The following is a 57,671-nucleotide window of genomic DNA, read 5'->3' as shown; positions in this document are numbered from 1 at the left end:
CCTTGTGCTGCGAAGAGGCCGGTACAGATACAGTATTTGTGTCGCCGGTACCGGCCTCTTCGCAGCACAAGGCTGCTCCTACAGCTTCCGCGCATGCAGGCATTAACCAAACACATGCGAAGGCCGGCGCAACACAGGGTCGAACGGGTTGATCCGCTCGCCAATCGCCGCAGCCTCGCGCTTGAGCAGTGCCACCACGGTCGGCATGCGATTGGGCCCCAGGCGGTCGCTGATGGTCGCCACGCTCAGTGCCGCCACCGCATGACCATTACGGTCAAGGATCGGCACCGCCAAACCGGCCATGCCATCAAGCACGCCAGTATTGCGCCCGGCATAGCCCAGGCTGCGCACGTTGTCGATCTCGGCACGCAGCAGCACTTCGTCGTAATGGTGGAAATCCTTCAGCCGCGGCAGGTTGTAACGGATCACCTCGTCACGCTCCTCCTCGGGCAGGAAGGCCAGGATCGCCAGGCTGCCCTGCCCCACGCCCAAGGCCACCCGGCCACCGATATCACCGGTGAAGGTACGGATCGGGTACGGCCCTTCGCTGCGGTCCAGGCACACCGCATCGAACCCCGAACGCGCCAGCAGAAACAGCGAGTCACCCAACGACGCCGACAACCGCAGCAGGCTGGGGCGCACCACATCGCGTAGGTTGCCAGCCTGCCCGGCCTTGGCCGCCAGGGCGAAGAAATCCAGGCTCAGACGGTAGCGCTTGCTGGTCGCGCATTGGTCGACCATGCCCTCTTCGATCAGGCTGCGCAGCAAGCGGTGGGTCGTGGGCTGCGCCAGACCAACCCGCTGCGCCAGCTGGCTGACTTTCTCGCCCTCACCCCCGCAATCACCCAGCGCACGCAACACGGCGAACAAACGCGACACCGCACTGACGCCGACTTCCTTGACTTGCTCATTTCGTTTATCGGAATCCATTTTTCACTTCACCCTAAGAAATTCCAATGAGCGGAATAATTTCAAAATAGCTGTCACTCAGTGAAATTACCCTTTGTCGCCATCCTAATCATTGCCCTACTCTGCGGTCCATAGGGCGATATCACAACATCGGCCGCCGCCACAGAAGCGAGCGCCAACGTCCGTAAAAGCTCTGCTTTTCGCCGCTGGCGCTCTGCCCACCCTGAAACTGCCGGTTGACCCCGGTTCCGTTTGCGATGGAGCACAGCCATGACCTTTCTGTTGATCGACAAACTCTGCAAGCGCTATGGCGCCATGGAGGCAGTGGCAAGCTCGTCACTGGCCATCGAAAAAGGCGAGTTCGTCTCCCTGCTCGGCCCTTCCGGCTGTGGCAAGACCACCACCCTGCAGATGATTGCCGGCTTCGTCGAGGTCACCAGCGGGCGCATCGTCCTCGATGGCCGTGACATCACCCATGCCAAACCCGCCAGCCGCGGCCTGGGCGTGGTGTTTCAGAGCTACGCCCTGTTCCCGCACATGACCGTGCGCGACAACGTCGCCTTTGGCCTGCGCATGCGCAAGGTGGCCAATGCCGACATCGCCCGCCGCGTCGACCAGGCCCTGACGCTGGTACGCCTGGACAAGCATGCCGAACGCTACCCACGGGAACTGTCCGGCGGCCAGCGCCAGCGTGTGGCACTGGCCCGCGCGCTGGTGATCGAACCGCCGGTGCTGCTGCTGGACGAGCCGTTGTCCAACCTGGACGCGCACCTGCGTGAAGAAATGCAGTTCGAGATCTGCCGCATCCAGCACGAGGTGGGCATCACCACCCTGATGGTCACCCACGACCAGGCCGAAGCCTTGTCGATCAGCGATCGGGTGGTGGTGATGGAAGCCGGGCGCATCACCCAGGTCGATGACCCGTACCGCCTTTACGAACACCCGGGCACGCCGTTCATTTCCGACTTTGTCGGCAAGGCCAACCGCCTGCGTGGCGTAACCGGCCCAGGCGGGCAACCGCAGGCCGCGGCCCAAGGCCCGCTGACCCTCAGCCTGCGCCCGGAAAAGATCAACCTTGGCGCCGCCGGCAGCGGCAAGCTGGCAGGCCGCATCAGCTGCCGCTACTTCCTCGGCAGCCAGTGGCTGTACCGCGTCGACACAGCCTTGGGCAACCTGGCCGTGGTTCGCGCCAACGACGGCAACGCGCCGCTGGAGGAAGGCGCACAGGTTGGCCTGGACTGGAACGACGCCCTGCTGCGGGTATTGAACGCGGCCGAGGTGGCGGCATGAGTACGGCAAAACTGCGCAGCAACGCCTGGGGCTACGGCCTGAGCAGCCCCGCCCTACTGTTGTTCCTGGCGCTGCTGGTGATGCCGCTGGGGCTGACCGTGCTGCTGTCGTTCAACGCGTTCGACTACACCACGGGTATTCAGGCCGGCCAGTACACGCTCAGCCATTACCTGAGCCTGGTGACCGACACCTATTACTACGAAATCTTCTTCCGCACCTTCTGGATCAGCGCCCTGGTCACCTTGCTGTGTGTGCTGATCGGCATCCCCGAGGCCATGATACTCAGCCGCATGGGGGCGCCGTGGCGCTCGATCTTCCTGATCCTGGTGCTGACCCCGCTGCTGATTTCGGTGGTGGTGCGGGCCTTCGGCTGGAGCTTGCTGCTGGGCGCCGACGGTTTGGTCAACCAAGGCATCACGGCCCTTGGTGGGCAGCCGGTGAAGCTGCTGTACACCCCCTTTGCGGTGGTCATCGGCCTGGTCCACGTGATGCTGCCCTTCATGATCATCCCGGTGTGGACCTCGCTGCAAAAGCTCGACCCGGCCGCCGAGCAGGCCGCGCTGTCGCTGGGCGCCAGCCAGTGGACGGTGTTCCGCCGCATCGTGCTGCCACAGATCATGCCTGGTGTGCTGTCGGGCACGCTGATCGTGTTCGGCCTGGCTGCCAGCTCGTTCGCCATTCCCGGCCTGTTGGGCGGGCGCCGGTTGAAGATGGTCGCCACCATGATCTACGACCAGTACCTGGCCGAACTGAACTGGCCTATGGGCGCCACCATCGCGGTCGCCCTGCTGCTGATCAACCTGCTGGTGATGCTCAGCTGGAACCGGCTGGTCGAACGCCGCTACAAACGCGCACTTGGAGTTTGAACCGATGACCCGTAACGGCCCGCTGGCCCTGTCCTTTCACGCCCTGGTGATGCTGTTCATGCTCGCCCCGCTGGTGGTGGTGTGCCTGGTGGCATTCACCCCGGAAAACACCCTGAGCCTGCCCACCACTGGCTTCTCGCTGCGCTGGTTCAGCGCCGTGTTCGAGCGCGCCGACTTCCTCGACGCGTTCTACAACAGCCTGAAGCTCGCCGCCCTGGCGGCCTCGTTGGCTACCCTGATCGCCGTGCCGGCAGGCCTGGCGCTGACCCGCTACAGCTTCCCTGGCCAGGGCTTTGTCAACGGCCTGCTGCTGTCGCCGATCATCATTCCGCACCTGGTGCTGGGCGTGGCCCTGCTGCGGCTGTTCGCCCTGCTCGGGGTCAATGGCAGCTTTGCCTGGCTGGTATTCGCCCATGTGGTGGTGATCACCCCCTACGTACTGCGCCTGGTGCTGGCTGCGGCCATCGGCATCGACCGCAGCGCCGAGCAGGCCGCACAAAGCCTGGGCGCCGGCCGCGTCACGCTGTTCTGCAAAGTGACACTGCCGATGATCCTGCCTGGCGTGGCCGGTGGCTGGCTGCTGGCATTCATCAACAGTTTCGACGAAGTGACCCTGTCGATCTTCGTCACCTCGCCCGCCACCCAAACGCTGCCCGTGCGCATGTACGTATACGCCACCGAGTCGATCGACCCGATGATGGCCGCCGTCTCGGCCCTGGTAATCGCCGTCACCGCACTGACCATGGTCGCCCTGGACCGGGTGTACGGCCTGGACCGCGTGCTGGTGGGCAAGCAATGACAAGGAATGCCCCTATGCCCCTGTTCAAGCGCGTGGCCGAACACGACCGCGAGCCCGTGCCCTTTCTGCTGGACGGCGAGCCGGCCCAAGGCATGCACGGCGACACTCTGCTGACGGCCATCCTGACCCATTCGGAGCACCTGCGCGGTAGTGACTTCAGTGCCGAACCACGCGCCGGGTTCTGCCTGATGGGCGCCTGCCAGGACTGCTGGATACGCCTGCAAGACGGTCGCCGCGTGCGCGCCTGCTCGACCTTCCTTGAGCCAGGCCACTGCGTAACCCGTGATCCGGGGCGCCGGCCATGAGTGCAATCGTCATCATCGGTGCCGGCCCTGCCGGTATCCGCGCCGCGCAAACCCTGGTGGCCCACGGCGTACGCCCGGTGCTGCTGGACGAAGCCAGCCGGGGCGGTGGGCAGATCTACCGTCAGCAGCCGGCCAACTTTCGCCGCCCGGCCAAAGCGTTGTACGGCTTCGAGGCTGGCAAGGCGCAGGCCCTGCACAGCACTCTGGAACAGTTACGTGGGCAGATCGACTACCGCCCGGAAACCCTGGTGTGGAACGCCGAGCAGCAGGTGCTGGACACCTTGCAGCAAGGCCAACTGGCCGACCGCCTGGCATTCGACCGGGTGATCGTCGCCACTGGCGCCACCGACCGCGTGCTGCCGATCCCCGGCTGGACCTTGCCTGGGGTGTACACCCTGGGCGCCGCACAGATTGCCCTGAAGTTCCAGGGCTGCGCCATCGGCGAGCGGGTGGTGCTGGCGGGCAGCGGGCCGCTGCTGTACCTGGTGGCCTACCAGTACGCCAAGGCCGGTGCCACGGTAGCCGCCGTGCTCGATACCTCGCCGTTCAGCGCTCAGGTACGCGCCCTGCCGCGCCTGCTGCTGCAGCCGGGGACCTTTGCCAAGGGCCTTTACTACCGCGCCTGGCTGGCCGCCAAGGGCGTGCCGGTGCATCAGGGTGTGACCCTGCTGGGTATCGACGGCGAGCACCGCGCCAGCGCTGTGCGCTGGGCACGAAATGGCCAGCAGTACACCCTGCCCTGCGACGCCGTGGCGTTCGCCCACGCCCTGCGCAGTGAAACCCAGCTGGCCGACCTGCTCGGTTGCCAGTTCGCCTGGAACACCCTCAACCGCGCCTGGCTACCGGTACGTGATGCCCAAGGCCGCGCCAGCAGCCCCGGCGTGTACTTGGCAGGCGACGGTGCCGGCATCCTCGGTGCCGACGGCGCGGAAATGACCGGGGAACTGGCCGCCCTGACGCTGCTGGCCGACCTGGGCAAGCCTGGCAACCCGCAACGCCAGCAGCAGCTGGAAAAGCGCCTGGCCACCCTGCAACGCTTTCGCCAAGGCCTGGAACAGGCCTTCCCATTCCCGCAGCAGTGGGCCCGGCAAGCGCCGGACCAGCTCACGGTTTGCCGCTGCGAGCAGATCAGCGCCGGCGAAATCCGCACCGCCGTGCGCGCCGGGCACTGGGAAATAAACCGGGTCAAAGCCATGTGCCGGGTCGGCATGGGCCGTTGCCAGGGCCGCGTGTGCGGCGCCGCCGCCGCCGAACTGATCGCCTGCGAAAGCGGGCGCCCCATTGACCAGGTCGGCCGCCTGCGCGGCCAGGCACCGATCAAGCCCCTGCCCTTCGGCCTGGAGATCAAGCCATGACGCTGATTGAAGTGGACGCCATCATCGTCGGCGGCGGCATCGTCGGCAGCAGCGCCGCGCTGACCCTGGCCCGCAGTGGCCAACAGGTGGCGCTGCTGGAGCGCGACTTCTGTGGCTCGCATTCCAGCGGCGTGAACTACGGTGGTGTGCGCCGCCAGGGCCGCTCGCTGGCGCAACTGCCACTGTCGATGCGTGCCCACGCCATTTGGGGGCAACTGCGCGAGTGGATCGGTATCGATGGCGAATACGCCCGCAGCGGCCACCTGAAGCTGGCACGCAGCGAAACCGACTTCGACGCCTTGAAAGCCTATGCCCAGCGGACCCAGGCCTTTGACCTGCACCTGCAATTGCTGGAGCGTCGCGAACTGCGCCAGCGCTTCCCGTGGGTGGGCGATATCGCCGTCGGCGCCTCGTACTGCCCCGAGGATGGCCACGCCAACCCTCGCCTGGTGTCACCCGCGTTCGCCCAGGCCGCTCGGCACAGCGGCGCCCAGGTGCATGAGCAGTGCAAAGTGCTGGAAGTGGACCACGACGGCCAGCGCTTCAATGTGCGCACCAGCACAGGCCAGTGCTTCAAGGCGCCCTGGCTGCTGAACTGCGCTGGCGCCTGGTCGGCGCAGTTGGCCGAGCAATACGGCGAGCCGGTGCCGCTGAGCGCAGCCCACCCGGCCATGCTGGTCACCGAGCCGCTCCCCCTGTTCATGACCGCCAGCACCGGGGTCGAAGGCGGTGGCATCTATGCCCGCCAGGTGGCACGCGGCAACTGCGTGCTGGGCGGTGGCCGTGGCTTCGCCCTGACCGCGACCACCGCACGCCCTGGGCAAGCCGCCGTACTCGATATCCTGCGCAACGCCACCGAGCTGTACCCGGCATTGGCCGGCGCCCAGGCCATCCGCACCTGGAGCGGCACCGAGGGCTACCTGCCCGATGACGAACCGGTGCTCGGCCCGAGCCTGCTGCAACCTGGCCTGCTGCATGGCTTCGGCTTTGCTGGCGCCGGCTTCCAGATTGGCCCGGCAGCCGGTGAAGCCCTGGCGCAATGTGTACTCCACGGCGCGCCGGCAATCAGCCTGGCCGCCTTTTCCATCGACCGTTTTCAGCCCAACCACCACTACAAGGAAAACCTGTCATGACGCACAAGCAACGTTTGCTCGCCCTGTTCTGCACCGTGCCCGGCCTGTTCGCCTGCCTGCCCGCCATGGCTCAACCCACGCTGTACCTGGGCATGAACGGCGGCACCATGGAGCGGCTGTTCAGCGACAACATCCTGCCCCAGTTCGAGAAAGCCAACGGGGTGAAGGTGGTGATCGTCCCCGGTACTTCGGCCGACATCCTGGCCAAGGTCCAGGCCACGCCGAACAAGCCGTCGATCCACGTGATGGTGCTGGATGACGGCATCATGTACCGCGCCATCGGCATGGGCCTGTGCAGCACGCTCAAGCCCAACCCGACGCTGGCCCAACTGCCGGAAAAGGCCCTGATCAAGGACAAGGCCGCCGCCGTCAGCCTGGGCGTGACCGGGCTTGCCTACAACAGCCGCCTGTTCAAGGCCAAGGGCTGGGCGGCGCCCACTTCGTGGAACGACCTGGCCGACCCGCGCTTCAAGGATAAGGTGGTGTTCCAGTCGATGGCCTCGTCCACCTTCGGCCTGCACGGTTTCCTGATGTACAACCGCCTGCACGGCGGTAGCGATACCGACGTCAACCCAGGCTTCACTGCGTGGAAGCAGAACGTTGGCCCGAACGTGCTGGAGTACATCCCCAACTCGGCCAAGCTGTCGGAAATGGTGCAAACCGACGAAGCCGCGTTGTTCCCGCTCACCCCTACCCAGGTGACGGCGCTGAAGCTCAAGGGCATCCCGGTGGAGTATGCCGCACCGAAAGAAGGCGCCGTGGTGCTCAACCAGGCCGAGTGCGTCACCGCCAACAACGACCAGCCCGAGCTTGCGCAAAAGCTTGCCGAGTTCCTGCTCAGCCCCGAGGCGCAAGCACCGGCGCTGGAGCTGGGTGACCAGATCCCGTCCAACCCCAACACCCCGACCAGCGACAAGACCCGTGGCCAGGTCGAAGCCATGCAGACCTACCTGCAAACGGCCGTGACCATCGACTGGGACCAGGTCAACAGCCAACGCCCGGAATGGAACGCCCGCTGGAATCGCCAGATCGAGCGATAGGCCGAGGCCCCTGACCCGCTGCCGGCCCTCCCCGTGCCGGCCAGCGGGCGCACCACCCGCTTGAGCCACCAATAACCGCACAGTCGCTCTGCCCTGCAAAGGCGCGGATAGGGCTTCTGCACGCCCGAAAAACGGCTCGAGCACCCCTTGCATCACGCTGCCACTTAACTAGAACAAGCAATCGGAGCATGAAATGAGCATCAACCCACTCGGTGTCACCGCCCTTTTGCTGGCGTCCGCCAGCCCCCTTTTGCAGGCCAGCGAGCAATCCGAATCGGCGGGTTTCATCGAAGGCAGCAAGCTGTCGATCAAGGCACGCAACATGTACATGCAGCGTGACAACCGCGCCAGCGGCGCCCGGCAGAACTACGGCGAGGAATGGGCCCAGGGTTTCATCGGCACCTTTCAGTCCGGCTTCACTCAAGGCACGCTGGGTTTCGGTATCGACCTGATCGGCCAGTACGCCTTCAAGCTCGACACCGGCGATGGCCGCACCGGTGGCGGCACCGGTCTGCTGGAGCAAGACAGCCACGGCGCCAAGCAGGACATCGGCAAGGCCGGTGCGGCGCTGAAAGTACGGGCGTCCAACACCGTACTCAAATACGGCACACAAGTGATGGCAGTGCCGGTACTGGCCACCTCGGACAGCCGGCTGCTGCCAGAGACGGTCGACGGCTTCTCGCTCACCAGCAAGGAAATCCGCAACCTGCAGCTGGATGCGGGCCACTTCACCGGCCTGACCAACCGCAACCAGTCGTCCCGAGACAGCGGGCGCATGACCGCGGTCGACTACATCGGTGGCGTCTACAGCTTCAATGAGCGGCTTTCCAGCAGCCTGTACTACGCCAAGACTGCCGAGCACTTTCGCAAGTACTACGTGAATACCCGCTACCTGCTGCCGTTGGGCACCAGCCAGTCGCTGAAGCTGGACTTCAACGCCTACGACACGCAAAGCATCGGCCAGGCCCGCAGTGGTGACCTGGACAACCGCATCTGGAGCCTGGGCGGCACCTGGACGCTGGGTGCGCATGCCTTCACCCTGGCCTACCAGAAGGTGTCCGGCACCGGCGACTACGTGTACGGGCCGGACGGCAACGCGGTGTACAACTTCGCCAACTCGGTGCAGTACTCGGACTTCGACTACGAGAACGAGAAGTCCTGGCAGGCCCGCTATGACCTTAACCTGGCCGCTTACGGGGCGCCGGGGCTGAGCTTCATGACCCGCTATGTGAAAGGCACCGACTTCAAGAACGGCAGTGGTGGCGACCTGGATGGCAAGGCCTGGGAACGCGATGTCGAGTTGCGTTACGTGGTACAGGCGGGTGTGGCCAAGGACCTGTCGCTGCGCGTGCGCCAGGCCAGCTACCGCAGCTCGGACCGGGGTGGGCAGATCGATGAAGTACGGGTAATCACCGAGTACCCGCTCAACCTGTTCTGACAACCTGAAAGCGGCCTGTAGGCGCAGGTTCACCCGCACCTACAGGGCCATCGGGGTTACTTGAGCTTGCGCCCCAGTGCCAGGAAGAACAGCTCGGATTGCAGGCGCTCGCCTTCGACCTGCTCCGCCACCTTCCGCGCCATGCCTGGATCGGCCGGTTTCAGCTTCAGGCCGGTCGAGCGCGCCAGCACTTCCGCCTCACACGCCCGTTCCAGGTAATACAGGTCGTCATAGGCATAATCGATGCGCTCTGCACACACCACCACCCCGTGGTTGCCAAGGAACACGATGTCGGCCCCATCCATGGCCCGGGCAATACGTTCGCCCTCGCCATGGTCCAGGGCAAAACCGTTGTATTGGTCGTCGATCACCAGGCGGTTGTGAAAGCGCATGGCATTCTGCGACAGCGTGGTGTCCAGTGCGCGTGCTTCGGTCAGGCTTAGCGCGGTGGCGTGCGGCATGTGCGTGTGCAGTACGCAGGTTTTGCGCGCCACGCGGTGGATCGCGGCATGGATGAACATCGCGGTCGGTTCGATTTCATGGCGCCCCGCAAGACGCTTGCCGAAGTCATCGACCATGACGATGTCGTCAGCCTGCACTTCTTCCCACATCAGGCCACGCGGGTTGAGCAGAAACAGGTCGGGCCGGCCCGGCAAAGTCACACTGAAGTGGTTGCACACGCCTTCTGCAAGGCCATGGTGGGCGGCGGCGCGCAGGGCCAGCGCCAACTGCTCGCGCAACCGCACGACTTCAGGTTGGTTGTAAAGGTCCTGCTCCAGGCTTTGAACGGCTTGCATAGGTCGTTTCTCCTTATTGGCTGCTGCCGAAACGGTTGGGCACGAGCACGAACAGCACCGCGCCGAGGAACGCACAGCCCGCCACCACGTACAGCGACAGGTCGGTGCTATGGGTCAGGTCCACGGTCCAGCCCACCAGGAACGGGCTGAAAAAGCCGGCCAGGTTGCCGATCGAGTTGATCAGCGCCACGCCGGCGGCAGCATTGGCCCCCAACAGCGCAGTGGGTACGGTCCAGAAGATCGGGAAGGAGGCCATCACCCCGCAGGTGGCCAAGGTCAGCCCGAGCATGGCCAGCACGCCACTGTGGGCGAAGTGCGCGGCAATAATCAGGCCGACCATGCCAATGAACAGTGGAATCGCCAGGTGCCACTTGCGCTCGTTGCGCAGGTCGGCCGAACGCCCGATGTAGATCATCACGCCACTGGCGACCAGGTAAGGAATGGCCGTCAGCAGGCCGACCGACTGCAAGTCGTCGAAGCCGGCGTTGCGGATGATGGTCGGCATCCAGAAGCCCAGGGCGTACTCGCCCATTTCGATCAGGAAGTACACCAGGCTGAAATACCAGATGACCGGCGAGAACACAAAGCTGCTCAGCGACCTGCGCTGCGCGCTGGACGGCCGACGCAGGGCATCCCTGGCCAGTTCGTCGCCCACCAGGCGCTTCTCTGCCGTACTAAGAAAGCTGGCGTCCTGGTAACTGTCTGGCAGGCAGCGCTTGACCAGCAGGCCGACCACGACAGTGGGCAGGCCATACAGCAAAAACAGCCACTGCCAGCTCGCCACGCCCATGGGGGCGTGGCGCATGGCCGACATGATCCAGCCCGACAACGGCCCACCAATGATCCCCGACAGCGGGATGGCCGCCATGAACAGGGCGATGACCCGCCCGCGCCGCTCGCTGGGGAACCAGCGCGTGAAGTAGAAGATGATGCCCGGAAAGAACCCGGCTTCAGCCACACCGATCAGAAAGCGCAGGGCATAGAAGGTGCTGGCCTGCTCGATGAACATCATCAGCGAGGTCAGGCAGCCCCAGGCCACCATGATGAAACCGATCCAGCGCCGCGCCCCGACGCGCTCCAGCATCATGTTGCTGGGCACGGCGAACACCAGGTAGCCGAGGAAGAAAATACCCGCGCCCAGACCATAGGCGGTTTCGGAGATATGCAGGTCAGCCAGCATGTCCAGCTTGGCGAAGCTGACGTTGATCCTGGCGAAGTAAGCCAGCACATAGCAAACGAACAGAAACGGAATCAGCCGCAGCGACATCTTGCGGTAAATCGCATCGAGTTGATGGGCCGGCGCACGCTCTGCCCCATCAAGGATCGCCTCTTTCATATTTTCACCTTGTATGCACGTTTTTTCTAGTTGTAGGCATTGATGAATAAGTACTGCTGTCGTTGTTGTTATGTCTCGCTGGCCAGGCCTGGCTCGGTGAAACGCTAGGCCGAAGATTGGCGATTGTCAACAATCAACAATTAACATGCGTAATATCAACACGTTGCCTGATGATTACTCAAGGTTGCTGCTCGAACCGTGCGTGCCTGCGAGCGGCCCGGTGTACAGCCACCGGCTGCGAATGCTATATGTGGGCGTATCGCCACCAGGACCCGTGTCTATGAAATCCATCCAGCTTCGGCCGGTTTCGAAGCTTTCCGCAGAACAACAAGCCACCGAAAGCCTTCGTGAATCGATCTTGTCGGGGCATCTGAAGCCCGGTGAACGCATTACTGAAACGGCACTTGCCGATCAGCTGGGCATCGCCCGCGGCACCTTGCGCACCGGCCTGAACCGGTTGGCGACAGAAGGGATCGTGGTGCAAACCCCGTATGTGGGCTGGCAAGTAGCTGAACTGACGGCCGACGACATCTGGGAAATCTGGACCCTGCGTGGCAGCCTAGAGCGGCTGGCCGCCACGCTGGTGGCCAAGCAAGGCGATGGGCAGGTGCTGCAGGCGATCGAAGCGGCGTTTCTGGCACTGCAGAAGGCCTGTGCCAAGGGGACACGCAAGGCCATCAACCAATGCGACTTCACCCTGCACCAGGCCATTATCGAAGGTACCGGCCACCAGCGCCTGATCCGCCAGTACGCGCTGGTACAGCAGCAAGTGCGCTGGGTCATCAACACCACCAACCTGCTGATGCATACCAGCCCCGAGACCATTCTCGAACAGCATCAGGCCTTCGTGCAGGCGATACTCAAGGGCGAGAGCGAGACGGCCGGCGAACTGGCCTGGCAGCACAATGCCTACGATGGCGAACGGCTGGTGCAGTGGGTGCAGGGGAACGCCTGATGGGCGGGCCAGCCGGCAATGAAGGCGATGAAACACCCCCTGCCGCGTCGCCTCAATCCAGCACTGGCCGGAGCAGTGCCTGCGCCTCGTACAGTGCCGGTAAATACCGCAACCGTATCTCATCCACGCTCAGCCGCGACGCATGGGTCGTGATGGTCAGCGTCGCTTTCAAGCGACCGGCGCGGTCCAGCAACGGTACGCCCAGTACCCGCATGCCGATTTCATATTCCTGATCAACGATACAGAAACCTTGCGCCTGCACCCGCTGCAACTCCGCCTCCAGCTGTGACCGGTCAGTCTGCGTATAAGGCGTCAACGCACGCAGTGGGTTACGGGCAAAGTACGCATCCCGGTCCGCCTCATCCAACCAAGCCAACCAGACCCGCCCACCGGCCGTGCAGGCCATCGGCACCCGCGAGCCCGGCCTGATCGACAACGACGCCACATGGCTGTAGCGGCTGCGCACCAGGTGGATGATCTCGTCGCCATCGCGGGTACCCACCGACACATGCTCCTGGGTCTGCCGCGCCACCTGTTCCACGATCGGCCGCAGCATGCGCGGCAGCTGGGCCGAATCGACATAGGCCTGGCCAAGGCGCAAGGCCTTGGGCGTCAGCCAGTACTCACGGCTGTCCGTTTCGGCAAAGCCTTCGTGCACCAAGGTCAGCAGAAAGCGCCGTGCAGCGCTGGGGGTAAGGCCGGATAGCTTGGCCGCCTGCGGCACGCTCAGGCGCGGCTGCTCGGCGCTGAACAGCTGCATCAGCGCCAGGCCTTTCTGCAGGCCCGCAATCAGGTCACGCGGGTGAATAGCGGGTGTGCTCATGGATTCAGCTCGCAAGCAGGGGCAAAAACAGCCGATTACTGCGATAACCGGCTTATGGTTGCGATTATCGCACTAAACGCCCGATGAACGCATTGTTGCCCACGCCTCTCTGGCTCACCCTTGACGCCATAACAACGCCAATAAGGAGGTCAGCATGATTCGTGGTTCCACTGAACTGGTCACCATCGTCGGTTCGCCCATCGCCCAGGTGAAGTCCCCGGAAAACTTCAACACTTGGTTCACCCACAACAATTGCAACCTCGCCATGCTGCCCATCGACCTGCATGAGGCGGCGCTGGACGGTTTTGCCAGCGCCCTGCGCGGCTGGCAGAACCTGCGCGGTTGCGTGGTCACCGTGCCGTACAAGCAGGCCCTGGCCAACCGCCTGGACGGGCTGAGCGAGCGTGCAGCGGCCCTGGGTTCGGTCAATGTGATACGCCGCGAGCGCGACGGGCGCCTGCTGGGCGACAACGTGGATGGCGCAGGCTTTCTGGGTGCTGCGCGCAAGCATGGCTTCGAGCCGGCGGGCAAGCGGGCCTTGGTGATCGGTTGCGGCGGTGTTGGCAGCGCCATCGCCTATGCACTGGGCGAGGCAGGTATCGCCAGCATTACCCTCAGCGACCCCAGCACAGCACGCATGGGCGCGCTGTGCGAATTGCTCGGCAGCGCCTTCCCCGGGCTTACGATCAGCACGCAGTTCAGTGGGCTGGAAGATTTCGACCTGGTGGCCAACGCCTCCCCTGTCGGCATGGGCAACAGCGCGGAACTGCCACTGTCCGCCGCCCTGGTGGCCACTCTACAGCCCGACACCCTGGTCGCCGACGTGGTGACTTCGCCCGAGATCACCCCGCTGCTGAACCGCGCGCGCCAAGTAGGCTGCACGATCCAGACCGGCCCGGAAATGGCCTTCGCCCAACTCGGCCACCTTGGCGCCTTCATGGGCGTAACGCCGCTGGAGATCTGAAGCCATGGCGACCACTCAAGACACGCAACACCGCTTCGACCTGGTGGTACTGGGCAGTGGTGCCGGTGGCTTCGCAGCCGCCGCCACGGCAGCCCGTCGTGGCCTGAAGGTGCTGGTGGTGGAAAAGGCCGAGCACTTTGGCGGCACCTCGGCGATTTCTGGCGGTGCGGTGTGGCTGTACGGCACCGATCAAGCCCGCGCCGCTGGGGCCAAGGACTCCCCCGAGGCCATGCGCACCTACCTCAAGCAGGTGATCGGCGACGGCTACGACCCTCTTCTGGGTAACGCCTTCATCGAACAAGGCCACCAGGCGCTGCGCTGGCTGGAGCAGAACACCGAACTGCGCTATGCCCTGCGCCCACACTCGCCCGACTATTACCCGGATGCGCCCGGTGCCACCCCGTTCGGCCGAGCGCTGGAAATGGTCGAGTACGACGGCAAGCACCTCGGTGCGCGCTTCAAGGACCTGCAGATGCCCCCACCCGGGATGCTGCTGTTCGGCGGCATGATGGTCAACCGCGTGGACATCCAGCATTTTCTCAGTGTTCGCCGCTCGCCCCGGTCGCTTTGGCATTGCCTGAAACTGATGGCGCGTTATGCGCGGGACCGTTTGCAACACCCGCGTGGCACACGGCTTACCACCGGCAACGCACTGATCGCCCGCCTGGCCACCAGCGCCTTCGCCCATGGCACGCAGTTGTGGTTGCGCAGCGAAGCCGTGGAATTGATCGTCGAGCGTGGCGTGGTTACTGGCGTGGTGGTAAAGCGCGAGGGCCGCCACGAGCGGGTATTGGCCCGTGGTGGCGTGGTATGCGCCATGGGCGGGTTCGCTGCAGGCGCATTGGCCGCCAACTACCGACCGCCTCAAGAAGCACCGCACCTGACCATGTCACCCGCGGCCAACGACGGTGCCGCCCTGCGCCTTGGCCAGTCTGTGACGGCATCCGAGGGCGAGGGTTTGGCGGCCAACTTCTTCTGGGCGCCGGTTTCCGAACTGCGCCATGCCGATGGTCAGCGTGAGCGCTTTCCGCACCTGGTGACCGACCGCGCCAAACCTGGCGTGATTGCCGTAGACCCGGCCGGGCGGCGCTTCGTCAACGAGTCCGACTCCTATCACCACTTTGTGCAAACCATGTTCGCCAACGGCATTGCCAGTTGCTGGCTGGTCTGCGATGGCGAAGCGATGAACCGTTACGGGCTGGGCCTGGCGCGGCCAAAGCCGGTGAACAACCAGGCATTGATCGACGCTGGCTATTTGTACCGGGCCGCAACACCACAAGCCCTGGCCCAGGCCATTGGCATCGACCCACAACAGTTCGCGCAAACCCTTGAGCAGTTCAACGCTGATGCCCGCAATGGCATCGATCGCGCATTCGGCAAAGGCGGCAACAGTTACAACCGCTACATGGGCGACCCGCAACACACGCCCAACCCATGCCTGGCGCCACTGGCCAGTGGGCCGTACTACGCCATCCGCATCCACACCGGCGACCTCGGTTCGGCCCGTGGCCTGGTGACCAACGCCGATGCCAACGTGCTGAACCGCGAAGGCCAGCCGATTGCCGGGCTGTACGCGGTCGGCAACGACATGAACTCACTGATGAAGGGCACCTATCCCGGCCCCGGCATCACCCTGGGCCCTGCCCTCACCTTCGGCTGGCTCGCTGCCAACCACATCACCGCGCGCCTGCAGGCGCCGGCTACCCACACGGAGACCCCGGCATGTACTACGAACTGAGAACCTACACCCTCGACCCGCTGAAAATGGCCGACTGGCTGGCACTGTACCAAAGCCATGCGCTGGAAGTGCAAAGCGAACACCTGGGCAACCTGGTCGGCTTTTTCACCAGCGAGTTCGGCGACGTCAACCAAGTGGTGCACATCTGGGGCTACGCCAGCCTCGACGAGCGCATGGCCCGTCGCGCCGCCATGGCGGCAGACCCGCGCTGGGCGGAGTTCTCGCGGCGCAACCGCGAGCTGGGTGCGGTACTGCGCCTGCAATCGCGTCTGCTGCGGCCGACCGGTTTTTCACCGCTGCAATAAGCCGCACGCCACCTCTTCCAACGCCTGGGCGGATCCATCCATGCAACCCCTCGAATGTGACGTACTCGTCATCGGCTCCGGCGCCTCAGGCCTGGCTGCCGCCGTTACCGCTGCGCATCACGGCCTGCAAGTGATCATTGCGGAAAAAGCCAGCCAACTGGGCGGCACCAGCGCGTGGTCCGGGGGCTGGTTGTGGATACCGCGCAACCCGCTGGCCATCGCCGAAGGCATCGTCGAAGCCGACGATGCCCCAGAGCGCTACCTGCGGGCACAAACCCACAGCCGCGAGCTGGACCCGCGTCAGCGCGCATTTCTACGCCATGGTCCGGAGATGGTGGCATTCTTCCAGCAACACACTGCCGTGCAGTTCCAATCCGGCAGCCGGATGCCCGACATGCGTGAAGGCGATGGCAGTGCACGCGGCGGTCGCTCGCTGTGTGCACTGCCTTACGACGGGCGCCGGCTCGGGCCGTGGCTGCACAAGCTGCGCCCGCCGCTGGATATCGTCAGCCTGGCCGGCATGGGCATTGCCGGAGGCGCCGACATGGCCGCCTTCTTCAACGCCACCCGCTCGCCCAAGGCGGCGCTGCATGTGGGCAAGCGCTTGCTGCGCCATGGGCGCGACCTGCTGCTGCACCGTCGCGGCCAGCAACTGGTCAACGGCAACGCGCTGGTGGCGCGCCTGCTGCGCAGCGCCCTCGATCTGGGGGTGACAGTGCTGACCGACAAAGCGGCCAGCCGCCTGCTGGGCGAAGGGCGGGTCAGCGGCGCACTGTTCGCCGATGGCCAGGTCATTCATGCACGCCGTGGTGTGGTGCTGGCCTGCGGTGGCTTCCCGCATGACCGCCAGCGCATTGCGCAGCTGATGCCGCATGCGCCGCAGGGTGATCAGCATTACTCCGCTGCGCCCAGGGAAAACAGCGGTGACGGATTGCGCCTGGGCGAACAGGCCGGTGGCCTTGTATCCACCACTGCGGTTCATAGCGGCGCCTGGGCACCTGTGTCTCGGGTGCCACGCCGCGATGGTGATTTCGGCCATTTCCCGCACTTGATCGACCGCGCCAAACCCGGCTTCATCGCGGTACGTAGCGATGGCCTCCGCTTCGTCAACGAAGCCGATTGCTACCATGACTTCATGAACGCGCTGTTCGCCGCCACACCGCAGGGTGAGCCACCGCATGCCTGGCTGATCTGCGACCACACCGCGCAACGGCGCTATGGCATCGGTTGGGCCAAGCCGTTTCCCTTTTCTACCCGTTACTACCAACGCAGTGGCTATTTGCACAGCGGCGCTACCCTGGCGCAACTGGCGCAACGCTGCGGGATCGACGCTGCGCAGTTGCAGCGTACGGTGCAAGGCTTCAACCAGCATGCAGCCGTGGGAAATGACCCCGCCTTTCAACGCGGCGTATCGGCCTACAACCGGGCCCAGGGCGAGCCTTTGCACGCCCCCAACCCGTCGCTGCGGCCGCTGCTGAAGGGGCCGTTTCACGCGGTCAAGCTGTTGCCGGGCAGCCTTGGCACCTTCGCCGGCCTTGGCACCGACGCCTCGGCCCGCGTGCTGGACCACGCGGGGCAGCCGATAACCGGGCTGTTCGCGGTGGGCAACGACATGCACAGCGTGATGGGCGGGCACTACCCGAGCGGTGGTATTACCCTGGGGCCGGGGATGACGTTTGGGTTTCTGGCCGGTAGAACTGTAAGCGGGTTAGACAGGAATGCGACTGAGACAGGCTTTGGCAGTCAATAACCTCATATGCTGATAAATCTCCAATACATCTCGGATCTAGGCTCTTGTACGAAGAGAACGGGTTTGGCTGGTTGAAAATAGCCGCTAGGGCGTAACACGCCTCGATAGGCTTACCGTTAAACTATGCCGCGTTGGATTTTCTAGCGTTATTAAATACCATATTGCTTAATCTCTTTCGCACAGAGCCTAACACCTACAAAAACTTAATATTAAAACCCCCGCAAAAATCACCACCGATTCATATGCAGCCCTATACATTGACGAAATTAAATCTTTACCTCACTCCATGAAGCGAGACAAATCGAATCATCTCGACTTGAAAAACCGGATACCTGAGTCATCAACATCCAGCAAACCAGGAAAACACAACCGACAACTATTGAACCACTTCGCACAACTCAAAACTTATCTTTTCCACCCCGCACAAAGGGCATCTAAACGACTCTGGAAGATCAGAGAACTTTGTATTGCGATGAATACCCAAATCCTCACAACCTTCGTGCTCATCGTACACATACCAACACTTAGTACACTCATAAATTACACTCATGCAAAATATACCTCAGTGAATTTAACCTAACGACCTACACTCCAGGCGCCACTTAAAGCTACAAGCTCACTCATGAGATACTCCACCATAACTTTTATCCTTTTTGATACAAGCTGACCGGGTGGATAAACTATCCAAGCAGTACCCTGCAATGCACCTTTATAATTCCATTCAGGCAAAACATTCGTCAATTGATTACTCTTAAGTGCTTCGTGAGCCAAACATAGCGGGAGACAAGAAACCCCTATACCAGAAATCGTCGCTGTCAAGGCCGCTTCAGGGCAATCCGAAAGATATCGACCAGGTATTGATACCTCACAGAATTCATCGAGCGATCTAAACTTCCAATACTGCTTATCAAGATCCCCTATAAATGTGATACAGCTATGCACTGGAAGCTCAGCAGGATGAGAAATCAAACCGGACTTATTTAGATAGCTTTCCGCGGCACACAGGACAAAATCCACGACAAACAATTGCCGCGCAACCATCCCCTCTGGGGGTTTATCAGTAATCACGATCCCAACGTCGATAGAATCAGATATAAAATCAAATTTCTCGCCACACACCAACTGGACATTGACGTCCCTATACGCAGACAAAAAATCAGGTATTAGCTTGCTACATGTAGCGTATAAAGACTTGGGCACGCCTATCCGAACCAGCCCCTGCGGACCATCAGCCAATCTATCCTTCAGACGAAAAACGTTGGCTGATGATTCCAATACTGACTTACAGTGCTTGTAAATCTGCTGGCCTTCAGCATTCACTTTCAGGCTTCGGGTCGTGCGCTCTATCAAGCGTAATGAAAGTGCACTTTCCAACTTGGAAACTTGCTTACTAACAGCTGATGCTGTCACCCCAATTTTAACAGAAGCCTCAATAAAACTCCCAGTTTCGACCACCACTGCGAATGCAGCCATGCATGGCAAAATTTCAACATAATCTTTTGGCAGATATCCCCTAGATTCCATATCACCAATACCCTGCAAGTCAAAAACTATCCCTTCATGCCCCACCACATAAAGGCCAAGTGCACCCATCAGGATTTACAACACATGAAGCATCACCGCTCCAATTAGCACCAACAATACACCCAACAACTGCCCCCTCACTAATCGCTCATTATAAAAAACATAGCCGAGAACTGCAGCCACCCCTCCTGAAAGCGTACTAATGACAGTAACCACTGCTACTGACCCCTCAAGCACACCGAAGGAGAACGCTGCAAAACCACCTAGATTAAAAATACTTGCAGCGCTTAAACTTCCGCACACTCTTAAATTCAAAACAGAAGCACCAGCAGTATCTCGAAATGTCAAAAAAATAAACATGACACCGACAAAGTAAGTAAGCCATAGCATGTTGACAGGCCCGACAGAGGGTAAAGCATACTTACCTTGAAGCCAAAAGCTACCCCCATAAAGAATCGCAGCTAATAGCGCATAACAAATCGCATACTTTTCCAGACCTCGGAGGCTAGACTCAGTCCTATTACACCCTAAGCCCACGAGAAACACACCGAACGAACAAACAGCTATGCCTATCAATTGCTCTACGATAAGTAATTCCCCACCGAGCCAAGCCAGAATTGTAGTGACAATGCCGTAGGACGTTATCAATGGCGCCACTACAGCAGTGCGCCCTTGGGTTAATGCCTTGGTGAGACAGATTGCACCCAGCAAAACCAACACCGCTGCAGCCAAACAAATAACTAAGGTCTCGAGATCAGCTTCACGAACGAGGTTTAGGCTTGTTGACGATAGCACCAAAAATAAACTAACGATCAAAAAACCTATCAGTTGACTATAGAGCACAGAGCGTTTTACCCCAACCGCCCTGCCGTTTACACCGACAAGATAGTCTGTAACCCCCCAACACACCGCAGCAATTAATCCCATTAAGACATCCAAAACCGACACCTCTTATTATTAATAGCAAGCTATTCCACTGCCTGAAGCCTCCCCCTTGAAACCCTATTTAATAAATTGACTAATGGCGCTGTCAACAGAGTAGATACTACCGAAAGTAACAGGAGAATCGCGTAGGAATTATCCGACAACAGGCCAGCACTGTTTCCTACAGAAAGCACCACCAATTCAGCCGTGCCTTTCGTGGACATCAAGATACCTAGCTCAAGTGATTCACGCTGGTTCATCCCAACAACTAACCCGGCAGCATAGGAACTCAGTATTTTGCTTGCGACAGCAGCGATCAAAAACACAACAAACCATAACCAAAGCTGAATCTCATTAAAACCAGTAAAAGATATGATTGTACCTGTACCTATGAAGAACAATGGAACTGCTATCTGACACAAGTTACCCTGCCACTTCCTCCAGGCTTCCCCAATCCCTGGAACATGTGAAAAAGCATAAATAGCCGCGATTGCACCTATAGAAAAGTGAAAGCCTATACTTTCAGTCAGAACCGCCGACAAAACAATGCCAATAAAAATGACAAGCATGCTTCCAGGGCTATTACCACCGAAACCTACTTCCAATTCCTTCAGCGCCATCTTTATAATAACAATACAAAACATAAACAAAGCTAAACAACCAAAACGCATCAAAGCAGAATAAGTCTCCTCGTCACCTCCCCCCAAAAAAACCACTAACAAAGCTAACGATATCCAAGCAAATGCGTCTGTATAGATAGCAACGACCAACGCAACTGCCCCAACAGATCTAGTTATATATCTAGACTGCTCAATCAACATCGCCAGCACCGGAAGAGCTGTTACAGAAAATGCGATGCCGCAAAATAGCACATATCCTAAAACTGGATACCCAAAAGCCAATTGACTGCTTGAATAGTATCCAACTATCGCCCCTACAACAAAAGGGACAAATATGGTAAAGCATGCAATTATAATTATTGTTCCGCGCTCACCGGACCCGGCCCGCACATGCTTCGCACACCAGATAACTTCAACTAAAATGCAAATCAGCCCAATCTCACCCAGCGCACGCAAAATTTTGATAAACTCTGCCACATTAGCTGATGGAAAAACCATCAAAGAGTGTGACCCTAAAAAATACGACCCAACTAAAAAACCGGTTAGAATATCACCAACAAACGCTGGCTGACCAAATAGAGAAACAAGCACCCTACAGACCAAACAAACAACCACCACCAGCAAAAGCATTTCAATTAGGCTATACATCAAACCTCCTTGACAATCTCCACACCAATTAATAAAGCACTAACAATATTGCAGGCAAAGCTTTTCATGGACGAACTCCGAATCACTTTTCAGAATCTCTAAATTCTCATGAACTAGGTAGACCACTCCCCAGGAAGAGAGAAAATCCGAAGTCATTTCAACATGCTCGCCTGCTGTGGCATACAGATTCATCATATGAAATGACGCCAACCCCCTAACCTCTTCAACCCCCTCAACATTAAAAACAACTCCCGACTCATTGGAAATAAGGCAGCAAATACAGAAGTGCTTTTTAAAAACCACTTGATGTACTGGCTGGGAAATGCGCCCCAAATAGATATCAAGCGCCAGATCGTAGCAATTGATATCAGTACATGCCTCTATCATTTTCGGAACTAAAGCGCCTGGCATTCGCCCATTTTGCTCTATAATACATACTCTATCTGGACTTATTTTTAACTCCACATCATTGATTCCATACCAGACACCAAGTGCTTCATTCACCTTTTCAACATAGTTAAATGCTCGATCCGCCAAATCCTCAAACAACGGAATAGACCTAATGTTTTTATAGATACTAGGACTACCAAACCTCATTAGTTTTTCATAGCCTGCAAAGCATAAATATTGTTTAGTTTCTCGCCTACCAAAATTAGCGGTAACCACAAAAACTCATCACCATCAAGATATTCCTCAACCAAGGCCCGCCGCTCCCCACCTCCAACATCCCCTTCACTTATTCCCACACCTGATATTGATGTAACAACCTCATCATAATTTCTACACAATTTAACATCTCTGCTTCCAGTACCACGACTAGGCTTAACAACTACCGGATACTCTAGACATGCTAAATTTTCTTTATCAGCAAGCGCAAACCCGCCCTCAACACCCAAAGCAACATCTACTCCATTTTTTTTCAAGTCCATTTTCTGAACCCACTTATCAACCCTCGCCAACGAGGTAGCAGTCGAATTACCGACCAACCCATAATGATCACTTAGCGAATCGGCAAGCGCTAGCCCGAAGTCTGATCCTGGAACCACAGCATATATATCAAACTTAGAAAGTATGTTAAGAGCCGATGACAAGTTGCCCGCATAAACAATGTGATCAAACTCACCCAGCTTCTGTAATCGCCGCAGACCTGGCGATAACTTTTTAACACTTACTAATGCAACCGCCAGATAGCCTTTCGACTGAATAGCATGCCCAAAGTGGCATGACGAACTAACTGGATCAACCACCAATATCGCTCGGTGTTTATTCATAATTCAGCCCCCTCATCATAAGATACATATGATTATAATAACGAAGCGCAACGTTATATCGCATTACAACTCCTAATGCCAATTCCTTGACTACACCCGCACCGCAACTTGCGTAATAATCGAGTACTATTTCCAACCAGGCACGACTGTGACGAGCATCAATAGTTATATGTGCTTTGTGATATGCAATAACTCTTTCAGGCTGCCGAAGCCGGTTCAATCCTTCAGTGGTTGCTCGGAAACGCACAGGGGCAGACCCCTCGACCAGTCCCATAGCACCAATTAGCCTTACATTGAATTCTCTACGAAGCGCCAACATAAGCAACATATTTCCATTCATAAGGCACTCAAGAGTTGGCCTATTAGTTGTCACACCCATCTTATCTAAAACGCACCTCATGTAAGCAGATGATTCCTTGAACATCTTTGTATGCACACTAGAAAATTCTCCATTTCCCATTTCATCCCAATAATTTTCTCCTGCAACCATTTTGGGCTCGATAGGCATGCCTAATTGAACTATAGCCATCAAGTCATCAAATGAACCATCCACAAGCTCTTCCATGCATATGTAATAAGCGATTTGCTCCAGCCTAGCTTCTGACCTAAGGAACACAATAAAAAACCTAATATCTATATTCATTTTCCGTTCCATGCCCACATACCACTTAATAAATTCTTCCTTGTTTTTTGGAAGCGAGTCCAAATCGATCAACTCCTCTTCCGCACTAACCCATTGATTTTCTATTTCATAGGCCTTACATCTCAGCGCCTCAATCTCACCACCATGATTAACTAAACTTTCTGGTGAACCCAAAAAGACCCTATAATAACTAGCCAGATCCTCTTGACCATCAAGACTTATATTTCTCATATACCCCACCTCAATACATAACAACTGGAAGTTCACTGCTTCTCAAATCAAAAGCCATATTTGACGGACCATTTTCATACAGATACATCAAACGCTCATGCGCTTCAAAAATAGACGGAGTATGATTAGCTGGCACCCACCAAAGCACTAACCTGGGATGTTTCAACTTTTGAAACCATCTGTGCCCAGATCTCATAACTTCCGAATGAGCAGACTCATATATAAACTTCTTCAACGAAGCCACATCACTCCAGGTAGAAAGTGTGTAAAGATAATCGTCCCCCCACAAACGCCCCAAGCTCTCAAGATCCTCCTCGGTCTCTCTCCAAATAAAACCACTGGAGTTTTCAGCCAAGGCATTTATATAGTCGACGTTATTGTAAAAACCCGACATCCTGACATCATCTTTCGGATACTTAGGCCGCACAAGGTCAAATTGCGCCAATACTTTCTTCATTCGCCCCCCAACTTTGAATTTCAATTATGTTCCCATCAGGATCTCTCGCATAAATAAATGCACAGACACCAACACCCTCAACAGGAATTCGAGACAACTTCCCTAACATTGACCCACCACATCGAATGACATCCAGACAAACAGCCTCTAAATTCGAAACTTCAAATGCTAGATGTGTAATCCCTGTTGAGTTTGAATGCTTGATGTCCTCCACAAGATTTTTGTGGTACTGAAAAATTTCTAAAGTTGGGCCGCAATCGCACCCAGGTAGTTTAAGATGCACTCCTTCAATAATAGGGTTAGATACTCCAATGCCCTTTGATAGTTCCGCTCCGAAGAGCCGCCTAACAGGCCCTTTGATCACACACCCAAACACATTCATATAGAAGCTTGAAAGCCTCAACCAATCCTCGGACACTAAATTTGCATGCGAAAACTTTATTTTCACGCTGCCTCCCTTTAATCAATCCCTGAATACAAACGTCTCATGCTCAACTTGACGATCCTTATCGCGTGTTCGCTCCCAAGTCGTGTTTAGAATGATCCGGTCCACCGACTTGGTCAGGGGCTTTACTCTGTGAAGGGTTGTATCCGCCTTTAAGAGATACACATCTCCTGACTGATGAAAATATGAATCAATTTTATTTTCCACCAAAAGCGATTCGATGCGAGGATTCTTCTTATCCCATCGTGTATGCGGAACACATTCTAACAAGCCGCCACATTCAATTGTGGGCGCATCAACAACCCAGATGATTGTGAAAGGATAATCGCCCCAATGCCACCCATGAGTATCACCGGTCTTATGCTGACAGTTTATAATATAGTTATCCCACTTCCACGGTGTAGGGATAACTTCCTCACCAACAATACACTCAATCAAACTCATCAGGTAATTTGACTTATACGCGAGTGGTATGTACCGCCCATTTGACTCAATGCACTCCTGTGGAACATTACTCAAATACCTGGGGGTATCACCTGTGGACTCAATATGAACATCTCTGCGCTTAGCATGATTCGCGAGCAAGTACTTCACGTCGTCCGAAATCGCCTTGACAATTACCTCATCAATCAAGTTGTTAATTTTCAAATAACCGTCCCGCTCAAAGCAATGTCGCTCCCAGAAAAAATCTCGGTGCGAAAACGGTCGTGTCTCCAGAATCGATATTTTTTGTTCTATTTCATTGCTAGGACTGGAATTTGACATGCGATGCCCCTTCTAGGTAAATGGCCCAGCGCCATTGACCTCATCGTATAACTAAAAAAGCGTGGCGAAAAAGTGCTTGCCTGGCAGTTTATAAATTCTTTAAGAATAGGAATATCGCAACCTCCAAGAAATTATTAGAATACTAAGAGCCGGGAAATTCTCTATTCACTGAACGTGAATAATTAATCACCCTTATACTTGAGCATCGTAACAATTACTTACATTCAGCAGCTCCAGTTATCCTGTCTATTCTTCGCCCTCTGCAAACCTCTTACGCTCTTTACGGGAAAAGACGTCGCAAACACCGTATGGAACAAGCCAGCGGTTCCATGGCGGCATAGATTTCCACGATTTCGTCGACGCGTGTCACCATCACGCGGTCTCCTTCACCAGCCAAACATGTGCTCGATAATGTTGCGTTCTCAGTACTTGTGCGGCTCAAGTATTCTGGGTAAGCCAGGCTTGGGGGCGCACTTCACCGAGCGTATCGGGATGACTGCTTGGTATTAACAGCGCAGCGCCTCGCCGGCGTAGACCTTGTCGGCAAGCAACCAATTGCAGCATTTGCGCTGGCGGTTGGCTTGCGGGAAGGCTCATTTCGTCCAACTGGGGTCGGGCGTTGATGATGTCACTGGCTTGGGCGCCAGATGAGAGGAAGCGCAACGGTGTCCCGTTTGCGTCGCACAGCAGGTCGATTTCGATTGTCACGCCACCGCGATTACGGCCTATTGTGTGAATCGATCAAGCCTTAATCATTCAAGCTCAGGTGCGAGCGTTCAGGCATCAACCTGCACCATCCAGCAACCAGGTCAAAACCCTTCTACCCTTTTACAACGTGAATCCCTGCCGCGCCCGCTGGCCAACGCAACCGTTCGGTAACCGAACAGTAGCCCGTCTCTTGAATTGACGCTGCCGCCTTCACTGCTCACCATGCACCGGCCTTGCGTGCCCCCCCTGCCTGGGAACCGGTCACGTACCCGCAGCACCGCAGCTGAATACAATTTCAAGAAACGAGCAGTTTATGAACCACTCCAAGATCACCCCCGCCGCACCCCGGATGTCCCAGGGTTCGATCGGCGACAAGCTTCGCGGCGCCTTCGGCGTCGGCAAAACCCGTTGGGGCATGCTTGCCCTGGTGTTCTTCGCCACCACCCTGAACTACATCGACCGCGCCGCCCTTGGCATCATGCAGCCCGTGCTGGCCAAGGAAATGAGCTGGACGGCGATGGACTACGCCAACATCAACTTCTGGTTCCAGGTCGGTTACGCCATCGGCTTTCTGCTGCAGGGCCGGCTGATCGACAAGGTCGGGGTAAAACGCGCGTTCTTCTTCGCCGTGCTGTTGTGGAGCCTGGCCACCGGTGCCCACGGCCTGGCTACCTCGGCGGCAGGCTTCATGGTCTGCCGCTTCATCCTCGGTCTGACCGAGGCCGCCAACTACCCGGCTTGCGTCAAGACCGTGCGCTTGTGGTTCCCGGCGGGTGAGCGGGCAATTGCCACCGGGTTGTTCAACGCGGGCACCAATGTCGGCGCCATGGTCACCCCAGCCCTGTTACCGCTGATCCTGGCCGTGTGGGGCTGGCAGGCCGCGTTCATCGCCATGGGCAGCCTGGGCCTGGTATGGGTGGTGCTGTGGGTGCTGAAGTACTACAACCCTGAAGACCACCCCAGCGTGCGCCCAAGCGAGGTGCAGTACATCCAGCAGGATGACGAGCCCGAGCCGACCCGTGTGCCGTTCAGCCGTATCCTGCGCCTGCGTGGCACCTGGGCGTTTGCGGTGGCCTATGCGATTACCGCACCGGTGTTCTGGTTCTACCTGTACTGGCTGCCGCCATTCCTCAACCAGCAGTACAGCCTGGGCATCAACGTGACCCAGATGGGCATCCCGCTGATCATCATCTGGCTGACGGCGGACTTTGGCAGCATCGGTGGCGGCATCCTGTCGTCGTGGCTGATTGGCCGTGGCGTGCCCGCCACTACTGCGCGGCTGGTGTCGATGCTGATCTTTGCCTGCACCATGCTCAGCGTGATCTTTGCCGCCAACGCCAGCGGCCTGTGGGTCGCGGTGGCGGCCATCTCGCTGGCGGTGGGCGCGCACCAGGCGTGGACGGCGAACATCTGGAGCCTGGTGATGGACTACACACCCAAGCATTTGGTCAGCACGGTGTTCGGTTTCGGCAGCATGTGCGCGGCGATTGGCGGGATGTTCATGACGCAGATCGTCGGCAGCGTGTTGACCGCCACCAACAACAACTACGCCGTGCTGTTTACCATGATTCCGGCCATGTACTTCCTGGCGCTGGTGTGGATGTACTTCATGGCTCCGCGCAAGGTCGAGAGCGCCTGAATGCGCTAGCCACTTACCTCTACGGGGCCCTTGCGGGCCCTTTTTTTGGTCTGGTGATCATGGCCGTGGCAGCGTGCCGTGGCAGCGCTGTTGGTTTCAAGGCAAACACAAACCCTGTAGGAGCAGCCTTGTGCTGCGAAGAGGCCATTGCAGCCGGAGACAGTCGTTAGCCTTATCGGCCTCTTCGCAGCGCAAGGCTGCTCCTACAGGGTGATGCGTTAGCCTGAGTGATGATGGCGAATCAAACAGTGGCCAGCACGACCATGGCCTTTTCCAGCGCCATGCGCGCGCGCTGTTCACCACTCACGCCCTGCTCCAGCAACTGCCGTGTCGGGATTTCCAGGCTCAGCGGTACGCTCGGCGGCAAGCTGCGCAGCAGGTTGACCAGGTCGGCATCGCCGTCACCGGGGAAGCGCCGTTCGTTGCGCGCCTGGCGCAGAATCTCGTCCATGTCGGCCGGTACCGGGCCGGCAACGTCGCACAGCTGGGCATAACGCATGCGCTGCGGCGCCAGCTGCGCCAGGTCGTCCAGCGAAGACCGGGAACGGTTGAAGTGGAAGGCGTCCACCAGCACGCAGCCATTGGCGCGGTCGGCGTTGGCCACCACCCGCATGGCCTGGCGCAGGTCACGCACGTCGGTCCAAGGCATGAACTCCAAGTGCGGGTAAATGCCGTAGCGCGCCGCCAGCTCGCACAATGCGGCAAAGCGTTCGGTCAGCCGCGCTTCGTCCGGGTCGTTGCCAGCCACCAGCAGCTCGGTACCCCCCAACTCGGCGCCCACCGCCAGAATCGGTTCGAAATCGGCTACGCAGGTTTCCGGCTTGAGGCGCAGGATTTCCAGGTCGAGCACCTTGATGCCGGTGTCGCGCAGGCGCGCCTGGGTCTGCCGGCGCAGGTCGGCATCGGCTACCAACGGGAAGTGCTGCTCTTGTTCGGTAGCAGGCACCAAGCGTAGGCCAACGTGGCTGTAGCCCGCTCGGGCGGCGGCCTCGACCATGTCCGGTGGGGACAGTTCGAGTACCGTCAGGGCCGCGAGGGAGAAAATTCGATCAGTCATTTGTCGTCACCAGGAAAAGTAAGGTTGCATCAGGCAATGTGCTCGGGCGCGCAGGCCCGGCCGCTTTCGGCTGCCTGGCGGATCGCTTCGATCAGCGCCAGGGTGCGGCCAGCGTCGGCGGCATCGATCAGCGGCGCCTGTTCACCCCGGGCGACCCGCACGAAGTGCTGCAACTGCAGGGTCAATGCCTCGCCAGCAGGTATGTTTTCCGCGCTTTGCAACAGCGGCGTGTGCCAGCCGGAGCCGGCTTCGGCGTAGTGCCAGCGTTTGAGCTGGGGAATGCTCAGCGCCCCTTGAGTGCCCGCCAGCAAGTAACACGGCTGCCCCTCCTGGCGGGGATAGATCGGGCTTTCACCAGAATCCAGCTCCCAGCTCCACGGCGCGGCCACCGCGTCGGAGCCGGTCAGGCTGCCCAGGGCGCCATTGGCGAATTGCAGCAGCACCGCTGCGCTGTCTTCGTTGGCAAAACCCCGTACATCGTTGCGGGTGAACGCCTGCACCTGCACCACCTCGCCGCACAGGTGGCGCAGCAGATCCAGGTCGTGAATCAGGTTGGTCAGCAAAAAGCCCGCCCCTGGCTCGCGACGCCAGGGCGTTTCGAAATAGCTGTCGGGCTTTTGCAGTTGCCACAACGCAGTGACGTTGATCAGCCGGCCCAGCTTGCCTTCGCTGATCACCTGATGCGCCTTGGCGATCAGCGGATTATGCCGGCGATGGTGGCCGACCAGCACCGGCACATTGCGCCGACGCGAAGCCTCTACCAGTGCCCGGACTTCATCCAGATGTACGCCCACCGGTTTTTCCAGCAGCACCGGCACGCCGGCCTCGACGCAATCCAGCGCAGTGGCCACATGCTGATTGTTCGGGTTGGCGATGATCACCGCCTCCGGGCGCACACGGTCCAGCATCTGCCGGTGGTCGGCAAAACAAGGCACGCCGCACTCGGCGGCGAAGGCCTCGGCCTGTGGGCCGGGGTCGGCCACGGCACACAGTTGGGCTTGGGGCACATTGCGCAAGTGCTGGTAATGCTGGCGGCCCATGATGCCGGCGCCGATCAGGGCAATACGAAGGGGTGCGTTCAACAGCCTGTCCTCTTGTCGTTGTTGTTGTGAAAATTCCGGAACTAGATTCCAGAATTAACACTCGACAATTTAGAACCAAGTTCTGCTTTTCAAAAGAACCGGCGCAACAGACTGTGCGGTAATCGACCGGATTATCCCCTCAGGCAAACAGTTCACTGGCCCGGCTGGCGGCTGACAGTTCATCCGCCGCCGCCAGCAACAGCGGCGCCAGCTCTGCCAGGCGGTTGTGTGCCAGGCGTGCGCTGGGCCCCGCGATGCTCAGCACGCCGATGACTTCGTCACTTTGCGGGCGGCGCACCACCGCGGCGAGGGCCGAGGTGCCAATGGCGGAGGTTTCTTCGACCCAGGCGTAGCCGCGCTCGCGGGCGCGACGCAGGTAGACGAGCAGCTCATCGGTGGAGCGTGGCGCGTTCGGGCCGAACTGCGCAGGGTCGGCAATGCCTTGGCGCAACACCATCTGCAACGCCTGGTCATCGTCCAGGCTGGCCAGCCAGGCATGCCCGGAGGCGGTATAGAACAGCGGCGCGTCGCGCCCCATGTCCGGGTCGTAGCGCAGCCCGGAGCGAGCACCCTGGGACTTGGCGATCCAGGTTTGCCGGGCGCCATCGATCACACCCAGGCGTACCAGTTCGCCGCTGTCTTGTGCCAGGCGGTCGAGAATCGGCTGGATGATGTCGGCGCCGCTGCTGGCCAGGTAACGAAAGCCCTGCGCTACCAACTTGGCCGACAGCTGATAACGGCTGTTTTCGCGGTTCTGACGCACGTAGCCCAGCCGCACCAGCTCGGTGAGCATGCGGTGGGCAGCGCTTTTGGGAATGTCCAGGCGCTCGGCCAAGGTTTGCAACGCCAGCCCCTGGGGCTCACCGGCAAGGCTTTCTACAAGACTGAAGGCGCGTTCGATCTGACTACCAGCCATGACACAGGTCCCTGAATTTTTTACGGATTCTAGAAGATGATTCCACATCGCCGCCAGCCAGCGCAGCTGAGGCCAGCGTGAATGTCCGATGATCGCCCATTAATTGCCTGGCCTGGCCGGCCTGCCCTTGCAGACCGAAACGCTGCCGAGAAGAATATAGAACCTTGTTCCAATAACAATACAGGAATCCCGCAATGCCTTCCGCACCCTTCGAAACCGAATGCGATGTACTGGTCATAGGTTCTGGCGCCGCCGGGCTGGCTGCGGCCGTAACGGCTGCCTTTCATGGGCAGAAGGTGATCGTGGTGGAGAAGGAACCGGTGTTTGGCGGTGCCACCGCCTGGTCCGGTGGCTGGGCCTGGGTGCCGCGCAACCCGCTGGCGCGCAGGGCCGGTATCGCGGAAGACATCGAACAGCCACGGACTTATCTGCGCCATGAACTGGGGGAAAACTACGACGCCGAGCGTGTCGATGCCTTCCTTGAAGCGTGCCCGCACATGGTGGCGTTTTTCGAGAAGCACACGGCGTTGCAGTTTGCCGACGGCAACGGTATCCCGGACATGCATGGCGACACGCCGGGGGCAGCCCAGGGCGGCCACCAGGTGATCGCCGCGCCCTACGACGCCCGCGAGGTTGGCGCCCTGCTGCCGCGCTTGCGCAAGACCCTGCGCGAAACCTCTTTCATGGGCATGCCGATCATGGCCGGCGCCGACCTTGCAGCCTTCCTCAACATGACCCGCTCGCCCAAAGCGCTGCTGCACGTGTGCAAACGCTTTGGCCGCCACCTGTACCACCTGGCCCGCTACGGCCGGGCGATGCACCTGGTCAACGGTGTGGCGCTGGTGGCGCGCCTGGCCAAATCGGCGCAGGACCTGGGCGTGCACCTGCAGGAATCGGCGCCGGCCCAGCGCCTGCTGGTCGAGGATGGCCAGGTGCGTGGGGCACGGGTAGCCACACCGCAAGGCGAGCAGCTGATTCGCGCCAAGGCCGTGGTACTCGCGGCAGGTGGCTTCCCTAACGACAACGCCCGGCGCCAGCAACTGTTCCCGCGCGATGCCAGCGGCCACGACAACCTGGCGTTGCCGCCCACGGGCTGTTCGGGCGATGGCCTGCGCCTGGGGGAATCTGCCGGTGGTGTGGTTGCCACCGACCTGAAGTCGCCGGTGGCCTGGGCACCGGTTTCGCAGGTGCCGCACCGCGACGGCAGCGTCGGCCACTTCCCGCACATTATCGAGCGTGGCAAACCGGGCATTATCGGCGTGCTGGCCAGCGGCAAGCGTTTCGTCAATGAAGCGCATGGTTACTACGACTATGTGTCGGCCATGGTCGCGGCGGTGCCGCAGGATGAAGCGGTTTGTTCGTGGCTGGTCTGCGACCATCGTTTCCTGCGCCGCTACGGCCTGGGCCACGCCCGCCCCGCGCCGCTGCCGGTCGGGCCACATGTGCGCAGCGGCTACCTCAAGCGGGGTGCCACGCTGGAAGCGTTGGCTGATGCCTGCGGTATTGACCCGGCCGGGTTAAGGGCCACGGTCAGCGACTTCAACGAGCATGCACGCCATGGCCAGGACCCGGCCTTTGGCCGGGGCTCCACGCCGTTCAACCGCAAGCAGGGCGACCCTCAGCACAAAGGCCCCAACCCTTGCGTGGCGCCGATCGAACAAGGGCCTTTCTATGCGGTGAAAGTGCAGCCCGGCTGCTTCGGCACCTTTGCCGGGCTGCGCACCGACGGCAATGCTCGGGTGCTGGATGAGGCTGGGCAGCCGATTGCAGGCTTGTATGCGGCGGGTACCGACATGGCCAGCGTGTTTGGCGGCTGGTACCCGTCGGGCGGCATCAACCTGGGGCCGGCGCTGACCTTTGGCTATGTGGCCGGGCGGCATATTGCCGGGGCGCGGGGGTACGAGTGAGTAAGGCTTGAGGTTTGCGGTGCCTGGGAGATCGAGCGCCGCCCGCGCGGCGCATCGCGAGCGAAGCTCGCTCCTACATTTGTTTCGGGCCAATTAATCCTGTGCCAGTGGCGCGCGGCCCTTTGGCGCTCACCTCGATATCGCGTCTTACAAACAAGGCGGTCGCGCGCGCCTGTCACAGGCGATACTGGCCCGAAACAAATGTAGGAGCGAGCTTCGCTCGCGATGCGCCGCGCGGGCGGCGCTCGATCTCCCAGGCGCCACAAACCTCAAGGCGTACCGTCCAGAAAATGAACACCCACAAAACCCGCGACTGTCCAACCTGTGAACACCCCCACACCCGCAGCCCCCATATTCCTTTGCCCCACCACCTTGGCACACCCCCTGCAACAAGCACCCGTGAACACAACAACACAGGATGCTTCACGTGGATACCTTACTGCCCAACGAACTCTGGAATGAGCGGCTGTTCACCGGTACCTGGGTACCCGGTGAGCTGCCCGCCAGCGCGGTGACCTCCCCTGGCAACGGCCAGGCACTGGGCACCCTGGCCAACGCCGGTGCCCAACAGGTGGAGCAAAGCGCGCGCGAGGCCGCCACGGCCCAGCGCAACTGGTATGCCCTGCCCTACGACGAACGCGCCCAAGTCCTGCGCAAGGCCGCCGCTATCGCCGAACACTACCAGGCCGAGATCGCCAACTGGATCGTTCGCGAAAGTGGCTCGACCCAGGCCAAGGCCGGCTTCGAAGTGTCCATCAGCATCAAAGCACTGCACGAAGCCTGTGCCCTGCCCTCGCGCAGCCAAGGCGAAGTACTGCCTTCCACCGCCGGCCGCCTGAGCATCGCCCGGCGCCGTCCGCTGGGCGTGATCGGGGTCATTTCACCGTTCAACTTCCCGCTGTACCTGGCCATGCGTGCGGTTGCCCCGGCACTGGCCACGGGCAATGCGGTCGTGCTCAAGCCCGACCCGCGCACAGCAGTGTGCGGCGGCCTTGTCATCGCCCGTATCTTCGAGCTGGCCGGTTTGCCGGCAGGTGCACTGCATGTGCTGCCCGGCGGCGCTGAAGCCGGTGCCGCACTGACGGCTTCACCCAGCGTGGCAATGATCCAGTTCACCGGCTCCACTGCCGCTGGCCGCAAAGTAGGCGAAGCCGCCGGTCGCCACCTGAAAAAAGTCTCTCTCGAACTTGGCGGCAAGAACTCGCTGATCGTCCTCGACGACGCCGACCTCGACCTGGCCATCGCCAACGCCACATGGGGCGTGTACTTGCACCAAGGGCAGATCTGCATGTCGACCGGGCGCGTGCTGGTGCAACGGGGCATCTACGCCGCCTTCGTCGAGCGCCTGGTGGCCAAGGCACGCAGCCTCAGCGTCGGCGACCCGGCCAGCGGCCAGGTTCATCTGGGCCCGCTGATCAACGCCGCCCAGCGCGACAACGCCTTGCGTATCGTCGAGGCCGCACAGGCTGCCGGGGCGACCCTAGCTACCGGTGGTTCGGCGGACGGGCTGTTCTTCCAGCCGACCGTGCTGAGCGATGTGCAGCGCGACAACCCCGCATTCCACGAAGAAATCTTCGGCCCCGTGGCGGTGGTAGTGCCGTTCGACACTGACGAGCAAGCCGTGGCGCTGGCCAACGACACCGATTACGGCCTGAGCGCCGCCATCCTCTCGCGCGACACTGGCCGTGCCCTGCGCCTGGGCGAGCAATTGCGCACCGGGCTGCTGCATATCAACGACCAGACCGTCAACGACGAGGTCATCAACCCCTTCGGCGGCGTCGGCGCATCCGGCAATGGCAGCAGCATCGGTGGTGCCGCCAACTGGGAAGAGTTCACCCAATGGCAATGGCTGACCCTCAAGGGCGAAGCACCCGCCTACCCCCTGTAACCCCGGAGAACAATAACAATGACAACCCCCCTGTTACGCCCCATTCAAGCTGCCGTCACCCGTGGCAAAGGCGCCCCCTTCGTGCTCGAACAGGCGCGCATCCGTGCGCCACAAGGTGATGAGGTGCTGGTACGCATCGTCGCCACCGGCATGTGCCACACCGACATGATCGTGCGCGACCAGTACTACCCGGTGCCGTTGCCGGCGGTGCTGGGCCATGAAGGCTCGGGCATCGTCGAAGCGGTTGGCCCGCTGGTGCAGCACCTGGCGGTAGGCGACCACGTGGTGATGACCTACGGCCACTGCGGCCATTGCTTGGCCTGCGACGCCGGCCACGCCGCCTACTGCCAGGACTTCTTCGGGCGCAACTTCAGTGGCGCCGGCCCCGAAGGCCAGCATGCCTTGCAGGACGAACAAGGCCACGCCCTGAATGACCACTTCTTCGCCCAATCGTCGTTCGCCACCTACGCACTGGGGCGCGAGAACAACACCGTGCGTGTGCCCAAGGAAGCGCCCATCGAGCTGCTCGGCCCGCTGGGTTGCGGCATCCAGACCGGCGCCGGCGCGGTGATCAACTCGCTGAAAGTCACCCCCGGCAGCGCCTTTGCCGCCTTTGGCGGCGGTGCGGTGGGCCTTTCCGCCGTGCTGGCCGCGCAAGTGGCAGGCGCCGCCACCATCATCGCGGTCGACGTGGTGCCTTCGCGTCTGGCGCTGGCCCTGGAGCTGGGCGCCACCCACGTGGTCAACAGCCGTGAGGCCGACCCCGTGGCAGCCATCCGCGAAATCACTGGCGGCGGCGTGCAGTTCGCCCTGGAGTCAACCGGGCGCCCGGAAGTGCTGCGCCAGGCCGTGGATGCCCTTGGCAGCCGTGGCGCGCTGGGGGTGGTCGGTGCGCCGCCGCTGGGCACCACGGCGCAGTTCGACGTCAACGACTTGCTGCTGGGCGGCAAGGTCATCCGCGGCATCGTCGAGGGTGACAGCGTGCCGAAGAAGTTCATCCCCGAGCTGGTCAACCTGTACCTGCAGGGCCGCTTCGCCTTCGACAAGCTGGTGCGCTTCTATGATTTCGAGCAGATCAACCAGGCCGCCGAGGACAGCGAAAAGGGCCTGACGCTGAAACCGATCATCCGCATCCAGAAGTAAACCCTCAGGGGCAGCCACGCGCTGCCCCACCCCATAACAAGAACAAGGGAACCCCTGACATGACGAAGAACTCCAGCCTGGCCTGGGGCATGCTGGCCTGCGCGCTGGTTTCGGCCAAGGCCCTGGCCGTGGATGTGAATGCCGGCGACTACACGGCGCTGCCGCCAGGCACCAACGTCGCCGCCTGGTACCAGCAGTTCAGCCGCGCCGACCGTTTCAACGGCGACGGCGCACCCGACGCCACGCACAGCACCCGCCTGCGCTCCAACATCAGCATCCTGCGCCTGATCCATTTCACCGAAATTGCCGGCATCACCGTGGATCCGCAAATACTGCTGCCGTTCGGCCATGTCTATGACGTGAAGGTCGGCGGGCAGTCGCTGGGCAGCAACAGCGGCCTGGCCGACCCGATCATCGGCGCCACCTTCTGGCTGGTGAACCAGCCGGGCGTCGGCGCCAGCGGCCGCTACTTCGGCATTACCCCGCTGCTGTACCTGCCGTGGGGCCAGTACGACCGCGACGCCGCTGTGAACCTGGGTGAAAACCGCTGGAAAGGCGACCTGCAGCTGGGCTGGGTAGAACCGCTGTGGGGCCGCTGGTCGATGGAGTGGTATGCCGACGCGGTGTTCTATGGCAGCAACGACAAGGCCGGGAGTGGCAGCCAAACCTTGCGCCAAGACCCAACCTATCAATTGCAAACCAACCTGCGCTACGACTTCAACCCGGCCCAGCGCCTGGCCTTGGGCTTTTCCGCCAGCGAAGGCGGCAAGCAGCGCCTGTCGGGCGACTACAGCGGGCAGAAGACCGAGGTGCAACAAGTGCGCCTGGAGTTCCAGCAGATGGTCGGCAAGGCCGTACAACTGAGCGGCCAGCTGACCCACGACACCCGCGTGGTCGGTGGTTTCCAGGAGGATACCGGGGTCAACCTGCGGGCGTTGCTGCTGTTCTGATCGGCGCGGCAGCCTTGACGCGCTGCCGGCAGCGGCGCAACGTGCGCAGTCAGCAGCGTGCCGTAAACCCTCACAAGGTGTACCCATGGATCGCCTACAACTCCAGTTGCACAGCGCCCGCCAGCAGTTCGCCGAAGGCCTGCCGTTGCCCGCCGGGCTGCTGCCCGAACCGATCGAACGCTCGTGGGAGCGTTCCAGGGCCGCCGGGCTCAGCCCGTGGCAACCGCGCCTGGCACACGGGCAGCTGGATGTGCTGCCACTGACCGAGGCCGACAGCCAACTGGCCGCCTGCGTGCAGCCAGAGCTGGAACGGCTGTGGGAGCTGATTGGCGATTCACACTGGATGCTGTTTTGCGTCAACCCGGATAACCGCATTGTCCAAACCCGCAAACCGGCGGGCATCGACAGCCCGCTGTCGGCCCTGCACGCCGGACGCCGGGTCAGCGAGGTCGACGTCGGCACCACCGCCCCGGCCTGCACGCTGATGGACGGCCTGCCGGCGATCGTTGCCGGCAACCAGCATTACCTGCAGGAATTTGCCCAGTTTTTCTGCGTCAGCGTGCCGTTGCGCGGGGTGAATGGCGAGCTGCTCGGCGCGCTGGACCTGACCGGTATCGGCACCCGCAATGCCGGGACCATGCTCGAACGCCTCAAGCATGCGGCGCTGGCGACCGAAAACAATTTCTTCCACGGCTTGCCGGGCTGCCGCATCCTGGAGCTGCAGCACGACCCAAGGCTGCTCGGCTCGCCACTGCAGGCGCTGCTGGCCGTGCACGACGATAGCACGGTGTACGCCGCCAACCGCGCCGCACAGCAGTTGCTGGGCGTGCCCAGCTACCGCCCTGAAGGGCTGACGCTGGAGCAGTTGTTCGACCGCCCCGGCCACAAGGGCCTCGACGGTTCGCCGCAACTGCTGGCCCTGGCCGATGGCTCACGCCTGTATGGCCGGCTATTGGCGCAGCCCGCCGCCAAACCACGGCCGCTGCGGGCCAGCCTCACGGCGCTGGGCAGCGACCGGCGGGTCAACGCCCGCTTCGCAGATGCCTGCAAGGCCGTGACCGGTCATTTACCCGTGCTGATCACCGGGCCCACCGGCTCCGGCAAGGAAGTGTTCGCCAAGGCGCTGCATGAACACTGCTGCCCACAGGCCCCATTCGTTGCAATCAACTGCGCAGCCCTGCCCGAAAGCCTTATCGAAGCCGAACTGTTCGGCTACACCGAAGGCAGTTTCACCGGTGCTCGCAAAGGCGGCGCCATGGGCCTGCTGGAGTCCGCCGGCGACGGCATCCTGCTGCTCGACGAAATCGGTGACATGCCGTTGGCCCTGCAAAGCCGGCTGCTGCGGGCCTTGCAGGAGCGGCAGATCACCCGTGTTGGCAGTACCCGCAGCGTAGCGCTGAAGGCCCACGTCATCGCCGCTACCCACAAGGACCTCGCCAGCCTGGTGAGCAGCGGCGGCTTTCGCGAGGACCTGTTCTACCGCCTGGACGGCCTGCGCGTGGCCCTGCCCGCCCTGGATCAGCGGCTGGACAAGGCGCAACTGATCGACCATTTCTTCCAGCGCCCGGGTTTTCCGCCGCTGGCGGCAGAGGCCAGGCGCCAATTGCAGGCCTACCACTGGCCGGGCAACCTGCGGCAACTGGACAACGTGGCGCGCCTGGTCGGGGTACTGGCCGCCGGCGAGCCATGCATCGGCGTAACGCACCTGCCAGACGAACTGCAGGGCCAGGCGGTCGCGGTCGCGCGCAACCTGGCCGACGCCACGCAGCAGGTGATCGAGCGCGTGCTGCTGGCCCATGCCGGTAACGTCAGCGCCGCCGCCAAGGAACTCGGCATCTCGCGCACTACCTTGTACAAGCGCCTGGGCAAGCAGTAGCGCTCAGGCCGGGCAGCGCATCTGTTCCAGCCAGTAGGCCACATCCACCTCGTCGATCTGTTCGGTGCGCAGGAAGCGCTCGGCATATTGGCGGTACACCCCGCTGCTGAGAAACAACTGCAGCAATTGCCCGTCGACGTGCCCGTCGCGGGCCATGAACACCAGAATTTTTATCGATTCGGACAGGGTCTTCGCCGGCTTGTAAGGCCGGTCTGCCGCCGTCAGTGCTTCAAAGATATCGGCAATCGCCATCACCCGCTCGGCGATGCCCAGGTCCTGCTCGCCCAGGCGCCGTGGATAACCACCGCCGTTCATCTTCTCGTGGTGGTTGCCAGCGATGTCGGGCACCCGTTTGAGATGGCGTGGGAACGGCAGCGCGCTGAGCATGATGATGGTCTGCACGATGTGTTCGTTAATCTTGAAGCGCTCCTCGTCATTCAATGTGCCACGGCGGATCGCCAGGTTGTACAGCTCGCCGTGGTTGCTGGCGTGGGCGGGCAGGCACATGTCGAACCCCCAGATATTGCGCGGGTCGTCCTTGGCCACCGGCGGCGTGCGCATGCCCCAGGGCACGCAGTGCTCGGGGCGGTCGGCCAGCAAGGGTTCGGCTATCGGTAGCGCAGGCTGCGGTAGGCCTGCAAGGCGCTCGGCTTCATCACGGGAAATACCCAGGCGATTATCGAAATGACGCAGCCAGCGGCGCTGGCCGATCCGTTGCAAGCGCTGGACATCGGCGTCCTGCATAAACTCGCCGCCGATGTTGGCCTGGGCGACAAAGGCGAAGTCGTCCTGCAACTCGGCTTGGGCGGCCGCCAAGGTGGCTTGCAAGGCCAGCGGTTCGCCACCGCTGGCCAGGCCTTGCCAGTAGGCAAGTTGCGCATCGCGCCAGAGCACTTCGAAACGCATGCGTACTTCGTGAATGCGGTTGTACAAAGTCTCCAGCTTGGTCGCCTTGTCCACCACGTACTCCGGGCTGGTGACCTTGCCACAATCGTGCAGCCAGGCGGCCACACGAAATTCATAGCGTTCGGCCTCGGTCATGCTGAAGCTGGCGTACGGGCCACTGTCGGCTGCCACGGCCTGGTCCAGCAGCATCTGCGCCAGCTGGGGCACCCGTTCGCAGTGGCCACCGGTGTAGGGGCTCTTGGCATCGATGGCGTCGGCCAGCAGCTTGATCATGGCGTCCAGCAGCCGTTGCTGGGTTTCGACCAACTGGCGTGTCTCGATAGCCACCGCAGCCACGCCCGACAATTCCTCGACAAACTGCCGGAACGTTTCGCCCACTTGCTCATGCGCCTGCTCGTCGTCCAGTTGCAATACCAGGATGCCCAACAGCGCCTGGCTGCGGTCATTCAACACCACGGCCAGGCTGCGCTCGTGCAGGCCGAGAGCCTGGGTCACTGCCGCGGCCAACTGCTGCCGGGCGCCTTCATCCACGGCCAGCTCGACGGGGTATTGCTCACCACGGCACGAAGCGGCCAGGCGCAGCAACGCCTGTTCGGCGTCGTACAGGTACACCACGCCAGCGCTGACCCCGGCGGCCTCCACCAGATGACTCAGCACGCCATCGAGCATGCGCTCCAGGTTTCGCTCACGGCTGAGCGTGAGGGTAATGCCCTGGAAGTTGCGGATCGTACCGGACATGCGGCTAAGCACGCGGCTCAATTCACGGACTTCGGACACCCGCGAGTGCACGCCCACCTCACGGCTGAAATCAAAGCTGGCCAAGCCTTGCACCTGCGCGCTCAACAACCGCAGCGGGCGGCCGATGCGCCGCCCGAGCACACCACCGAGCACCAGCAGCACGGCCATCAGCGCCGCGGTCCAGAGCAATTGTTCGAACACGACATTGCGCGCCCCCGCCAGCAACTCGTGGCCTGGCACGGCAATCAGCGCCTGCAGGTCATGCCCGGCCAGGGTGGTCAGCTGCACGCGAATGCCATACCAGGTCTGGCCGTCCACCTGATAAGGCTGGGGCTGGTTGCCCTGCGGCAAGTCAGCGTAAAGCCGCGCCAGGCTGGGGGCGCCCAGCTCTGCGACACGCGACAGCCGCACGCCTTGCCCCTCCTGCACGATTGCCCGCTGCGGGTCCGGGTAAGCCACGACGTTGCCCTGGTCATCGACCACGACGATCTCGGTGCCGGGTGTCATGCGCAGGTCCTGGGTCTCGCTGGCCAGGTCGTTGACCGACACGTCCAGGCCGATCACCGCCCCGCCATCGACGCTGCGCTGAGCCATGGTCAGGCCAACTTCACGGGTGGTGAAGAACACATAAGGGCGGGTCAGCACCGTGGAGGGCTGTGCAGTGGCTTCAGTGAACCACGGGCGCTGGCGCGGATCGTAGCGATACTCGGGTTTGGCCTGGGCCTGCAACAGGTTCAGCGCCCGGTCGTAGAAGCGCCATTCGCCCTGCATCACAGCGCCGTCGCCCCGGCTTACGCTCTGCACCAGAAAGGCGGCGCCCGGTGGCGCGGCGAACCGCTGCAGCAACTGCGGGTCACGCAGGCGACGCACCAGCAGGAACTCGCCGCTTGGGTAACCCAGGTAGGCGGCGCTGAGCATGCGGTTGGCATCCAGCATTTCGACCAGTTGTGGTAGCCGCTCCAGGCGCTGTGCCTGGGTGTGCGCAGTCGGGTTATGGGCCAGCAGGCGAATGCTGCTTTGCGCCGGCTCGATCAGGCGCCGGGCACGCTCGTCGATGGTCTTGCCGACCTGCTGGGCGGCATCGCCCGCGGCGGCCACCAAGGTTTGACTGATACCGCGATAGCCCTGCCAGGCCAGGGCGGCACCGAGAACCAGCATGCCTAGCATGATGGCCAGCGCCACCAGCCACTGCAGTGAAATGCCACGTCCGGAGTTGCCAACAGCATGACCAGTCGACACGCAGCCCATCCCAGGTACTCCATGTGCGGCACATTGCCTTGGCTGATATCCGGAGCAGTGTAGAGCGCGGGTGGGCTTTTTGCCGGGTTGGCGAAAAAATCAGTTGGGGTGGGCTGTCAGCTACCTGCCACAGCGCCAAGCACAGGACCTGTAGGAGCAGCCTTGTGCTGCGAAGAGGCCGGTAGGGCTGAAGATTATCGTCGGCTGCAATGGCCCCTTCGCAGCACAAGGCTGCTCCTACCGGGTGACGCGGTAGCTTGGGGATGGTGCAAGCTCACTTGCGACCCCGCTGCTCCAGCATCACCAGCGCCCCGACAATCAGCGCCTGCATCCCTTCCAGCAACTCCACTTCCAAGCTACCTGCCACAGCGCCAAGCACAGAACCTGTAGGAGCAGCCTTGTGCTGCGAAGAGGCCGGTAGGGCTGAAGATCATCGTCGGCGGCAATGGGCCCTTCGCAGCACAAGGCTGCTCCTACCGGGTGACGCGGTGCCTGGGTGATGGTGCAAGCTCACTTACGACCCTGCTGCTCCAGCATCACCAGCGCCCCGACAATCAGCGCCTGCATCCCTTCCAGCAACTCCACTTCCATCTCTGACTCCTCCCCTACCCGATCAGCCTCCAGCAGCGGCTCGCGCCCCGACACCGTGTACACCGTATCGGCCACTGCAAAACCATGGAACGCCACTGTCGACAGCAACCAGCGCGACTGCTCCAGGGTCAGGCCGTAGGCCTGGGCGATGTGTGCCTGGTGCTCGTTGATCTTGCCAATCATCGCGTCCGTCGCCGCCAGCCTGCGAATCACGTAGGGCGTCAGCCCTGGGTGCGCCTTGACGAACCCCTGTACCGAGGTGGCAAAGCGCGTCAGATAGGCCTGCAGGTCTTCGCAGGCACGCCCGTCGGCGCGCGGGATCTGCCAGCGCTGGAAGATCTCCTCGGCCACCAGACACTTGAGAGCTTCGATGTTGGCCACGTGCTTGTACAAGGCCATGTGGCTCACCCCCAACGCCGCAGCCACGCCCACAAAAGTGAGGCTAGGCAAACCGATGGCAATGCTGACGTCAGCAATCCGTTCACGGGTAATGGTACGAGGGCGTCCGCGTCCGGGCGTGGCTTGAGGTGGTTGCATCTGCGGCTCCAAGGTTTGTGAAGACAGTCTTGTAGCTGTCTTGTCGGGTTTTCGCAAATTAGTTTATAGTCATGCAACTAATTCGCTTTCAGCTTTGACAGGCCTGTTTCATGTCCGATTCATCCCCTTCGTTCGACAATCCTGCCCCAGCCAGAAGCAAGGTTCGCGGCCCCCTCGGTCGATTGCTTGCGCCCATTCGCGGGCGGTTGGTCGTTGCCACATTGCTGGCGGCAAGCGGCTCGATGCTGACGCTGGTACCGCTGGCGGGCATCGTGCACATCGCACAGGCGGCGCTTAACACAACCGCTGCGACAGGCACGATTGGCTGGACCATCACCGCCAGCATCGCCAGCCTGTTCGTCGGCATGGCGCTGGTCACCGCGGGCGAGATGCTGGCGCACCTGGCCGACAATCACATCACCCACCAGCTACGCGTAGCCATCGGCCAGCGCCTGATGCAGGTGCCGCTCGGCTGGTTCAGCGAACGGGCGTCGAGCGAGGTGAAACGGGCAATGCAGGATGACATCGGCACCCTGCACAGCCTGACCGCGCACTTCTTCACCACGCTGGGCCGCGCCGTCGGTGCCGTGCTGATTTCAGTGGCCTACCTGTTCGCCATGGATTGGCGCCTGGCGCTGATCGCGCTGTTGCCGTTCCCGGCGTTCTTCCTGTTCCTGCATCGCGCCGTCAAGGCCAGCGCGCAACACATGGGCGATGTGGTCGCAGGCATGGCACGCATCGACAACGCGGTGGTCGAGTTCGTCAACGGCATGCCGCTGGTCAAAGCGTTCGGCGACCGTGGCAACGCCCAGGACCGCTACCGTGCCGCGGTCGATGACTTCGCCGCCACCTTCACCGGCTTTACCCGGCCACTGGTCGCGGCGATGGCCCGGGCCAATGCCCTGATCGCACCGGTGACGGTACTGGGCGTGGTGCTGCTGGCGGGCATGCTGTTCGTAGCCCTGGGCTGGATCGAACCCCTGCAGATCCTGCCGTTCGCCCTGGTCACGCCGGGGCTGTGCGCCCCCTTGCAGCTGCTGCACTTCATCACCCACGACCTGAACAGTGCGGTGGCGGCAGCCCAACGGGTTCAGGCCCTGCTGGATACGCCAGTGCTCCCGGCCCCTGCCGCTGGCAGCCTGCCCAACGGCAGCGAAGTACGCGTGGAACAGTTGAGCCATGCCTATGTGCCTGGCAACCCTGTGCTCAACGACATCAGCTTCACCCTGGCCCCCGGCACCACCACCGCCATCGTCGGCCCGTCCGGTGCCGGCAAGTCGACGCTCGCGCGCCTGCTGCTGCGTTTTTTCGACCCCGACGCCGGGCGCATCACCTTGGGCGGCGTCGACCTGCGGCAGATCGAAAGCCGCGAACTGTACCGGCGTATCGGTTTCGTACTGCAGGAGGTGCGGCTGATCCATGCCAGTGTGGCCGACAACATCGCCCTGGGCCGACCGGCCGCAACCCGTCAGCAGGTTGAGGCGGCGGCGCGCCTGGCCAACATTCACGCACGCATCCTGCAACTGCCGCGCGGTTATGACTCGGTGATTGGCGAAGACGCGCAATTGTCCGGTGGCGAACAGCAACGCCTGAGCATTGCCCGCGCCGTACTGCTCGACCCGCCCGTGCTGGTACTGGACGAGGCCACCGCCGCCGCCGACGCCGAAAGCGAGGCGGCGATCCAGGACGCCCTGGCGCGCTTCGCCCAGGGCCGCACGCTGCTGGTCATCGCCCATCGGCTGGACACGGTGATGCACGCCGATCAGATCCTGGTGATCGACCAAGGCACCGTGCGTGAACAGGGGCACCACAACGCGTTGCTCGCCCGCCAAGGGCTGTATGCCCGGCTGTGGACCCAGGGCCGTTACCAGGACTCCGTGAAAAAGGCGCTGCCTGCATGCTGAAAACCTTCGTTCGACTGCTCGGCGACAGCGCGCCCGCCTGGCGCCGTTACCTGCTGATGACCGTGCTGTATGGGGTTTTCAGTGGCCTGACCATCAGCACCCTGGCGCCGATCATGCTGCACCTGCTGAACGACGATGTACCTGCCGCCAGTGCCTGGCTGGCCGTGCTGGCGACCGGTATGGCGTTGTGCTGGGTCTGGCGCCGTCAGGTGGAACAGGCCGGCATAAGCTTGGCGGTGGCAGTGCTGCAAGGCGGCCGCCAGCACATCGGCGCCCAGGTGGCCCAACTGCCGCTGGGCTGGTTCACCCCGGACAACACTGCCCGGCTTGGGCATGTGATTACCCAGGGTACGATGGCCGTGGCCCAGTTGCCGGCCCATGTCCTCACACCCTTGATCAGCGGCTGCGTCATGCCGCTGGTGGTGCTGCCTGCTCTGCTCGCCCTACACCCTGCGCTGGGGCTTGTCGCACTGCTGGCGCTGCCGGCCCTGGCCGCAGTCCTGCTGCTCAGCGCACGCCTGGGGCGCCGCGCCGACCAGACGTTTCACCAGCACTTTGCCGCAGCCAGCCAGCGTATGGTCGAGTTCGCCCAGGCCCAGTCGGTGCTACGGGCGTTCAACGGCGGTGGCGGCGGCACGCGCATGCTGTCGCAAAGCCTGGAGCGCCAGCGCAGCAGCGGCATGGGCCTGATCATTCGCGCCTCGCTGTCGGCACTGCTCAACAGTTGGGCCGTGCAGGCAACGTTCGCAGCACTGTTGGTGGCCGGTGGCCTGTGGTTCGGCAATCAGGCAGGTGCTCAGGCGCAGGATGCCGTGGCAGTGATCGTGGCACTGGCAATGGTGTGCCGCTTCATCGACCCACTGCAGGATGTGGCCAACCATGTCGAGATTCTGCGTGGCGCACACGGCCAGTTGCAGGAGATCGAGCAGATCCTTGCTGCCACGCCCTTGCCGGAACCTGCTTCGCCCCTACAGCCAGTAGACGGTGGCATCGACCTGCACGGCGTATGCCTGCGCTATGACGCCGCCGGGCCCGATGTGCTGCGGAACGTGAACCTGACCCTCCCAGCGGGCAGCATGACCGCCATCATCGGTACCTCGGGCTCGGGCAAGTCGTCGCTGATGCGCCTGATCGCGCGGTTCCTCGATAGCACCCAGGGCAGCGTGCGAATTGGCGGTGTGGATGTGCGGAAAATAGCCCGCACCACCCTGACCGACACCGTCAGCCAGGTGCTGCAGGATACCTGGCTGTTCCAGGGCAGCATCGCCGACAACATCCGCATCGGCAAACCCGACGCCAGCGACGGCGAGGTCTTGCAGGCGGCACACATGGCCGGGCTGACGCCGATCATCGAACGGCTGCCCGAGGGGCTCGCCACGCCCGTGGGAGAAAGTGGCGCGCGCTTGTCTGGCGGCGAACGCCAGCGGGTGACCATTGCCCGCGCATTGATCAAGCAAGCGCCCGTGCTGCTGATGGATGAAGCCACCGCCGCCCTCGATGCCGAGAACCAGGCAGTGATTGCTCAAACCCTGCACAGCCTGCGCGGACGCTGCACGTTGGTGGTCATCGCGCACCAGCTCGACACCGTGACCATGGCCGACCATATCGTGGTACTGGAGGCGGGCCAGGTGGTCGAGCAAGGCGCACCGGCAGCACTGCGCGCCCGTGGCGGGCGCTATGCACGCTTTCTGCAGCAGCGTCACGCCGCCAGCGGCTGGCGCATCGCCGTGCCACACGTGGAACAGCCCTGATGCGTGTGGTATGGCTCACCCTGTTCCTGCTGTTGTGCGTGGCCTCACTGACGGTGGGAGCCCGTGAACTGGCCTGGGCCCAACTGTTCTCTCTGGATGGCGACACCTGGCTGACCCTGACCGCCAGCCGTCTGCCACGCCTGGCCGCATTGATACTGGTCGGTGTGGGCTTGGCGATGTGCGGGGTGATCCTGCAGCAGATCGTGCGCAACCGCTTCGTCGAACCCGGCACCACCGGCGGGCTGGATGCCGCGCGCCTGGGCATCCTGCTTTCGCTGAGCCTGGCGCCGGCCGCCGGGGCGCTGCTGCGCATGCTGTTCGCCCTGGCCCTGTGTTTTGCCGCCAGCCTGCTGTTCGTCGCCATGATCCGTCGCATCCGCGCCCGCAACGCGGTGCTGGTGCCGGTGGTCGGCCTGATGTACGGCGCCGTGCTGAGTGCGCTGGCTGAGTTCTACGCCTACCGCTTCAACCTGCTGCAGAGCATGCAAGGCTGGTTGCTGGGTGATTTTTCCAAGGTGGTGCAAGGGCGCTACGAACTCCTCTACCTGATCCTACCGATCGTGCTGCTCACCTACCTGTACGCGCAGCGCTTCACCGTGCTGGGAATGGGCGAAGGCATGGCCACCAGCCTTGGCCTGAACTACACCGCCAACCTCAGGCTGGGCCTGCTGCTGGTGGCCGTGACCGTGTCTGCCAGCGTGATCGCCGTCGGCGCCATCCCCTTCGTCGGCCTGGTGGTCCCCAACCTGGTGGCGCTGCGTCATGGCGACAACCTGCGCCGCACCCTGCCGCTGATAGCGTTGGCTGGCGCGGCGTTGCTGCTGGTCTGCGACCTGCTCGGGCGGCTGCTGATCTACCCGTTCGAAGTGCCCATCGGCCTGACTGCGGGTGGGCTTGGCGGCCTGATTTTCCTTGGGCTGATCATCTGGAGGCAACGATGAAAGGTCGGCACTGGGCATGGCTGGCCGTGGTCGCCCTGGCGCTGTTGTTCGTGTTCGCCAACGCCGGGCCGGACGTTGCCTATGTAATCCCCAAGCGCCTGGCACGGCTGGGGAGCATGGTTATCGGCGGGGTGTGCGTGGCCTGCTCCGCCATCGCCTTCCAGACCCTTTCCGCTAACCGCATCCTGACCCCGGCGATCATGGGCTACGAGGCGGTGTACCTGCTGCTGCAGGCGCTCCTGGTACTGGCCATGGGCGTGCAGGGGCTGACGGTACTCGGCAGTGACGGCAACTTCCTGCTGTCGGTGTTGCTGATGCTGGGCTACTCCTGGGCCCTGCACCGCTGGCTGTTTCGCGACGGCAAGAACAACGTGTACTTCCTGCTGCTGGTTGGCCTGGTGCTGACCATGGTCATGGCCACATTCACCCAGTTCGTCCAGCTGAAAGTCAGCCCAGGCGAGTTCTCGATGCTGCTGGGCTACACCCAGGCGTCGTTCAACCGGGCATCGCCGCAATTGCTGCTGTATTCGGCCGTGCTGGTGGCGGGGTTATGCGTGCTGCTGGCCAAGGCCGTACCGGTACTGGACGTGCTGGCGCTAGGGCGCGACCAGGCGATCTCGCTGGGCGTGGACTACCGGCGCAACGTGCGCCTGCTGCTGGCGCTGATTGCGGCACTGGTCGCGGTATCCACCAGCCTGCTTGGGCCTACCGCATTCATGGGCGTATTCGTCGCCAACATCACCTACACCTTGGCCGGCACCTTTCGCCACCGGGCCACCCTGGCTCTCGGCAGCGCCGTGGCCATTGCCGTGTTCATTGCCGCCCAACTGCTGGTCGAGCATGTCTTCAACTACAGGACCACCGTCGGCATCCTCGTGAATCTGGTGTGTGGCACCTACTTCCTCGCCCTGATGGTGCGCAACCGGGGAACCGCATGATCACTGTCCATGACCTGCATAAGCGCTACGGCAGCAAGGCCGTGCTGAGCGGGGTGAGCACAAGCTTTCCACGCCAACGGCTGACCTCGCTGATCGGCCCCAACGGCGCGGGTAAAACCACGTTGCTGATGTTGCTGGCTCGGCTGCTGGAGCCGAGCAGCGGCGACATCCGGCTGGACGGGCAGAGCATCGGCAGCATCCCCATTGGCGCCTACGCCCGGCGCGTCGCCACCCTGCGCCAGACGCTCGATTTCAACTTGCGCCTGACCGTCGACGAGTTGGTCGCGTTCGGCCGCTTCCCCTACAGCCAGGGTGCGCTCACCCAAGAGGACCGCCAGGCCATCGACCAGGCTATTGCATTCCTATCCCTTCAGCCACTGCGCCAGGCCTACCTCGATGAACTCAGCGGCGGCCAACGGCAAATGGCGTTCCTGGCCATGACCATCGCCCAGCAGACCGATTACCTGCTGCTCGACGAACCGCTGAACAACCTCGACATGCGCCACGCCGTGCAGATCATGCGCGCCCTGCGCCGACTGTGCGACGAATTTGGCCGCACGGTGATCCTGGTGGTGCACGACATCAACTTCGCCGCCGCCTACTCCGACCACATCATTGCCATGCGGGGCGGCCGGGTGCATTGCAGCGGCAGCGTCGACCAGGTGGTGACCGAACGACAGCTGCACGCGCTGTACGGGCTGGATTTCGAAATCAGCCACGGCGCGCGCGGTCGCCTGTGCAACTACTTCAACCCACCCGGAGAAAAGCGATGAACTGCAAACACCCCACCCACGGCTGGACGTTGGCGCTGCTGCTAGGCGCCACCCTCGCCCTGCACGGCTGCAACGAGCCTTCGGCAAACGCGACGGCAACGCTGAAAGCCGCAGCCCATGGCGACTACGCGCCAGTGTCCGTGCACCACAAGCTGGGCACCACGGTGATCAGCCAACTGCCACAACGTGCAGTGGCCCTGGACATGAACGAAGTGGACTTCCTTGACCAGTTGGGCGTGGCCGTGGCTGGCATGCCCAAGGATTTCGTCCCGCATTTCCTTGCCCGTTACCAGGATGCTGAAAGCACAGAGGATGTCGGCTCGATCGTGCAGCCCAACCTGGAGCGGGTGCATGCCGCCCGGCCCGACCTGATCCTGATCACCTCGCTGCAGGCCAACCACTACGCCGAATTGAGCGAAATGGCGCCGACCCTGCACTTCGATGTGGATTACCGCGACAGCGAGGTCGGCCATGTCGAGGTGGTCAAACAGCACCTGGCAAGCCTTGGCCAGGTATTTGGCAAGCAGGCGCTGGCCCAGGCCAAGACAGCCGCACTGGACGCCAAGCTGGCCCAGGTGCGCAGCGTTACCCGCGACCGCCCGGAGCGGGCCCTGGTGGTGCTGCACAACAACGGTGCCTTCAGCGCCTTTGGCGTGCAATCGCGCTACGGCTTCATCTTCAACGACCTGGGCGTCAAGCCGGCCACCAGCACCCTGGACACTGGTCTGCATGGCCAGCCGATTTCCAGCGAGTTCATCCAGCAGGCCAACCCCGACATTCTCTATTTGGTGGACCGCACCGCCGTCATGGAGCACCGCCCGCTGATGACGGCTGAAACCCTGGGCAACCCGCTGCTACGCCAGACCAACGCCTGGAAGCACGGCCGCGTGGTGTTCGTCGACCCGGAGGCTTGGTACGTCACGGCCGCCAGCCCGACGTCGCTGGCCTTGATCGCAGACGACGTGATCAAGGGCTACCAAGACTGAGCCCTGTCTTTTGCAAACGCCTGTCACCGCGTTAGCGCGTGATTCTCATTTGCCTTACGTCTTCGTTTTTTAAAACCAAAAACACCCACCTGCCATCCGTCCCTTTGGAGCTATCGCGTGTTCATCCGCCCCTTGTCCACACTCTCGTCCGCTACCCCGACCTCGCTTGCGCTACAGCGCACCCCGCTGGCACAGGCCGTATTCATCGGCCTGGCCCTCGGTAGCTGCACACTGGCGCCAATGGCCGCACAAGCCGAGGCAGCCAACACCCGCCCCCACGAGGCCGCTGAAGAACCAACAGCCGTGCCGGAACTGCCCGCCACCCTGATCGACGCCCAGGCCAGCGCCAGCGAGTCACTGCCACCGGTGTATGCCGGCGGCCAGGTGGCCACGGGCGGGCGCGTCGGCCTTTTGGGCAACAAAGACTTCATGGAAACGCCGTTCAGCACCGTCAGCTACACCGACACCTACATCCAGGACCTGCAGGCCAGGGACATCACCGACGTCATCGCCGCCACCGACCCGTCGGTGTTCAGCAACGGCATGACCGGCACCTTCAGCGAGAACTACTCGATCCGCGGCTTCCAGACCAGCGTCAGCGACATGACCGTCGATGGCCTGTTCGGCATGGCGCCCTTCTATCGCGCCTCACCCGAAATGTATGAGCGCATCGAAGTGCTCAAAGGCCCATCGGCATTGCTCAACGGCATGCCGCCCGGTGGTTCGGTGGGCGGTATCGTCAACCTGATTCCCAAGCGCGCCGGCGACACGCCGCTCACCCGGGTGACCGCCACCTACGCCTCCGACGCCCAGTTCGGTGGCCATGTAGATGTGGGCCGGCGCTTCGGCGAAGGCAACCAGTTCGGTGTGCGCTTCAACGGCATGTACCGCGACGGCGACACCGCCATCGACGATCAAGGCCAGCGCAACGTGTTGTCGGCACTGGCCCTGGATTGGCGAGGCGAACGTGCCAAGCTGTCACTCGACCTGTTCGATACCGACGACCATATCCGCGGCCAGAACCGCGGCATGGGCCTGGCCGCTGGCGTGCCAGTGCCCAAGCCGCCCAAGAACGACACACTGCTCAACCCCGATTGGGCCTACGTGCAAACCAAGGACAAGGGCGTCATCTTGCGCGGCGAGTATGAGCTGAGCGACCAGTTGCTGGCCTACGGCGCGGTCGGCACCAGCAAGACCGACTACCGCTACAGCGGCGCACTGACAGCCACCGTGATCAACAGCGCCGGCGACTTCACCACTGCAATGGGCCAGTTGCAGATGGAGATCCACAAGACCTCTGCCGAAGTCGGGGTGCGTGGGCATTTCGATACCTTCGGCATCAACCACCAATGGTCGGTAAACGCCACCCAGTACAGCGACACGCAAAAGGACTTTGGCCGCCGCGCCGCCGGCTCGAACTGGACGACCAATATCTACGACCCGGTCTGGGGCCCAAAGGTGTCGGAGGCCTGGCCACTGATCGCCCATACGGAAAACGACCTGAAAAGCTATGGCATCGCCGACACCCTGTCGGTGCTGGATGACCGCGTGCAACTCACCCTCGGCGTACGTCGTCAGGAAGTGGTGACCGACACCTACAACACCACGACCGGCGCGCGCAACAAACCAGGCTACGACACCCACGCCACCACCCCCGCCGGGGCCATCCTGTTCAAACTGACCGACGAGCTTTCGCTTTACGCCAACTACATCGAAGGCCTGAGCAAAGGTGTCATCGCGCCCATTACCGCGGAAAACCGTGGCGACGTATTCGCGCCATACAAATCCAAACAGAAGGAAATCGGTGTCAAGCTCGACCTGGGCACGTTCAGCCATACCCTGGCGCTTTACGAAATCAAGCGCCCGGCCAGCAACACAGACCCGGTAACCAACATCTTCTCGTTCGGCGGCGAGCAACGTAACCGAGGGGTGGAATGGAGTTTCTTCGGCGCCCCCCTGCCCGACGTGCGCCTGATGGGTGGCGTGGCCTATGTCGACCCCAAGCTGACCAAGACCCCAGGCGGTGCCAACGATGGCAAGACCGCCACCGCCTACCCCAAGCTGCAGGGCAAGCTGGGCATGGAGTGGGACATTCCCGGCCTGGACGGGCTGACCCTGACCGGCAACGTAACATCGCAGTCCAAGCAGTACATCAATACCGAGAACAGCCTGTCGATTCCGGGCTACACGATCTTCGACGTCGGCGCCCGCTACGTTACCTTGGTCGCCAGCAAGCCGGTGACCTTGCGGGCGAACATCGCCAACCTGGGGGACAAGGATTACTGGGGGGTTCCGCTGACCCAGACCTTGGGGCTGGGCGCGCCACGGACATATCAGCTGTCGGCTAGCGTGGACTTCTAGCCGACAACCTTGCAGCGCCTGTAAAGGCCTCTTCGCGGGCTCGCCCGCTCCCACAGGTACCACCACAAGGCTGACGATTGTGGTGGCTCTGTGGGAGCGGGCGAGCCCGCGAAGCAGGCGACGCGGTTCATGATCGGTGCATCAGCCGCGCAACTGGTACCAGGTGGTCTTGAGCTGCGAATACTTGTCGAACGAATGCAGCGACAGGTCGCGGCCAAAACCCGACTGCTTGCCCCCGCCGAACGGCACCGTCACATCCAGCGCATCAACCGTGTTCACCGACACGGTGCCAGCCTTCAACGCCCGCGCCACCCGGTGCACCTGGTTGAAGTCGTCACTCCACACCGAAGCCGCCAGGCCATAGATGCTGTCGTTGGCCAGGCGTACCGCTTGTTCTTCCGTGTCGAAGGCGCTGACGGCCAGCACCGGTCCGAACACCTCCTCGCGCGCCAGGCTCATGCGGCCCTCGACGCCGGCAAAAATGGTCGGCTCGATGTAGTTGTCCGCACCGTCGATGGTCAGGCGTCGGCCACCACACACCAACCGCGCCCCCTCTTGCCCGGCACGCGCAATGGCGGCCTCGATGCGCCCAGTCTGCTCGGCATCGACAATGGCCCCCGCGCGGCTCGCCGGGTTCAGCGGGTTACCCGGCAACCACTGGCGGGCCTTGGCCTGCAGGCGCTCGACGAACTCATCATGGATGGAGCGCTGCACGTACAGCCGCGAGTTGGCCGAGCACACCTCGCCCTGGTTGAAGAAAATGCCGAAGGCGGCCTTTTCCGCAGCCAGGTCCAGGTCCTGGCAGTTTTCGAACACCAGGTTGGGGCTCTTGCCGCCGCACTCCAGCCACACCTGCTTGAGGTTGGACTGCGCCGAATACTGCATGAAGTACTTGCCCACCTGGGTAGAGCCGGTGAACACCAGGCAGTCCACATCCGGGTGCAGGCCCAGCGCCTGCCCGGCCTGCTCGCCCAGGCCCGGCACTACGTTCAGCACGCCTTCCGGCAAGCCCGCCTCCAGCGCCAGCTGGGCCAGGCGCAAGGCCGAGAACGGCGACTGTTCGGCGGGTTTGAGCACCACGCTGTTACCGGCGGCCAGCGCCGGGGCCAGCTTCCAGGCGGCCATGTCGAGGGGGAAGTTCCACGGCACCACGGCCGCGACTACACCCAGTGCTTCGCGGGTGATGGTGGCCAGCGCATTCGGGGCCGTGGGCGCCACCTGGTCGTACAGCTTGTCCAGCGCCTCGCCGTACCAGGCGAACACCTGTGCCGAGCCCGGCACGTCGATGTTGTAGGCGTCCATCACCGGCTTGCCCATGTTCAGCGAATCCAGCAAGGCCAGCTCTTCGCGATGGGCCATGATCAGCTCGGCCAAGCGCAGCAGCACCCGCTTGCGCTCGCCCGGGGCCATGCGTGGCCACGGGCCTTGCTCGAAGGCCCAGCGCGCACTGGCGACGGCCAGGTCGACCTCGGCCTGGCCGCAGGCAGCGACCTGTGCCAGTACGTTGTTGGTGGCGGGGTTGACGGCGGAGAAAGTGGCGCCGTCCTGTGCGTTGACGGGCGTGCCGTTAATCAGCGCCTGGGACGACAGGTACAGGTCCGAGGCGCGTTGTTGCCAGAATTCGAGGGTGTACATTTGTACTCCTTATGACCAATGGAGCGCTTTGCAATGCCTGTGGGCGCTGTGGGAGCGGGCGTGCCCGCGAATCAGGCAGCACGGTGAATGGCACCGGCTTCGCCGGTGTTCGCGGGCACGCCCGCTCCCACAGGGGTAGGCGATAGGCTTGCGAGCGGGTTAGAGCTTTCCGACCAGACGGGCCGTGCGGTCCACTGCAATGCGGGTTTTCTCCACCAGCTCATCCAGCTCGCTGTGGTTGGCGATCAAGGCCGGGGCCATGATCATCCGCCCCAGGGTCGAGCGAATGATCACCCCTTCCTCGAAACCAAAGGTGCGGCACTGCCAGGCCAGGTCGTTCTCGTTGGCAAAGCGCTTGCGCGTCGGCTTGTGCTCGGCGAACTGCAGCGCCGCCACCAGCCCGGCGCCCTGCACCTGGCCAATCAAGGGGTGGTCGGCGAACACCTCGCGCAAGATGCGCTGCAGGTACGGCCCGGTGTCGTCCTTCACCTGGCGCACGATGCCTTCGTCGCGCAACGCTTTCAGGTTGGCAATGGCCACCGCCGCTGCCACCGGGTGACCGGAATAGGTCAGGCCGTGGGCGAACACCCCGCCACGCTCCACCAACGCCTCGGCAATGCGCTTGCTCAGCACCAGGCCACCCATGGGCACATAGCCGCTGGTCAGGCCCTTGGCAATCGACAAGGTGTCGGGTTCGAAGCCGAAATACTCATGGGCGAACCATTCGCCGGTGCGGCCAAAGCCACCGATCACCTCATCGGCGCACAGCAGCACGTCGTATTGGCGGCAAATACGCTGGATTTCCGGCCAGTAGCTTTCTGGCGGGAAAATCATGCCGCCCGCACCCTGGAACGGTTCGGCAATGAAGCCGGCGACGTTCTCGGCACCCAGCTCGAGAATTTTTTCCTCCAGTTGCAGGGCGCAGCGGCGGCCGAACTCGGCCGGGGTCAGCTCGCCACCCTCGGCGTACCAGTACGGCTCGTCGATGTGCGCCACATCCGGAATCAGCCCGCCCATTTCGTGCATGAACTTCATGCCGCCCAGCGCCGTGGCCGCCAGGGTCGAGCCGTGGTAGCCGTTCCAGCGGCCAATCATGATTTTCTTGCTTGGCTGGCCGACCACCTGCCAGTAGCGGCGGACGGTGCGGATCAGCACCTCGTTGGCCTCGGAGCCGGAGTTGGTGTAGATCGCGTGGCTGTAGTGCCCCGGCAACAGGCTGAACAGCAACTCGGACAGCTCGATCACCGCCGGGTGGGTGGTGTGGAAGAACATGTTGTAGTAGGCCAGCTGGTCCATCTGCGCGGCAGCCGCGGCCGTCAGGTCACGGCGGCCATAGCCAAGCTGGGTGCACCACAGGCCGGACATGCCATCGAGGTAGCGCTTGCCCTCGCTGTCCCACAGGTGCAGGCGCTCGCCACCGACGATCACCCGTGGCCCTTCGGCGTTCAGCGCCTTCTGGTCGAGGAAGGCATGGATGTGGTGGGCGGCATCGGCTGCCTGGTAGTCACGGGTCTGGCGTTGCGGGGCGAAAGGCGCGTTCATTGTTGGTTTTCCTTTGCGGTGGGGTTGCAGGGTGGCTGGCGCTCAGCGCAGCTTGCCCATGTAGCTTTCCAGCGGGTCCTTGCCCAGCACGCCCTGGGCATTGGCCAGCGCGTCGATGAACAGGGAAAACAGCTCGGACTGGGTGCCGATGTCGAGCTTGGCGTAGACGTTCTTGCGGTGCGACTTGATGGTGTCTTCCGACACCCCCAGGCGCTCGGCCAGCGACTTGGTCGAGTGGCCGCGCAGAATCAGCTGGGCGATGCGGCATTCACGCTCGGTCAGCAGCGAACTGCCGAAGTTGTTCAGCGCGGCGTGGATACGTTGCTCGAGGATGTTCTCGAAGCGCCCGGCGCGGCTGTCCAGCCCGGCAAAATGCTTGCTGAGTACCGCCAGCACCCAGGGCGTGACGAGCCCGAACAGCGTGCGGCTTTGCCCATCGAGCTTGTCGGTGAAGGCCAGCGAAACCGCCAGGCTTTGCCCGGGCGCCACCTGCAGGATGTAGTTGAGTTCGTCCTGCAGGTGCGAATGGCGGTAGAACGACTGGTAGTACTCGCTGACTTCGAAGTGGTCGGGCGCCACTTCGAACAGGCCGTAGCAACCGGATTCGACTTGCTCCACGCAAGCACCGTAGAACGGGTCGAGCAGGTAGAAGCCAGACAGATAGCGGCTGACATTGCCCTCGGGCTGCCAGGGTGCCTTGTCGTCCTGCTCGAACAGCGCGCAGGGCATGCCATCGTGCGGGTACAGGTAAACCGTGGTGGCCTGGATCGGCCGGATCACACCCAGTGCGGCAAACAGGCTGGCGGCAAAGCCCGGCCGGCCGATTGCCTCGGTGACCTTGGCCTGGTGCTCGAACCAGTGTTCTGAAAGCAATTGAGTAGTCACTGTGGGCCTGCCGTTTCTATTCAGTGGCACCGCCGCCTGTGCGGTGCGTTGTTGACCAGATACTCCCACGGCCCTGCGGACACCGAAATCACCCTTTGGGGTGAGCCGGGCGAGGTCCGCCCTCGCTCACCCCAAAGGGTGATTCCGGGTGCCTGCAGGGTGTGGGAGCATCAACCCGCCCCAGCGCTGCGAGCCTTTCGCTCGACCTCCTTGCACAACACCCACCGGTAGCGAGCCTGCTCGCCTACTGCGGTGTCCTGCATCCCTTTCCAGGAGTTAGCAATGCATACAACAACAAGTACAGCCCATAGCCCCGCACACAGCCCCGCCCCAAATGCACCTTCGCAACCCAACGCCAGCACCGGGCGCTTGCGCAAGTCCATGGGCATGACCGCCCTGGTGCTGTTCGGCCTGGCCTACATGGTGCCCCTGGCCGTATTCACCACCTACGGGCTGGTCACCCAGATGACCAAAGGGCACTTGCCCACCGCCTATCTGCTGACCCTTGCCGCCATGCTGCTGACCGCCTACAGCTATGGCCGCATGGTCCAGGCCCACCCCTACTCCGGTTCGGTCTACACCTACACGCGCAAAGCCTTCGGCAGCCACATCGGCTTCATCACTGGCTGGACGCTGCTACTCGACTACATCTTTCTACCGCTGCTCAGCTACCTGCTGATCGGCATCTATATGTCGGAATACTTCCCGACCATCCACGCCTGGGTGTGGGTGGCGGGCTCCATTGCCCTGGTCACCTTCCTCAACCTGATCGGCATCGAGTCGATCACCCGGGTCAACTGGATCCTGGTGGTGGTGCAGTTGGTGTTCATCATCGTCTTCGTCGCCCTGTCCGTGCTCAAGCTCAGCGGGCAAGCAGAGCCCGTGTCGCTGCTGGCGCCCTTCCACCACGAAGGCTTCAGCGTGCCGCTGATCATGACCGGTGCCGCCGTGCTGTGCCTGTCGTTCCTCGGCTTCGACGCGGTGTCGACCATGGCTGAAGAAACCAGCAACCCGACTTACCGTATTCCCGTGGCGATTCTGGCGGTGTCGTTGATCGGCGGCCTGCTGTTCCTGGTGGTGTCGTATTGCGCGCAGATGGTGTTCCCCGACTGGGGCAGCTTCGCCGACCCCGATTCGGCCTCGGTGGACGTGATGCGCCGGGTAGGCGGCGAGCTGCTGGTAACCGCGTTCACCGCCACCTACGTGGCCGGCTGCTTCGCCTCGGCCATGGTGTCCCAGGCCAGCGTATCGCGCGTGCTGTTCGCCATGGGCCGCGACGGCGCATTGCCGAGGGCGTTCGGCCAGTTGGCGACGAAAAAGCGCGTACCGGCCACCGCCATCCTGGTGGTCAGCCTGGTGTCGATGATCGCCCTGGTGATCACCCTAGACACCGTGGCCAACATGATCAGCTTTGGCGCGCTGTTCGCCTTCTCGGCGGTAAACCTGG

The 57,671-nt window shown here is 61.8% G+C and carries 49 protein-coding genes (1 of these 49 running past the window's edge); 27 read left to right on the top strand and 22 right to left on the bottom strand.

All coding sequences use genetic code 11. The features are described 5' to 3' along the window. Positions 1 to 102: 102 nt before the first annotated feature. Positions 103 to 930 carry an IclR family transcriptional regulator gene (locus ACNFBR_RS08200; RefSeq protein ID WP_416734432.1) on the bottom strand — a complete coding sequence of 276 codons (828 nt, stop codon included), beginning with the start codon at positions 928 to 930 and terminating at the stop codon, positions 103 to 105. Positions 931 to 1,179: 249 nt separating this feature from the next. Between ACNFBR_RS08200 and ACNFBR_RS08195 the strand changes: the two genes are divergently transcribed. The 8 genes from ACNFBR_RS08195 to ACNFBR_RS08160 all read left to right on the top strand — a co-directional run bounded on the left by ACNFBR_RS08195 (position 1,180) and on the right by ACNFBR_RS08160 (position 9,135). Then, entirely contained in the window at positions 1,180 to 2,199 is a 1,020-nt protein-coding gene (locus tag ACNFBR_RS08195; protein ID WP_416734431.1) for an ABC transporter ATP-binding protein, read from the top strand. Beyond that, positions 2,196 to 3,065 carry an ABC transporter permease gene (locus ACNFBR_RS08190; protein ID WP_416734430.1) on the top strand — a complete coding sequence of 290 codons (870 nt, stop codon included), beginning with the start codon at positions 2,196 to 2,198 and terminating at the stop codon, positions 3,063 to 3,065. Before ACNFBR_RS08195 ends, ACNFBR_RS08190 begins: the two co-directional genes overlap by 4 nt. A 4-nt stretch (positions 3,066 to 3,069) precedes the next feature. Continuing rightward, positions 3,070 to 3,864: an ABC transporter permease gene (locus ACNFBR_RS08185; RefSeq protein WP_416734429.1), complete on the top strand. Its 795-nt coding sequence runs from the start codon at positions 3,070 to 3,072 to the stop codon at positions 3,862 to 3,864. Between the two features lie 14 nt (positions 3,865 to 3,878). Beyond that, on the top strand, positions 3,879 to 4,169 hold the full coding sequence (locus ACNFBR_RS08180; protein WP_416734428.1) for a (2Fe-2S)-binding protein: 291 nt from the start codon (positions 3,879 to 3,881) through the stop codon (positions 4,167 to 4,169). Further along, the gene (locus tag ACNFBR_RS08175) at positions 4,166 to 5,524 is read left to right on the top strand and encodes an FAD-dependent oxidoreductase (RefSeq protein WP_416734427.1); all 1,359 of its coding nucleotides are present in this window, start codon (positions 4,166 to 4,168) and stop codon (positions 5,522 to 5,524) included. Before ACNFBR_RS08180 ends, ACNFBR_RS08175 begins: the two co-directional genes overlap by 4 nt. Next, positions 5,521 to 6,657, top strand: a complete 1,137-nt coding sequence (locus tag ACNFBR_RS08170) for an NAD(P)/FAD-dependent oxidoreductase (protein ID WP_416734426.1) — start codon at positions 5,521 to 5,523, stop codon at positions 6,655 to 6,657. Before ACNFBR_RS08175 ends, ACNFBR_RS08170 begins: the two co-directional genes overlap by 4 nt. After that, complete coding sequence (locus ACNFBR_RS08165) at positions 6,654 to 7,697, top strand: polyamine ABC transporter substrate-binding protein (RefSeq protein WP_416734425.1); 1,044 nt, start codon at positions 6,654 to 6,656, stop codon at positions 7,695 to 7,697. The genes ACNFBR_RS08170 and ACNFBR_RS08165 overlap by 4 nt, the downstream gene beginning before the upstream one ends. 193 nt (positions 7,698 to 7,890) lie before the next feature. Next, positions 7,891 to 9,135, top strand: coding sequence for an OprD family porin (locus ACNFBR_RS08160; protein WP_416734424.1), 1,245 nt, complete (start codon positions 7,891 to 7,893; stop codon positions 9,133 to 9,135). Positions 9,136 to 9,191: 56 nt separating this feature from the next. On the opposite strand, the gene ACNFBR_RS08155 is transcribed toward ACNFBR_RS08160, so the two are convergent. Both ACNFBR_RS08155 and ACNFBR_RS08150 read right to left on the bottom strand, forming a co-directional pair. Continuing rightward, complete coding sequence (locus ACNFBR_RS08155) at positions 9,192 to 9,932, bottom strand: aldolase (RefSeq protein WP_416734423.1); 741 nt, start codon at positions 9,930 to 9,932, stop codon at positions 9,192 to 9,194. Positions 9,933 to 9,945: 13 nt separating this feature from the next. Continuing rightward, positions 9,946 to 11,268: an MFS transporter gene (locus ACNFBR_RS08150; protein ID WP_416734422.1), complete on the bottom strand. Its 1,323-nt coding sequence runs from the start codon at positions 11,266 to 11,268 to the stop codon at positions 9,946 to 9,948. A gap of 280 nt (positions 11,269 to 11,548) precedes the next feature. Here ACNFBR_RS08150 and ACNFBR_RS08145 point away from each other — a divergent pair, with 280 nt between their 5' ends. Beyond that, on the top strand, positions 11,549 to 12,223 hold the full coding sequence (locus tag ACNFBR_RS08145) for a GntR family transcriptional regulator (protein ID WP_416734421.1): 675 nt from the start codon (positions 11,549 to 11,551) through the stop codon (positions 12,221 to 12,223). Between the two features lie 52 nt (positions 12,224 to 12,275). Here the strand turns inward: ACNFBR_RS08145 and ACNFBR_RS08140 are convergent, their stop codons facing one another. Beyond that, on the bottom strand, positions 12,276 to 13,046 hold the full coding sequence (locus ACNFBR_RS08140; protein WP_416734420.1) for an IclR family transcriptional regulator domain-containing protein: 771 nt from the start codon (positions 13,044 to 13,046) through the stop codon (positions 12,276 to 12,278). A gap of 154 nt (positions 13,047 to 13,200) precedes the next feature. On the opposite strand from ACNFBR_RS08140, the gene ACNFBR_RS08135 reads away from it, so the two are divergent. Genes ACNFBR_RS08135 through ACNFBR_RS08120 form a run of 4 tightly spaced genes read left to right on the top strand, consistent with a single transcriptional unit; the run spans position 13,201 to position 17,803 of the window. Next, positions 13,201 to 14,010 (top strand): shikimate dehydrogenase family protein, encoded by an 810-nt coding sequence (locus ACNFBR_RS08135; RefSeq protein WP_416734419.1) that lies wholly within the window; start codon positions 13,201 to 13,203, stop codon positions 14,008 to 14,010. 4 nt (positions 14,011 to 14,014) lie between these two features. Next, entirely contained in the window at positions 14,015 to 15,748 is a 1,734-nt protein-coding gene (locus ACNFBR_RS08130) for an FAD-dependent oxidoreductase (RefSeq protein WP_416734418.1), read from the top strand. Further along, entirely contained in the window at positions 15,733 to 16,053 is a 321-nt protein-coding gene (locus ACNFBR_RS08125; protein WP_416734417.1) for an NIPSNAP family protein, read from the top strand. The genes ACNFBR_RS08130 and ACNFBR_RS08125 overlap by 16 nt, the downstream gene beginning before the upstream one ends. Positions 16,054 to 16,093: 40 nt before the next feature. Next, positions 16,094 to 17,803: an FAD-dependent oxidoreductase gene (locus ACNFBR_RS08120; protein WP_416734416.1), complete on the top strand. Its 1,710-nt coding sequence runs from the start codon at positions 16,094 to 16,096 to the stop codon at positions 17,801 to 17,803. 376 nt (positions 17,804 to 18,179) lie between these two features. Here the strand turns inward: ACNFBR_RS08120 and ACNFBR_RS08115 are convergent, their stop codons facing one another. The 10 genes from ACNFBR_RS08115 to ACNFBR_RS08070 are packed head-to-tail and all read right to left on the bottom strand — an operon-like array spanning position 18,180 to position 25,331. Continuing rightward, the gene (locus ACNFBR_RS08115) at positions 18,180 to 18,353 is read right to left on the bottom strand and encodes a rubredoxin (RefSeq protein ID WP_416734415.1); all 174 of its coding nucleotides are present in this window, start codon (positions 18,351 to 18,353) and stop codon (positions 18,180 to 18,182) included. A 26-nt stretch (positions 18,354 to 18,379) separates the two neighbouring features. Beyond that, positions 18,380 to 19,396: a LysR family transcriptional regulator gene (locus tag ACNFBR_RS08110; RefSeq protein ID WP_416734414.1), complete on the bottom strand. Its 1,017-nt coding sequence runs from the start codon at positions 19,394 to 19,396 to the stop codon at positions 18,380 to 18,382. A gap of 6 nt (positions 19,397 to 19,402) precedes the next feature. Then, positions 19,403 to 20,266 (bottom strand): EamA family transporter, encoded by an 864-nt coding sequence (locus tag ACNFBR_RS08105; RefSeq protein ID WP_416734413.1) that lies wholly within the window; start codon positions 20,264 to 20,266, stop codon positions 19,403 to 19,405. A 29-nt stretch (positions 20,267 to 20,295) separates the two neighbouring features. Then, positions 20,296 to 21,519 (bottom strand): cation:proton antiporter, encoded by a 1,224-nt coding sequence (locus ACNFBR_RS08100; RefSeq protein ID WP_416734412.1) that lies wholly within the window; start codon positions 21,517 to 21,519, stop codon positions 20,296 to 20,298. A 39-nt stretch (positions 21,520 to 21,558) separates the two neighbouring features. Continuing rightward, the gene (locus ACNFBR_RS08095) at positions 21,559 to 22,068 is read right to left on the bottom strand and encodes a hypothetical protein (RefSeq protein ID WP_416734411.1); all 510 of its coding nucleotides are present in this window, start codon (positions 22,066 to 22,068) and stop codon (positions 21,559 to 21,561) included. Positions 22,069 to 22,115: 47 nt separating this feature from the next. After that, positions 22,116 to 22,790 (bottom strand): ATP-grasp domain-containing protein, encoded by a 675-nt coding sequence (locus ACNFBR_RS08090; protein WP_416734410.1) that lies wholly within the window; start codon positions 22,788 to 22,790, stop codon positions 22,116 to 22,118. Continuing rightward, a complete protein-coding gene (locus tag ACNFBR_RS08085) occupies positions 22,783 to 23,700 on the bottom strand; it encodes an iron-containing redox enzyme family protein (RefSeq protein WP_416734409.1) in 918 nt (305 codons plus the stop codon). Before ACNFBR_RS08085 ends, ACNFBR_RS08090 begins: the two co-directional genes overlap by 8 nt. Further along, positions 23,675 to 24,121 carry a DUF3291 domain-containing protein gene (locus ACNFBR_RS08080; RefSeq protein ID WP_416734408.1) on the bottom strand — a complete coding sequence of 149 codons (447 nt, stop codon included), beginning with the start codon at positions 24,119 to 24,121 and terminating at the stop codon, positions 23,675 to 23,677. Before ACNFBR_RS08080 ends, ACNFBR_RS08085 begins: the two co-directional genes overlap by 26 nt. Next, positions 24,096 to 24,569 (bottom strand): VOC family protein, encoded by a 474-nt coding sequence (locus tag ACNFBR_RS08075; RefSeq protein WP_416734407.1) that lies wholly within the window; start codon positions 24,567 to 24,569, stop codon positions 24,096 to 24,098. Before ACNFBR_RS08075 ends, ACNFBR_RS08080 begins: the two co-directional genes overlap by 26 nt. Before the next feature lie 15 nt (positions 24,570 to 24,584). Further along, a complete protein-coding gene (locus ACNFBR_RS08070) occupies positions 24,585 to 25,331 on the bottom strand; it encodes an ArpA protein (protein WP_416734406.1) in 747 nt (248 codons plus the stop codon). A gap of 1,021 nt (positions 25,332 to 26,352) precedes the next feature. On the opposite strand from ACNFBR_RS08070, the gene ACNFBR_RS08065 reads away from it, so the two are divergent. Then, on the top strand, positions 26,353 to 27,678 hold the full coding sequence (locus ACNFBR_RS08065; protein ID WP_416734405.1) for an MFS transporter: 1,326 nt from the start codon (positions 26,353 to 26,355) through the stop codon (positions 27,676 to 27,678). A gap of 241 nt (positions 27,679 to 27,919) precedes the next feature. Here the strand turns inward: ACNFBR_RS08065 and ACNFBR_RS08060 are convergent, their stop codons facing one another. From ACNFBR_RS08060 to ACNFBR_RS08050, 3 genes are all read right to left on the bottom strand, one after another. Then, positions 27,920 to 28,735 carry a sugar phosphate isomerase/epimerase family protein gene (locus ACNFBR_RS08060; RefSeq protein WP_416734404.1) on the bottom strand — a complete coding sequence of 272 codons (816 nt, stop codon included), beginning with the start codon at positions 28,733 to 28,735 and terminating at the stop codon, positions 27,920 to 27,922. Between the two features lie 29 nt (positions 28,736 to 28,764). Then, complete coding sequence (locus ACNFBR_RS08055; RefSeq protein ID WP_416734403.1) at positions 28,765 to 29,817, bottom strand: Gfo/Idh/MocA family protein; 1,053 nt, start codon at positions 29,815 to 29,817, stop codon at positions 28,765 to 28,767. Between the two features lie 139 nt (positions 29,818 to 29,956). After that, entirely contained in the window at positions 29,957 to 30,733 is a 777-nt protein-coding gene (locus tag ACNFBR_RS08050; RefSeq protein WP_416734402.1) for an IclR family transcriptional regulator, read from the bottom strand. Positions 30,734 to 30,927: 194 nt separating this feature from the next. On the opposite strand from ACNFBR_RS08050, the gene ACNFBR_RS08045 reads away from it, so the two are divergent. From ACNFBR_RS08045 to ACNFBR_RS08025, 5 genes are all read left to right on the top strand, one after another. Next, a complete protein-coding gene (locus ACNFBR_RS08045) occupies positions 30,928 to 32,640 on the top strand; it encodes an FAD-dependent oxidoreductase (RefSeq protein WP_416734401.1) in 1,713 nt (570 codons plus the stop codon). Between the two features lie 418 nt (positions 32,641 to 33,058). After that, on the top strand, positions 33,059 to 34,528 hold the full coding sequence (locus ACNFBR_RS08040; RefSeq protein ID WP_416734400.1) for a benzaldehyde dehydrogenase: 1,470 nt from the start codon (positions 33,059 to 33,061) through the stop codon (positions 34,526 to 34,528). An 18-nt stretch (positions 34,529 to 34,546) separates the two neighbouring features. After that, a complete protein-coding gene (locus tag ACNFBR_RS08035; RefSeq protein WP_416734399.1) occupies positions 34,547 to 35,671 on the top strand; it encodes an NAD(P)-dependent alcohol dehydrogenase in 1,125 nt (374 codons plus the stop codon). 59 nt (positions 35,672 to 35,730) lie between these two features. Beyond that, a complete protein-coding gene (locus ACNFBR_RS08030) occupies positions 35,731 to 36,621 on the top strand; it encodes a transporter (protein ID WP_416734398.1) in 891 nt (296 codons plus the stop codon). Between the two features lie 85 nt (positions 36,622 to 36,706). Beyond that, the gene (locus tag ACNFBR_RS08025) at positions 36,707 to 38,497 is read left to right on the top strand and encodes a sigma-54-dependent Fis family transcriptional regulator (protein ID WP_416734397.1); all 1,791 of its coding nucleotides are present in this window, start codon (positions 36,707 to 36,709) and stop codon (positions 38,495 to 38,497) included. 3 nt (positions 38,498 to 38,500) lie between these two features. Here the strand turns inward: ACNFBR_RS08025 and ACNFBR_RS08020 are convergent, their stop codons facing one another. Together ACNFBR_RS08020 and ACNFBR_RS08015 are read right to left on the bottom strand one after the other, a co-directional pair. Beyond that, a complete protein-coding gene (locus ACNFBR_RS08020) occupies positions 38,501 to 41,389 on the bottom strand; it encodes an HD domain-containing phosphohydrolase (RefSeq protein ID WP_416734396.1) in 2,889 nt (962 codons plus the stop codon). Positions 41,390 to 41,890: 501 nt separating this feature from the next. Beyond that, positions 41,891 to 42,508 carry a TetR/AcrR family transcriptional regulator gene (locus tag ACNFBR_RS08015; RefSeq protein ID WP_416734395.1) on the bottom strand — a complete coding sequence of 206 codons (618 nt, stop codon included), beginning with the start codon at positions 42,506 to 42,508 and terminating at the stop codon, positions 41,891 to 41,893. Positions 42,509 to 42,618: 110 nt separating this feature from the next. On the opposite strand from ACNFBR_RS08015, the gene ACNFBR_RS08010 reads away from it, so the two are divergent. The 7 genes from ACNFBR_RS08010 to ACNFBR_RS07980 all read left to right on the top strand — a co-directional run bounded on the left by ACNFBR_RS08010 (position 42,619) and on the right by ACNFBR_RS07980 (position 52,162). Beyond that, a complete protein-coding gene (locus tag ACNFBR_RS08010) occupies positions 42,619 to 44,412 on the top strand; it encodes an ABC transporter ATP-binding protein (protein ID WP_416734394.1) in 1,794 nt (597 codons plus the stop codon). Further along, the gene (locus ACNFBR_RS08005) at positions 44,406 to 46,163 is read left to right on the top strand and encodes an ABC transporter ATP-binding protein (protein WP_416734393.1); all 1,758 of its coding nucleotides are present in this window, start codon (positions 44,406 to 44,408) and stop codon (positions 46,161 to 46,163) included. Before ACNFBR_RS08010 ends, ACNFBR_RS08005 begins: the two co-directional genes overlap by 7 nt. Beyond that, positions 46,163 to 47,104, top strand: a complete 942-nt coding sequence (locus ACNFBR_RS08000) for an ABC transporter permease (RefSeq protein WP_416734392.1) — start codon at positions 46,163 to 46,165, stop codon at positions 47,102 to 47,104. Before ACNFBR_RS08005 ends, ACNFBR_RS08000 begins: the two co-directional genes overlap by 1 nt. After that, on the top strand, positions 47,101 to 48,042 hold the full coding sequence (locus ACNFBR_RS07995; protein WP_416734391.1) for an iron chelate uptake ABC transporter family permease subunit: 942 nt from the start codon (positions 47,101 to 47,103) through the stop codon (positions 48,040 to 48,042). Before ACNFBR_RS08000 ends, ACNFBR_RS07995 begins: the two co-directional genes overlap by 4 nt. Then, positions 48,039 to 48,815 (top strand): ABC transporter ATP-binding protein, encoded by a 777-nt coding sequence (locus tag ACNFBR_RS07990; protein ID WP_416734390.1) that lies wholly within the window; start codon positions 48,039 to 48,041, stop codon positions 48,813 to 48,815. The genes ACNFBR_RS07995 and ACNFBR_RS07990 overlap by 4 nt, the downstream gene beginning before the upstream one ends. Then, positions 48,812 to 49,801: a siderophore ABC transporter substrate-binding protein gene (locus ACNFBR_RS07985; protein ID WP_416734389.1), complete on the top strand. Its 990-nt coding sequence runs from the start codon at positions 48,812 to 48,814 to the stop codon at positions 49,799 to 49,801. Before ACNFBR_RS07990 ends, ACNFBR_RS07985 begins: the two co-directional genes overlap by 4 nt. 117 nt (positions 49,802 to 49,918) lie before the next feature. After that, on the top strand, positions 49,919 to 52,162 hold the full coding sequence (locus tag ACNFBR_RS07980) for a TonB-dependent receptor (protein ID WP_416734388.1): 2,244 nt from the start codon (positions 49,919 to 49,921) through the stop codon (positions 52,160 to 52,162). A gap of 141 nt (positions 52,163 to 52,303) precedes the next feature. Here the strand turns inward: ACNFBR_RS07980 and ACNFBR_RS07975 are convergent, their stop codons facing one another. The 3 genes from ACNFBR_RS07975 to ACNFBR_RS07965 all read right to left on the bottom strand — a co-directional run bounded on the left by ACNFBR_RS07975 (position 52,304) and on the right by ACNFBR_RS07965 (position 56,224). Next, positions 52,304 to 53,797 carry an aldehyde dehydrogenase gene (locus tag ACNFBR_RS07975; protein ID WP_416734387.1) on the bottom strand — a complete coding sequence of 498 codons (1,494 nt, stop codon included), beginning with the start codon at positions 53,795 to 53,797 and terminating at the stop codon, positions 52,304 to 52,306. 159 nt (positions 53,798 to 53,956) lie between these two features. Further along, a complete protein-coding gene (locus ACNFBR_RS07970) occupies positions 53,957 to 55,339 on the bottom strand; it encodes an aspartate aminotransferase family protein (RefSeq protein WP_346645106.1) in 1,383 nt (460 codons plus the stop codon). 42 nt (positions 55,340 to 55,381) lie between these two features. Further along, the gene (locus ACNFBR_RS07965; RefSeq protein WP_416734386.1) at positions 55,382 to 56,224 is read right to left on the bottom strand and encodes a helix-turn-helix transcriptional regulator; all 843 of its coding nucleotides are present in this window, start codon (positions 56,222 to 56,224) and stop codon (positions 55,382 to 55,384) included. A gap of 282 nt (positions 56,225 to 56,506) precedes the next feature. Between ACNFBR_RS07965 and ACNFBR_RS07960 the strand changes: the two genes are divergently transcribed. After that, on the top strand, positions 56,507 to 57,671 hold the 5' portion of the coding sequence (locus ACNFBR_RS07960; protein WP_416734385.1) for an APC family permease. It continues 230 nt past the right edge of the window; 1,165 of the gene's 1,395 nt are visible here — the first part of the coding sequence; the start codon lies at positions 56,507 to 56,509; the stop codon falls past the right edge of the window.

This window comes from Pseudomonas sp. NY11955 (assembly GCF_048068035.1).
GTDB lineage: Bacteria > Pseudomonadota > Gammaproteobacteria > Pseudomonadales > Pseudomonadaceae > Aquipseudomonas.
Note: the sequence above shows the minus strand (reverse complement) of the source record. Positions and strands in the feature narration are given on the sequence as shown.

Bases quoted from the DNA above. Each gene is read 5' to 3' on its own strand.
- ACNFBR_RS08200 (WP_416734432.1), bottom strand. From the start codon at position 930: ATGGATTCCGATAAACGAAATGAGCAAGTCAAGGAAGTCGGCGTCAGT.
- ACNFBR_RS08195 (WP_416734431.1), top strand. From the start codon at position 1,180: ATGACCTTTCTGTTGATCGACAAACTCTGCAAGCGCTATGGCGCCATG.
- ACNFBR_RS08190 (WP_416734430.1), top strand. From the start codon at position 2,196: ATGAGTACGGCAAAACTGCGCAGCAACGCCTGGGGCTACGGCCTGAGC.
- ACNFBR_RS08185 (WP_416734429.1), top strand. From the start codon at position 3,070: ATGACCCGTAACGGCCCGCTGGCCCTGTCCTTTCACGCCCTGGTGATG.
- ACNFBR_RS08180 (WP_416734428.1), top strand. From the start codon at position 3,879: ATGCCCCTGTTCAAGCGCGTGGCCGAACACGACCGCGAGCCCGTGCCC.
- ACNFBR_RS08175 (WP_416734427.1), top strand. From the start codon at position 4,166: ATGAGTGCAATCGTCATCATCGGTGCCGGCCCTGCCGGTATCCGCGCC.
- ACNFBR_RS08170 (WP_416734426.1), top strand. From the start codon at position 5,521: ATGACGCTGATTGAAGTGGACGCCATCATCGTCGGCGGCGGCATCGTC.
- ACNFBR_RS08165 (WP_416734425.1), top strand. From the start codon at position 6,654: ATGACGCACAAGCAACGTTTGCTCGCCCTGTTCTGCACCGTGCCCGGC.
- ACNFBR_RS08160 (WP_416734424.1), top strand. From the start codon at position 7,891: ATGAGCATCAACCCACTCGGTGTCACCGCCCTTTTGCTGGCGTCCGCC.
- ACNFBR_RS08155 (WP_416734423.1), bottom strand. From the start codon at position 9,932: ATGCAAGCCGTTCAAAGCCTGGAGCAGGACCTTTACAACCAACCTGAA.
- ACNFBR_RS08150 (WP_416734422.1), bottom strand. From the start codon at position 11,268: ATGAAAGAGGCGATCCTTGATGGGGCAGAGCGTGCGCCGGCCCATCAA.
- ACNFBR_RS08145 (WP_416734421.1), top strand. From the start codon at position 11,549: ATGAAATCCATCCAGCTTCGGCCGGTTTCGAAGCTTTCCGCAGAACAA.
- ACNFBR_RS08140 (WP_416734420.1), bottom strand. From the start codon at position 13,046: ATGAGCACACCCGCTATTCACCCGCGTGACCTGATTGCGGGCCTGCAG.
- ACNFBR_RS08135 (WP_416734419.1), top strand. From the start codon at position 13,201: ATGATTCGTGGTTCCACTGAACTGGTCACCATCGTCGGTTCGCCCATC.
- ACNFBR_RS08130 (WP_416734418.1), top strand. From the start codon at position 14,015: ATGGCGACCACTCAAGACACGCAACACCGCTTCGACCTGGTGGTACTG.
- ACNFBR_RS08125 (WP_416734417.1), top strand. From the start codon at position 15,733: ATGTACTACGAACTGAGAACCTACACCCTCGACCCGCTGAAAATGGCC.
- ACNFBR_RS08120 (WP_416734416.1), top strand. From the start codon at position 16,094: ATGCAACCCCTCGAATGTGACGTACTCGTCATCGGCTCCGGCGCCTCA.
- ACNFBR_RS08115 (WP_416734415.1), bottom strand. From the start codon at position 18,353: ATGAGTGTAATTTATGAGTGTACTAAGTGTTGGTATGTGTACGATGAG.
- ACNFBR_RS08110 (WP_416734414.1), bottom strand. From the start codon at position 19,396: ATGGGTGCACTTGGCCTTTATGTGGTGGGGCATGAAGGGATAGTTTTT.
- ACNFBR_RS08100 (WP_416734412.1), bottom strand. From the start codon at position 21,519: ATGTATAGCCTAATTGAAATGCTTTTGCTGGTGGTGGTTGTTTGTTTG.
- ACNFBR_RS08090 (WP_416734410.1), bottom strand. From the start codon at position 22,790: ATGAATAAACACCGAGCGATATTGGTGGTTGATCCAGTTAGTTCGTCA.
- ACNFBR_RS08080 (WP_416734408.1), bottom strand. From the start codon at position 24,121: ATGAAGAAAGTATTGGCGCAATTTGACCTTGTGCGGCCTAAGTATCCG.
- ACNFBR_RS08070 (WP_416734406.1), bottom strand. From the start codon at position 25,331: ATGTCAAATTCCAGTCCTAGCAATGAAATAGAACAAAAAATATCGATT.
- ACNFBR_RS08065 (WP_416734405.1), top strand. From the start codon at position 26,353: ATGAACCACTCCAAGATCACCCCCGCCGCACCCCGGATGTCCCAGGGT.
- ACNFBR_RS08060 (WP_416734404.1), bottom strand. From the start codon at position 28,735: ATGACTGATCGAATTTTCTCCCTCGCGGCCCTGACGGTACTCGAACTG.
- ACNFBR_RS08050 (WP_416734402.1), bottom strand. From the start codon at position 30,733: ATGGCTGGTAGTCAGATCGAACGCGCCTTCAGTCTTGTAGAAAGCCTT.
- ACNFBR_RS08045 (WP_416734401.1), top strand. From the start codon at position 30,928: ATGCCTTCCGCACCCTTCGAAACCGAATGCGATGTACTGGTCATAGGT.
- ACNFBR_RS08040 (WP_416734400.1), top strand. From the start codon at position 33,059: ATGCTTCACGTGGATACCTTACTGCCCAACGAACTCTGGAATGAGCGG.
- ACNFBR_RS08035 (WP_416734399.1), top strand. From the start codon at position 34,547: ATGACAACCCCCCTGTTACGCCCCATTCAAGCTGCCGTCACCCGTGGC.
- ACNFBR_RS08030 (WP_416734398.1), top strand. From the start codon at position 35,731: ATGACGAAGAACTCCAGCCTGGCCTGGGGCATGCTGGCCTGCGCGCTG.
- ACNFBR_RS08025 (WP_416734397.1), top strand. From the start codon at position 36,707: ATGGATCGCCTACAACTCCAGTTGCACAGCGCCCGCCAGCAGTTCGCC.
- ACNFBR_RS08020 (WP_416734396.1), bottom strand. From the start codon at position 41,389: ATGGGCTGCGTGTCGACTGGTCATGCTGTTGGCAACTCCGGACGTGGC.
- ACNFBR_RS08015 (WP_416734395.1), bottom strand. From the start codon at position 42,508: ATGCAACCACCTCAAGCCACGCCCGGACGCGGACGCCCTCGTACCATT.
- ACNFBR_RS08010 (WP_416734394.1), top strand. From the start codon at position 42,619: ATGTCCGATTCATCCCCTTCGTTCGACAATCCTGCCCCAGCCAGAAGC.
- ACNFBR_RS08005 (WP_416734393.1), top strand. From the start codon at position 44,406: ATGCTGAAAACCTTCGTTCGACTGCTCGGCGACAGCGCGCCCGCCTGG.
- ACNFBR_RS08000 (WP_416734392.1), top strand. From the start codon at position 46,163: ATGCGTGTGGTATGGCTCACCCTGTTCCTGCTGTTGTGCGTGGCCTCA.
- ACNFBR_RS07995 (WP_416734391.1), top strand. From the start codon at position 47,101: ATGAAAGGTCGGCACTGGGCATGGCTGGCCGTGGTCGCCCTGGCGCTG.
- ACNFBR_RS07990 (WP_416734390.1), top strand. From the start codon at position 48,039: ATGATCACTGTCCATGACCTGCATAAGCGCTACGGCAGCAAGGCCGTG.
- ACNFBR_RS07985 (WP_416734389.1), top strand. From the start codon at position 48,812: ATGAACTGCAAACACCCCACCCACGGCTGGACGTTGGCGCTGCTGCTA.
- ACNFBR_RS07975 (WP_416734387.1), bottom strand. From the start codon at position 53,797: ATGTACACCCTCGAATTCTGGCAACAACGCGCCTCGGACCTGTACCTG.
- ACNFBR_RS07970 (WP_346645106.1), bottom strand. From the start codon at position 55,339: ATGAACGCGCCTTTCGCCCCGCAACGCCAGACCCGTGACTACCAGGCA.